This is a genomic window from Mesobacillus foraminis (assembly GCF_004340465.1).
Classification (GTDB): Bacteria; Bacillota; Bacilli; order Bacillales; family Cytobacillaceae; genus Mesobacillus_B; species Mesobacillus_B foraminis.
In genome coordinates this window covers 56,878-114,095 of sequence record NZ_SLVV01000009.1, presented here as the reverse complement: position 1 = coordinate 114,095, position 57,218 = coordinate 56,878, and the positions used below count along the sequence as shown (strand labels likewise).

Below are 57,218 nucleotides of genomic sequence, written 5' to 3'. Positions count from 1 at the left end.
TATTGAAGCCGCACTTGAGGAAGGCGTGAATTATTTTGATACGGCCGACTTGTATGATCATGGTGAAAATGAAAAAATCGTCGGACAGGCATTTAAAGACGTCAGAAAAGAGGTCATCATCGCCTCCAAGGGCGGCAACCGCTGGAATGAGGCGAAGGACGGCTGGAGCTGGGACCCATCAAAGAATTATCTAAAGGACGCTGTCAAATACAGCCTTGACCGGTTGCAGACCGATTATATCGACCTTTACCAGTTACATGGAGGGACCATCGAAGACCCGATAGAGGAAACGATCGAAGCTTTTGAAGAGCTCAAGGCAGAAGGCTTGATTCGGCATTATGGAATTTCTTCCATCCGGCCGAATGTGATACGGGAATATCTCAAAAAGTCTTCCATTGTTTCTGTTATGATGCAGTATAGCATTCTGGATAGACGGCCTGAAGAAGAGGCTCTTCCGCTGCTGCAGGAAAGAGGCGTTAGCGTTGTGACAAGAGGATCGGTGGCCAAAGGGCTGCTGAGCGAACTATATTTCGAGAAAGCTTCCAACGGAAAAGGCTTCCTTGATTATCGTTCTGGAGAACTTCTGGAGGTACTCCCTCTTCTAAAAGAAAAAGTGGCTTCGGCACGGGCGCTTGAAGAAGTGGCCCTGCAATATAATTTGGCTAATCCTGCTGTTGCTTCAGTTGTCACTGGGTCAAGCACGGTTGAACAGGTCCGGGCTAATGCCAGAGCCGTTAACAGCGAACCGCTTACCTCTGAGCAGGTTTCTTTGATACATGCCTTGACAAAAGCCAGCCAGTATCAGGAACATCGTTAATCGAAAAGAAATTTGGCAAATTTCTTTTCGCGTGTGAAATATTGAATAGAAAAACAAACAAAAAGCAGCCTGGGCTGCTTTTTTTCATTGAAAAGCTGTCGAAGGCCTCCAGTCACGCGCCTTTTTCTCAAGTTCTACTATGATGGGCGATTTTTCCTGGATATAAGAGTCAATCCTGTAGGTATTCCTTGCAGCTGCGCGTTCCTTGACTTCCGCATATCTGTGAGCTTCGTCGGGATGTGCCCTTAAGAAGTCACGAAACACTAAATGCCGGTAGACCTCATAACTCCCTTTTGCAAATCCATGTACATGATACAAACGAACCCCGTTTCTATCACTTTTTTGAAAATAACGCCTGCCTGGTATCCCATTTTCCCCTTTAGCTACATAGCCTGCATTTTCCATGGCGGATACAGCGGAATCAATCACGGAAAGGTTTTCGGCCTCTATCAGAATATCAATAATGGGCTTTGCACTGAGCCCGGGTACGGAAGTGCTCCCAATATGGTGAATCACCACATCCCCCTTGATGAAAATGGTCATGAGGCGCTCCTGTTCCTTTTTAAATAGTTTACTCCAATCAGACGAATATGGAACCACTTCGACTTTTCTTCTGTTCATTTATATTTTTTCCAGTCCATATCACTTTTGGAAAGAAGCTCTTCAAACGACATGTTCTTTTCTCTTAAACGCTGCTGCTCCCGTTTTTTCCTGGCCTCCTCTTCTCTTTCCTGTTTTTTTTGCTTTTCTTCCTGATGCTGCAGCTCCTGCTGTTTTTCTTTCAGCTGTGCCATTAGATCTTGATTAAGCATATCTCCAAGGGTAACGGGCTTGTCATCTTTCCTGGTCTGGGGCCTGGCTTGTTGTTTTTTCTTCTTTTTCATTTACATAACCTCTCTACTATTAATCTTTTATTTAAAAATTATATCACTCACCCTATGATATTTTAATTGAAAATAGACCTTTTTCCTTCCTGATTCACTGGATAATTTTCTAGACTGCTGGGAAAAAGGATTCATCTAAGGGATGATGAAAATATGAAGAGGCGGATACTGAGCGAAAGGGTTTCATCAAGTCGATGATAATCATAACTTAGAAGTGAATCACAGCATGCCTTTTCAACCTTTTATGCATAAGGTGCCATTCAATAGCCATCTTATTTATTGAAGTCATTTTTGAAGGGAGACACTGCAAATGAGCCAAAAGCGGGAAAAAGGAAACAGCCAGAAAGGAAAGCCCAACGCCAATAATGTCAAACAGACAATCGCTGCCGAGGAGCTCGACAAAGCCATTCATCCAACCAACCGCCAGAGCTTGAGCGAGGGATGATTGATTTCCTGACTTAGCCGTTCATCAGAGCGGCTTTTTTATGCTTTCAGTTTCCTGTTTAAGGTAAAATAAAAGAAAAAACACTGGTGGAGGGGTCTTATGCGAAGGACGCTTCGTTATGTATTTTCTGTCTTGCTTGTCATTGCTACGGCAGGGTTTTATTTCACTAATCGGATTATGTTCATTAAAAAAAAGGCAGATGAAGAAATTGTGAGACGTGACGAGGAAGCGGGCTTCCTGAACTCCAACGACTTTGAAAAACTGCCGAAAAGAGAAGTGTCCATTACATCTCCCTTTGGCTATCATCTAAAAAGCATCCTCGTTGAACCATGGGAAACCAATAGATATGTTATTTTCTGCCATGGAGTTACTGAGAATAAAATGTCTTCTGTAAAGTATATGAATCTCTTCCTGAAAAGAGGGTTTAATGCGGTCATATACGATCAGCGAAGACACGGGGAATCCGGAGGACGGACTACCTCCTACGGATTTTATGAGAAGTTTGACTTAAAAGCGATAGTCGACTGGCTCAAATCGGAAAAGGGAAAGCATTTGCTTGTAGGCATCCATGGAGAATCAATGGGGGCGGCAACACTGCTTCAATATGCCGGCATGCTCGAGGATGGCGCTGATTTTTATATTGCTGACTGTCCCTATTCAGATTTTGCTGAACAGCTTGCGTACCGGGTTAAAGAAGAAGTGAAATTGCCCCCGCGGCTGATTATGCCAATTGCCCATTTGTTTTTGAAGCTGCGCGATCATTATCCACTAAAGGATGTTTCTCCAGTATCTGCGGTCGAAAACATAGAGCATCCTGTTCTCTTTATTCACAGTCAAAAAGATGATTATATTCTTCATCACATGACAGAAGAACTTTTTGACCGAAAAAAGGGACCCAAAAAGCTATTTCTGGCTCAAAATGGCGTGCACGCCAGGTCGCTCGGTGAAAATCGCGAGGAATATGAACAGGTCCTTGATGAATTTCTCGAAGAGTTTGGTTTAAAAGAATCTGGTTCATAATGCAGACAGCGGTATCTTCATAACAGTGCGCAACTATTTAAAACAGTCCCTCCTGACGGGTGATGGACTCCTGCGGTTTATTCCTTACAATTATTTTTTATAGATGCCGCCTCGGGAACCGATATTGCAGGCGACGGATTTACTCATTTTCAGCATAAAAGCAAGGCGTGAATCCTTTGGATTCACGCCTGATAGTTTGAAGCGATTAATGCCTGGCCTTTCCCGGCTATTTCCCTTGACGGTTAAGCTCTTTTCCGTCTTTCGCCAAGCCTCTGGCAAACTGATAATCCCCAATTGCATAGTAGTATCTTTCTTTCCCTTTTTTAATCACTTTGGCCACACTAAACTTTTTATCTGATTTGGCCACTTCCACTTTGGTTATTTTCGGGCTGTTTATTTTCCCAAACAGGAACGGCACCTTTACTTCCAGCTTGCCATCCGGGCTGTAAACATGGAAAACATCCTTATACTGCATCATAAAATCATTCTTCTCATAGATCCAGTGATTATGGCCGACGTTTTCCCATCCGTCCTTGCTGTTCCCCTCTATAAATGCTGCCCCCAGGGCATCGACTCTTTCCGCTCCATCTTTTTGCTTTGTGGTATACAGGACAAGAGTACCTTCCTTTAATTTCTCCATATGTACGATCTGTTGAATATTAAATGGGATCCCTTCTTCTATTGCTTGATCCAGGGTTTCATATCTGCAGGCCGCCAGAAGCAGCATACACATCGCCAACATTATGGCTCGTCCGACTTTCCCCATGCCTTGCCTCCCAGGTTGTATTGTTCAGGTTTGTTTTCTATGCAGAATAAGCCTTATGATTTTATAATCAGGCTCATGCAAGGGTTGAAATACTGGTTCGGGCTCTTTAGCTGGAAACAGCCCTTTTCCTCCGCATAATCAATTGTCAATTGCTCATCAAAGAATATCTCCTTTGCTTTTTCAATAAAAACAGAAAGCCCGTTGGTTTTCACTTTTGAATCTGTATGTTCGGGCTGTTCAACAAACCAGAGCATTGCAATTCCATTTACGGCACAGCAATCTTCCGTATCGTACACAATTTTGTATACTCCCTGTTTTCCCTCTGTTTGAGCTCTGAGTTTTTTTTCTGCATTCTCTGTTATATGAATCTCCATGACTGACTTTCTCCCTTCCTCTCCTTATTTTACCATGGAAGAGCATTTTGTTCTTTAACTTGCATTTTACTTTATTTCCTTTTACCATCATAGTATAAATATGGCAAATTTGTGAAGGGTGGTTTTTTGATGTCTAAAGTGCAAATTAAAGTAAACGATAACGGATCATTGCGGGTATCGGGAGATGTTGAGCTTGTTGACGCGGAGGGAAATGTGTTTGAAACAAAACCGACATTTTCATTGTGCCGGTGTGGTCTCAGCAGCAAAAAGCCATTCTGTGATGGCTCTCATAAAGGAAAATTCGAGTCGGTGGTCCGGGCTCATCCTAAAGAATCTGAATAACCTTAAAGCAATGGCCGCTTTCTTGAGGCTATTGCTTTTTTCCTTCACCATTCTTCCGTGATTCTGGCATCAGCTATACTCGACAGCCCGATGCGGTGAGTCTCTTTAAACCGGTCAACGATATGCAGCCTGGCTCCTGCTTCATCCCAATAATGAATTTTCCCAACCACCAGTTCATAGTTCCGCTGCCAGCGGTAAGTAACTGCAACAGGGCAGTTAAACTCCATTGCTTCAAGGATGGTCTCGTTCATCAGCTCAAGCTGCTGCTCGTCAAGCTCCTTCTCTTTTTCCTCTTCATCCTCCTTTGCCCAGTCCCGAAGCATCTTAACATGTTCTGGCAGCATCATTGAGGTCCATTTTATTCTTCCACGGTCACGAATCATCCTGTTTTCCTCCTTAACCTGCACCTTAACCTTTATGCCCGCCTACGAGCTTTGCCCTCTGCTTTGCAGTTCCTGCAGCTGTGTAGGAAACCGCCCGCAACAGGGCTGTGGAACCAAAACGGGCGCGAATCCGATCCATCGTGTACCCAAGCTCGCGCCGCCTCCAGCTATCCGGATCGAATAAATCGAGCTGAAATTGACTGTCCTGTGTCAGATTCCCAAGTGATATCGAGATGCTCCGCACTGTTTTCCCGGAATAGTTCTCGGTGAATAATTCAAGACAGACACGGTAAAGCTCCATAGTCACATTGGTAGGGCTGTCGATTGTCCTTGAGCGGTGAAACCCTCCTCCGAATTCATCCTGGCTGTAGCCCAGGCCAAAGCTGATGGTCCTGCCAGCCTTGCCGTGGCTCCTTGCCCTGCGTGCCACCTCTTCGCACATCTCAAGAATGACGTGTTTGATTTCCTCTTTTTCTTTATAATCCCGGAGAAGGATCTGGCTTTTTCCGAAACTGATCTGCCCCTCCATGATTGGGGCCCCAATTTCGGAAAAGTCGATTCCCCAGGCATGGTGGTAAAGCTGATTGCCCATGATGCCGATTTTTTTTTCCAGCTTCTCAAGATCATAGCGGGCGAGCTGGCCGACAGTAAAAATCCCCATGCCGTTCAGTGTTTTTTCCACCCGCCGGCCAATCCCCCACATTTCCCGGAGCGGAGACACCTTCCAGAGTTTTTTCTGGACATCTTCATAAGTCCATTGAGCAATCCCTTCCTTTTTCGCTTCAAGATCAAGGCACAATTTGGCCATCAGCATATTAGGGCCAATACCGATCGCGCATGGAAGCTGAAACTCCCTCTCAATGTCATCCCTGATTTTTTCAGCAATCGTCCAGGCGCCTCCCAGGAGCCTGGCAGCCCCATCCACCTTGATAAAGCTTTCGTCAACACTGTAGGTATGAATCGCTTCTTTTGGGGCATAGCGGTTGAATACTCTGGAGATTTCTGTGGAGATCCTTAAATAGGTGGACATCTTCGGGTCGACAATTCGAATTCGGGGATCCTCGGGAATTTCAAACATTCTTGAACCCGTTTTAATTCCAAAGTCCTTTTTTAATCGTGGTGAAGCCGCAAGCACGACGCTGCCGGTGCGGTCTGTATTTCCTACGACAGCAAGATAGCACTCAAGAGGATCAAGGCCAAGCATCACCGCAGAACAGCTTGCATAAAAGCTCTTCATATCAACACATAGAATCTGGTTTTGCGGCATATCACGGTAATCAATCATCTTTTTGTCCTCCCTTGGGTGCTCTTGAGTCATCAGCCTATCCTGAATTTCCATAATTTTGCACTGGAAAATAACAGGAACATTTGTTCTCTAATTCATTATACCCATAATATTAAGCGAATATGCGTTCGGTTTCAATGGAAATTTTCCGATGAAGTTCATAAAAACAGGTTATTATGGAAACAGAATGTATTTCTGGAATGGGAATTAAGGAGAGGTGTTCATCAGTGGATAAAAAATTAATCAAGAAAATGGTAAAGAACTGCTTCCTCCAGTACAGCCCCGGCGATGAGGAAACCGTCACGCTAAGTGAAGAGGAATTCGAGATGATGTACAGCAAAATTTCGCAAATGAAAATGAGGGAGCCAAATGTTGATTTATATGAAATTGTTCATGATGTAGTGTACGATTTTTTAATCAACTAAAAAAACCGGCCCTTGAAGTACCATTCGGCCGGTTTACGCTCTTATTTTTGGTTGAAGGCCCGTTTTCCCAGTCGTTCGAACATGGTCGGGAACAGCGCATAAATGACACTTCCTGCATTCATCCAGCGCGGAAGGTTTATTTCTCTCGTTCTGGTCATCATTCGGTCGACAATCTGCCGGGCTACGTAATCAGGCTGAAGCATAAATCGCTGAACATTTTTTACATACGTACCTTGTTCATCGGCAATGTTGAAAAAATTAGTTGCAATCGGCCCGGGATTTACCGAAGTAACATAAATTCCGTAATCGTCCAGTTCCATGCGAAGACTGTTCGTATACCCGAGGACCGCATGCTTGGTAGCTGAATAGATGCTCGATTTAGGTGTCGCTATCTTGCCTGCCTGGGAAGCAATATTGATGATATGACCGCTCCTCCGCTCTCTCATCCCAGGTAAAACCATTGAGGTACAAGCCATAAGCCCAATGACATTCACCTCAAACATGGACTTGATTTCGTCAATTCCTGCTTCGTGGGCGTGGCGGAAAACTCCAAACCCTGCATTATTGACGAGGATGTCCACATGGCCAATTTGCTCCAGTATATCACCGAAAACATTTCGAACTCCCTCGGAGTCTGCTACGTCGAGGCCCCTGACAAAAATCTGGGCAGCATATTGTCCGCTCAGCTCTTTTTGCAGGCTTTCAAGCTTGTCTACACTCCGGGCAATCAGCACAAGATTGGCGCAATGCTTTGCGCAAAGGCGGGCCATTTCCGCTCCTATTCCTCCGGACGCACCGGTAATGATAATATTTTTCCCTATTAAACGAGTTTCTTTCAAATTGTTCACCTCAGTTCACAACATAATACAGGAAGGCCTGGCTCATCACCTCTGACGGTAAGTAGTCTCCCCAAGAGATAATAACAGAATTTGGCCCTCCCATTTTTCGGCACTTTAACTAGCAGAATACCATCTACACTTTATTTTAGTATAACTTTCAAATACTCCATACACACGTTTAAGTGTAGCGAATTATCAAGTAAATGTCATTATTTCTACATAATACTTTCAGAAAAGACTAAAAACTCCATTTTTTCCTCTTGACAGACGGCCTTTTTCTCTTGCATAATCACTATTAAATTTAATTATTTAAAAGAGCACTGAATAAGGCCAAGTAAACAGAAATGGCGACAGAGAGTGAAGATCCCCGGCTGAAAGACTTCACCGCCCTCTTCCCTGTTGAAACCTACCTTGCGAGCTGCCAGGCAAACCTGGACGTAACCGGCGTTAACGGACATAAAGAAGCACTTTTCCCTGGCGATAAAGTGAATGAAGGTGGTACCACGGAAGCAGAGACCTTTCGTCCTTTAACGGATGAGGGGTCTTTTATTTTTGAAAGGCGGCCATAGTAAGATGGAGATCAAAGAAAATTCAATTGGAGGAAAAAGAATGAAAAAGCTTGTTTTTATTGGAGCAGGCGCAATGGCCGAGGCTTTAATGTCGGGAATCATCGAGAATAAGCTGCTGGGCGGCGGCCAGGTATGGGTAACAAACCGGCAGAATCAAAAAAGGCTGGATCAATTAAAAGCTTCCTACGGGGTGAATGCATCGTATAAGTACGATGAGCTCTTCAGGGATGCCGACGCAGTAATCCTGGCAATGAAACCGAAGGATGCGGCATCCGCAATTGCTGAGTTTACTCCTTTCCTGACGGACAGCCTCTTAGTAATATCAGTTCTCGCAGGCGTTTCAAGCGAAACCATTGAAAAAGCAGCGGGGAGACAGCTGGCAGTTGCCAGGGCAATGCCAAATACGTCTGCTGCCGTCAACAAGTCCGCAACGGCCATTTCGACAAACGAGAGGGTGACAGAAACGCAAAAAGGGCTGGCAAAGGAACTATTTGATACGGTCGGTCTAACAGCGTTTGTAAAAGAGCAGCAGCTGGATGCTGTCACAGGACTTTCCGGCAGCGGTCCTGCCTATATTTATTATTTGGTTGAGGCCATGGAAAAGAGCGCAGCGGAAATTGGGATAGAACAGCAGCTTGCCAAAGCATTAATTGTCCAGACCCTGCTCGGGGCAGCTGAGATGCTGACAAAGTCAGACAAAGATCCGAAGCAGCTCCGAATGGAAGTGACCAGTCCGGGAGGGACCACTGAAGCCGGGGTCTCAATCCTTGAAAAACACGGGGTACAGGATGCAATGGTTGCCTGTATCATGCAGGCGGCGGCCCATTCAAGGAAAATGGGAGAAATGCTTTCGATTGAGCTGAATAAAGAATGGCAGCCAATTAAAAGCTAAGAGTTTCCGCAAAGAGAAAAAACTCCTGTTATACTAAAACAAGATGTTTACATTTGTCAGATAAATAAACGGGAATGGGGCAGTCAGGGGAAAAGGGCCAATTCCTCCGGGACATCCTTAACACGGCAAAGATATGAGGCTCTGGGAATTTGCAAAATGGCCGGCGGACCTGACTTTTATCGCGCGGGGATTTTTTGAAACCTTTTGGCCAGGAACTGCATCCAGGGATCTTCGCATAGGGTGCGGGAACATTTAAATGCCGGGAAAATCGGTAGAGTCAATCTATAAAAAATAGAAAAACAGACCGGAATTAAAGCCAGCCTGTTTACTGCTTGTCAATAGAGATTGGTACTTCCATAAAATCTTCCGCTATAATGGTTTCCGGAAAAACAGTTCTTGCCTCTTCAGCCAGCTGCACCCATCCTTCCTTGTCGTAGCGGGAGCTGATATGGGTAAGGCAGAGTTTTTTTACCTGCGCTTTTTTCGCAGCTTTTCCAGCTTGAATGGTTGTAGAGTGGAAATATTCACGGGCCAGCTCTTCTTCATTTCCCGAGAATGTAGCTTCGTGAATAAGCAGGCTGGCATTTTGTGCAAGGAATACACCCGCCTCACAGGGCCTGGTATCTCCAAGGATGGCGATAATTCTTCCTTTTTGGGGAGGCCCCAGAAAATCGGAAGGGTTCAGGACTCGTCCATCATCCGTTTTGACAGCAATGCCTTCCTTGATTTTTTTGTACTCGGGACCTGGTTTCAGCCCCTCTGCCTTTAATTTGTCAACCAGAAGCGTCCCAGGGCGGTCCTTTTCAACAATCCTGTAGCCATAGGAAGCAATGCCATGATCCAGAAGCCGGGCTTCGACAGTGAATTGTTCATCTTCGAATACGGTTCCTTCATCGATTTCAATAATTTCGAGATGATATCTCAGACAGGTTCTGCTGACCTTAAGGCTAATGTTCAGGTAGTCCTTTATCCCGGGAGGACCATACACAGTTACTAGTGATTCTCCACCCTGGAAGGACCTGCTTGCAAGAAGACCCGGCAAACCATATATATGGTCTCCATGAAGATGGGTAATGAAAATCTTTTCAATCCGTCTGGGTTTAATGCTTGTATGTAATATTTGATGCTGTGTTGCCTCGCCGCAGTCGAAAAGCCAAACAGCTCCACGCTCTTCAAGAAGCTTTAGTGCAATCGAGGTGACGTTCCTAAGCTTGGCAGGTACGCCTGCACCGGTTCCAAGAAAAAAAATATCCATGTTTAAAAACTCCTTTGTAAAGGAAGCCTGCTTCAGGCTGAAGGCAGGCCATTCAAATTTCTGCTAATACTATACCACAAAACAAAGGATAAATTGGAAGTCCTAGATAAAAACTATCTTAAACCTTTCATTTGATTATTCCGGATGAAACAGATAAAATTTTGAACAGTGCAATCGTACATATCATTTAACTTTAAATAAAGAGAGGTTCTATTACCGTGGCACATAATGAAAAACCGACAGCGTTAATCATGATTTTCGGAGCAACAGGAGATCTGGCCAAACGGAAGCTGTTTCCGTCCCTGTACCAGTTATTCCAAAAGGACAGGCTGGACCGATTTGCGGTCATCGGGGTTGCCAGAAGATCCCTGACCAACGAAGAATTTAAAGACAGTGTCAAAAAATCAATCGCCCCGAATGGCGAAACCGACAGTTCCATTGAAGAATTTGTTTCAAAGTTTTATTACCATTCACATGATGTAACCGATTCTAACTCCTACTCTGCCTTGAACGAGCTTGCAAAAGAGCTTGACAGCGGATATAAGCTCGATGGAAACCGGATTTTTTACCTTGCAATGGCCCCTGAGTTTTTCGGAACCATTGCCGAGCATCTGAAGAGTGACGGACTGACGGATGTCGGAGGCTTCAAACGGCTTGTGATTGAAAAGCCATTCGGCCATGACCTGGAATCTGCCAAAGTACTCAACAGACAAATCAGGACTGCCTTCTCCGAAAATGAAATTTATCGAATTGATCACTATCTTGGCAAGGAAATGGTGCAGAATATTGAGGTCATCCGATTTGCAAACAGCATTTTCGAGCCGCTTTGGAATAACCGGTTCATTTCGAACATTCAAGTGACTTCAAGCGAGACGCTTGGTGTCGAGGAGCGGGGACGCTACTATGAAAAAAGCGGAGCTTTAAGGGATATGGTCCAAAACCATATGCTGCAAATGGTATCCCTGCTGGCAATGGAGCCGCCAATCAGCCTGACAACAGATGAAATCCGCTCTGAAAAAGTAAGAGTATTCCGTGCATTAAGAACCATTAAAGGCAGTGAGGTCAATGAGTATTTTGTGCGGGGCCAATATGGAAGCGGAACTCTAAATGGCAAAGACGTGCCGGCATATAACCAGGAAGAGATGGTCAACCCTGAATCCAACACCGAAACCTTTGTTGCCGGAAAATTGATGATTGATAATTTCCGCTGGGCAGGAGTGCCCTTCTATATCCGGACAGGAAAGCGGATGGAGACAAAATCGACGAAAATCGTGGTTCAGTTCAAGGATATTCCGATGGACCTTTACAATAAACAGGAGGGTTCTGTCAGCCCTAACCTTCTTGTCATTCATATTCAGCCGGACGAAGGGATTACCCTGCATCTAAATGCGAAAAAGAACGGCCAGACGTTTGGTTCGACTCCTGTTAAGCTCAGCTATGCAAACAAGGGTATTGATGGACTTAACACACCAGAAGCCTATGAAAAGCTTTTATACGACTGCCTCAGAGGCGATGCGACGAACTTTACCCACTGGGATGAAGTTGCACTTTCATGGGGCTTTGTTGATAATATTTCTTCGGTATGGGAAAACGAAAAAGAGGAGAGCTTCCCTAACTATAATTCTGGGACAATGGGGCCTAGAAAAGCAGAAGAACTGCTTGAAAAAGATGGATTCTTCTGGTGGCCGGTTGAGAACCTGGATATCCAGGAATGATAATAACATGAAAAAAACCAGCGAACAAAACGTTCGCTGGTTTCAGTTTGTCGACAAAAGGGGTTCGGAATGGTTCTATTCCGAACCCCTTTTGACTATTATTGAGCTTATACTTCAGGTTAGACGCCCCCTCACTTTGGACAATAAGCCAATATCGGAACTCTCCTTGCCCATGGCCAAAATGGCTTTGTTCCCCTGCTATATTAACATTTGAAAAACTTTTGATTGGAGAAAGCGTGAAAACTCCTGCGGGATCAGGGGGACAGGTGTGAGACCCCTCAGGAACAGTAGCGACGAGGATGCTCACCGCCCGCCCCGCGGAAAGCGAAACGCCTTGAACGTCAACAATTCCTTTTCTAGACAAAAAAAACCGTAGACAAGCTCGATTTTCATTGAGTATGTCTACAGTCTGAAACCAGTGAACAAACCGTTCGCTGGTTTTTTATGTTCTTATTATTTCATCCATTCAGTATGGAAAATGCCTTCTTTATCCACGCGTTGGTACGTATGAGCACCAAAGTAATCCCGCTGCGCCTGAAGCAGGTTAGCCGGAAGCGTTTCTGTACGGTAGCTGTCGTAATATGCCAGTGCGGATGCGGAGCAAGGAACAGCAATACCACTTTGAGCTGCCAATGCTACAATCTCTCTCAAGGCCCCCTGGTAGCTTTCAACGATCTCCTTGAAGTATGGATCAAGCAGCAGGTTTTTCAAGCCAGGATCGCGGTCGTAGGCATCCTTGATCTTTTGGAGGAACTGCGCTCTGATAATGCAGCCTCCGCGGAAGATCATCGCAATATCTCCATATTGGAGATCCCAGCCGTATTCTTCAGATGCTGCACGCATTTGAGCGAAACCTTGGGCATAAGAACAGATTTTGCTCATATAAAGTGCCTTGCGTACAGATTCTATGAATCCTTCACGATCGCCTGTGAATGGTTTCGCTTCAGGTCCACGCAATAATTTGCTTGCCTCAACACGCTCATCCTTCATGGCAGAAATGAAGCGGGCAAATACGGATTCAGTAATAAGCGGAAGCGGTACTCCAAGGTCAAGCGCACTTTGGCTGGTCCACTTACCTGTTCCTTTCTGACCGGCTGTGTCCAGAATCACGTCTACAAGCGGCTTGCCGGTTTCCTCGTCCGTTTTCGTAAAGATATCTGCAGTTATTTCAATAAGGTAGCTGTCAAGCTCTCCTTTGTTCCAGTCGGAGAACACTTTATGAAGTTCATCTGCAGTAAGCCCAAGAACGTTCTTTAATAGGAAATATGCCTCGGAAATGAGCTGCATATCACCATATTCAATTCCGTTATGTACCATTTTCACGTAATGGCCTGCACCATCCGGGCCAATATAGGTCGTACAAGGCTCACCGTTTACTTTTGCTGAGATATCCTTAAAAATAGGCGCTACAAGATCATAAGCTTCCTTCTGGCCGCCAGGCATGATGGATGGCCCTTTAAGAGCTCCTTCTTCCCCGCCGGATACCCCAGTACCGATAAAATGAAGGCCTAATTCGCTAAGTTCTTTATTTCTGCGCTGCGTGTCAGCAAAGAAGGTATTCCCGCCGTCAATCAGAATATCTCCTTTTTCAAGGTAAGGCTTCAGCTGATCAATGGTTGCATCAGTCGGGCCTCCTGCCTTGACCATTAGCATAATTTTACGGGGCTTCTCTAAAGAATTGACAAATTCTTCAACAGAAAAGGTACCAACAATGTTTTTCCCTTTTGATTCCTCAAGCATTTCATCCGTCTTCTCTCGGGAACGATTATAAACTGAAACAGAATAACCTTTGCTTTCCATATTCCACGCAAGGTTTTTTCCCATTACGGCAAGGCCGATGACGCCAATTTGCTGTTTTGACATTTTCCACTTCTTCCCTTCTCCTGTATGTATTGGTTGTAAAAGAGTACACTCTAATTTAGCAATATAATGTAGAAGTTTGCAAATAATCGAGCTAGTTTTCCTCTTTTATTTTTAGATTTTACCATAAAGAATAAACAATATTTGATAAATTTTAATCTTGTTTTTTATTCTGGAGAAAATCCTTGTTAAAACTTGTATCATTGCCGGAAGATTTCCTTATTCCCTGCTGGTTTAAGTGTGAGCTTGCCCTCCCGATAATACTTTTCCCAAATTTTTCTTTTAATTTCGACACTGTCTGCACAAGGTGTTCTTTTTCTGCCTCCTGCTCATATGAAAAAAGGTCCAGCTGCTTAACGGCTGATTCTGCCTCCATCAGACCTGTGACGGTAATTCCCAGCAGCCTGACAGGATTTCCATTCCAATTTTTGATGAACAGAGCTTTTGCGGCTTCGACTATCTCTTCCTTGCGGCCAGCTGGATTATCCAGCTTATGGCTCCTGTTTATCGTCTTCCGGTCTTTATAGCGGATGGTGATGCCAAGAATCGTTGAAACAACCTGTTTGCGTTTCATCCTGGCCTCCACCTGATCAGCCAGCTTATCCAGCACCTTCAGCAGTTCCTGTTGGTTAGCAATATCTCTCGGGAGAGTTGTCGAGTTCCCGATACTTTTAAAATCGTAAATCGACTCGGGATCTACCGGCCTACTGTCTACCCCGTTAGCCCGTTCCCGCAGTCTTGCTCCATTGATTCCCAATAAAGCCTTTAATTGAATTTCATTGGAACCCGCGAGATCCGCAATCGTACGGATCCCAATGGAATCGAGTTTTTCCGCCGTTTTTTTGCCCACCCCATGCATCTCCCCAACATCGAGAGGCCAAAGAATCCTGGAAACATCGCGTTTCCTGAGGATCGTGATTCCCATTGGCTTTTTCATGTCAGATGCCATCTTGGCTAAAAATTTATTTGGGGCGATGCCAATGCTGCATGGCAAATCGAGCTGTTCTAGGATTCGCTTTTGGATGGTTTCGGCAATAAACAGCGGAGAGCCGAGATCCTTGCTCTCAGTTATATCAACATAGCCTTCATCAATGGAAACCGGTTCAACCAAATCGGAAAATTGGCGAAGGATATCGAACATACCTGACGAGGCCGCACGGTACCTCTCAAAATTTGGAGTTTTTATAATGAGCTGAGGACATAGTTTCTTTGCTTCCCAAAGCGGCATTGTTGTTTTAACACCAAACGAACGTGCTTCGTAGCTGCATGTAACAATGATGCCCCTTCTCTCCTCGGGATTACCGGCAATGGCCAGTGGTTTCCCTTTTAGGGATGGATCATAGGCCATTTCTACAGAGGCATAGAAGCTGTTCATATCGACATGGAATATAACCCTTCCGTTTTTAGGATACATTATATGTGATCACGCCCTAACAGATTGTTCCCTGTCATTTTACCATTAAACAAAGAAAAAGACCCACACCACTGTGAGACTTGGTCGCTTTGTTTATTTGGGGTTGACCGCAGCTGTGGCCCTGATCTTCGCCATCTCCCTCGCCGCCATTCCAGCCTGTTCCTTTGCCCTCGACATAATTGCGGGAACCTGCTCAGGATAATGATCCAGCCCCTCCGCCACAATGGTATCCATTAGTTCCATGCCAAGGAAGGTGAGTGCTTTGCGTACATACTGGTCACCCATCTCAAATTCCGCCATTGGGCCGGCAGAATAGATGCCGCCGCGGGTCTGGATGTGAATGGCTTTTCTTCCTGTCAACAACCCTTTAGGACCTTCACTTGTGGTGATGAACGTCTTGTTAACCAGGAACAGATTATCCATGAATTTTTTCAGGATTGCTGGAGCGCCCAAGTTCCAGATGGGGGTAACAAAAACATAATAATCAGCGGCGATGAATCGATCAGCAAGCCTGTGCATCTCGGTGTAGCGCTCTCTTTCATCATTTGACAGCTGATCCGGCGAATAACCCATAAATGAGAGCTTCGCGCGGGCATAAAGCAAATCCATATCGATTTCCGGAATTTCCATATCATAGAGATGCATTCTCTCAATTTCAATTTCCGGCTGCTCCCTTTGGAAAGCATCGAGAAATACTTCCCCAATTTGAGCCCCTTTCGATAAGTGGACTGCCTTTTTTGGATTTGCAGTAATATAAAGCAGTTTCGGCATATTGTCATCCCTACCTTCAACAAGATTCCAGTTTTATTTTACTAAACCCAGTATGTGAAATCTGAAACAATCGTTGTGGGATTATGGATTTTTTGTGTCAAAATGCAATATACAGGAAGGCATCATGCAGCCTTTTCCACGCTTTCCATCTACCTTGTGCCTCCTTCAATAACAGCTTTGACTTCTTTGATTCCTTCAAGAGATTCAATCATCCTGCCAGGGTCAAGAATGATGACCATTCTATCGGATAAGGTGGCGATCCCTTTCAAATAATCAATTTTATGAAAGGCAGCCAGTTCAGGACGATGAATGCTTTCCGCAGGAATTTCCATAATTTCTGTTGCAGCCTTTACGACAACTCCAAAGGATATCCCATCAGCATCCAGGACAATCATCCTTGTTTGATTGTCGGGCTGGAGTCTGCGCTGGTAAAGAATCGCTTCCGAGTCTATTGCCGGAATCAAATGATCCCTTACCTTCACCACCCCCATGAAGAAATCAGGCATTTGAGGTACGGGAGTAATTTCTTCCGTTTTTTCAATCGATATCACATTAAAAATCGGAAGTGCAAACTCCTCATTCCCGGCCTGAAAGATAACTGCTTTGCTCGTTTCTGACATAAAATAATCACCTCCTGAAATCTACTTTCCTTGAAACTAATAGTATCAAAAAGCGAAAAAAAAGGAGCACCAATAGATGCTCCTCCCCTTTTTACTGTGCTGCTACCTCTTCGATGATGGCAATCACCATTTCTCCGAGCTTTTCCAGTTCCTCAATCGGCATGCGTTCGTTTGTTGTATGAATGTCCTCGTAGCCCACTGCAAGGTTGACTGTCGGTATGCCAAAACCTGCAATGACGTTCGCATCACTGCCGCCGCCGCTCTTTTGCAGTTCACAGCTCCGTCCAATCTTGGCAGCAGCTTTACGCGCAATCTCCACCACGAGATCCCCTTCGCCATATTTAAATCCAGGATACATGACCTCAACATCAACCTCTGCTTTGCCTCCCATTTGATTTGCGGCTGTTTCAAAGGCCTCCTTCATCTTGCTTACCTGGGCTTCCATTTTTTCAGGGACGAGGGAGCGGGCTTCGGCAAGGATTTCGACATAATCGCAGACAATATTCGTTTGTGTTCCACCCTGAAAACGGCCAATGTTAGCTGTTGTTTCCTCATCAATTCGGCCGAGCGGCATTTTTGCGATTGCTTTGGCCGCAACGGTGATTGCAGAAACCCCTTTTTCGGGGGCTACACCTGCATGGGCTGTTTTGCCGTAAATTTTAGCAAAAATCTTCGCTTGTGTAGGGGCTGCTACCACGACATTTCCGACTTTTCCATCACTGTCCAGTGCATAGCCATATTTGGCATTCAGCAGAGATGGATCGAGCACCTTGGCCCCAACCAGGCCGGATTCCTCTCCAACTGTAATAACAAACTGGATAGTGCCATGAGGGATTTGCTGTTCATGAAGGACCCTGATGATTTCAAGCATAACTGCAAGGCCGGTCTTATCGTCTGCACCAAGAATCGTTGTTCCGTCTGTAACCACATAGCCGTCTTTGATCGACGGTTTTACACCGCGGGCCGGGACAACAGTATCCATATGAGAAGTGAAATAGATAGGCTCAACGCCTTCTTTTGTCCCTTTAAGAGTACAAATTAGATTGCCTGCTCCGTGCCCGGTCTGGGCAGTTGTATCATCCTCGTATACTTCGAGGCCGAGGTCTGTAAACTTTTGTTTCAGGACTTTTGAGATTTCTGCCTCATGCTTTGTCTCCGAGTCAATCTGGACTAATTCGAGAAACTCGTTTAATAATCGTTCATTGTTAATCATGTGACGACCTCCAGGATATGTATATGCTAATTTAGTATACCTTTACGATGCAGCTGTCATCAAACTTTTTACCTGCCTTCATTATAAAGGCATATTCCCGTGCTTCCTCCTGGGCCGTATTTCTTTTTTGGTTCGGAGCATTTCAAGTGCCTGGATGATTTTGATTCTTGTTTCCCTGGGATCAATGACATCATCCACCATTCCCCTGCTTGCTGCTATATATGGATTTGCGAACTTTTCACGGTATTCCTCGATTTTTTGCTGCCTCACTGCCTCGGGGTTGTCACTGCTTTGGATTTCCTTGTTAAAAATGATGTTTGCTGCACCCTGAGGTCCCATGACCGCAATTTCGGCATTGGGCCAGGCGAAAACAAGATCAGCCCCTATAGATTTGCTGTTCAGGGCTACATACGCTCCTCCGTAAGCCTTCCTCAGAATAATTGTGAGCTTAGGCACCGTCGCCTCAGAATATGCATACAGGATTTTAGCTCCATGGCGGATAATCCCCCCGTGCTCCTGCTTGATTCCAGGGAAAAAGCCTGTAACGTCTTCAAAAGTAATAATTGGGATATTAAAGGAATCACAAAACCGAATGAAACGTGCAGCCTTATCCGATGAATCAATGTCCAGTCCTCCTGCCAGGAATTTTGGCTGGTTGCAGACGAGCCCAGCCACCTCTCCTTTAATCCTTGCAAGACCGATGACGATATTCTTGGCAAAATCCTTCTGGATCTCAAGGAACGATCCTTCATCTACGACCTGGGCAATGACACTGCGCACATCATAGGGCCTGACAGCATCAAAGGGAATGGCATCAGCAAGGTCGGGACGATAATTATCCTCCTCTTCCGTTTCCATCCTTGGCGGCTTTTCCTCGTAGCATTGCGGCAGGTAGCTTAGCAAGCTCCGGACCATTTCAAGGATTTCCGTCTCTGTATCCGCATGGAAGTGGGCATTTCCGCTTACTGTATTATGGATTCGGGCTCCCCCAAGGTCTTCGGCTGAAATCTTTTCCCCTGTAACGGTTTCAATGACTTTAGGTCCTGTTATAAACATTTGGCTTGTCTTTTCCACCATGAAGACGAAATCAGTGATAGCAGGAGAATAGACGGCCCCTCCTGCACAAGGACCCATGATGACCGATATCTGTGGGATGACACCCGAGTAAATAGAGTTTCTGTAAAAAATCTGCCCGTATCCGTCCAGGGAAACAACCCCTTCCTGTATGCGGGCTCCGCCTGAGTCATTCAGGCCGATAAATGGAGCCCCATTTTTAGCGGCCAGATCCATGACGGCTGCAATTTTATAAGCATGCATTTCCCCGAGCGCCCCTCCAAATACAGTAAAGTCCTGAGAGAACAAATAAACTGGCCGTCCATTGACCTTCCCGTAACCAGTTACAACTCCGTCGCCAGGACCTTTTTGGTTTTCAAGGCCGAAGTCCGTACTCCGATGCTCTATAAAAGGGTTCAATTCTACAAAAGTGCCATCGTCAACGAGCAGGTCGATTCTCTCTCTGGCAGTTAATTTTCCTTTCTCATGCTGCCTGTCGATCCGCTCATCACCGCCTCCAAGTTCAATTTTCCGACGGCGGTCATACAGTTCGTTTATCTTTTCATATATATCTGACATACGCTTTTCAGTCCTTCCCTTCCTTCTCGCAAAGTTCAAATAAAGCGCTTCCAGTTGACCGCGGGTGCATGAACGCAATCTGTGCATTGCCAGCACCTCTTTTAGGAAGATCATTAATCATGGTGATCCCTTTTTCCTTGATTTGATCGATACGCTCCTTGATCGAGTCGACTCCCAGTGCGATATGGTGGATTCCCTCGCCCCGCTTTTCAATATGGCGGGCAATCGGGCTTTCCTTGGATGTCGGCTCAAGCAGTTCAATTTTTGATTTCCCCGCTTTTAGAAAAGCGACCCTCACCTTTTCACTTTCCACTTCTTCTATTCCCAAAAGAGGAAGCTGGAGCACCTCTGTGTAAAAGGGAAGGGATTGTTCAAGAGACTTTACAGCCACTCCAATATGATCAATATTTTTAATCATGATCGCACCCCCGGATAATATCAGACTATAATGAATACATTTTTTATATTCGATATAAATCGTGTGTACTCCTTCTTAAAATAAAGTATTGTACAAACCCTCCTTGAATTGTAGTATAATAATGCGTAAACGTCCTAGGGAACGGAAAGGGGAAATGAATCTTGGGCAACCGCAAAACCCGCAAAATCATTGTTTACCTCATGCTGTTTGTCATGCTGGCTTCAACCCTGCTGGCAGGCATAGCAACTTTCCTATAAATAAAAGCAAAAAAGGCCTGTTCCGCGGAACAGGCCTTTCTTATTCTATTGCATTATTTTCATCAGCCAGCTGGTGAAAACTTTTACTGCTGCTGACAATGAGGATCTTTGTGCCGAGAGGAATATGCTCGTACAGGGATTCTGCCGCTTCGTTCTGAAGTCTTATACAGCCCTGGGAGATATATTTGCCGATGGACAAAGGGTCGTTTGTACCATGGATTCCGTATGTCCGGCCGTCCGTGCCGTCCGCATCAAACCCAATCCACCTGCTCCCGAGAGGGTTTCGGGGATCGCCGCCAGGTATATCCTTCCTGCGGTAATAAGGATTCACTGCCTTGACGGTAACCGTGAACATCCCTTCAGGAGTAAGATCATCCGTTTTTCCTGTTGCTGCACCCACAACGGTCTGCACTTTGTTATCCTTAATGAAGGCGACTTGATTTGTTTTTTTATTTACAATAAGAAAGGGGTCGCCCGGCAAGGGGTTCGTCCCCAGCGGCCATATAGGAGAAAAAACAAAGGAGAGCAGGACTGCCATAATAATTCCTTGCATACGATCACCAGCCTGTTTTTCTTCTTAGTTTGCTTCCAGGCTCTTTTTTTGATTCGGATTCTCCTGCCTTTTTAACCCTTTGAATGAACGTTTTAATAGGAGGAACCGTTCCATTTCATTAACAAAATGAAGCAGTGCAGCCCTGGCTTCGAATTCTTCCCTTGTCCTCGGCAGCTCCATGTTTACAAACTCCGTCCTCATTCGATACAGCTTCTCAAGATGATAGAGAACCGTATTGCCGGGATTTATCCCCTTTGAAAGCAGCTCTATAAAATCAGCTACCATTTCCCCTTGTTCGATATTGTTTGGTATGGAAGTAATGGATGGCAGGACACGCTCAATAATATCAAATTGTTTTTCACGTATTTTAAAATACTGATAGTACAAGTTTTCTCCTTGAAGAAAATGATTCTCCACGTCCTGAAGGGCCAGCGATTTTGCCTTTTCGATCAGCCTTGCGGTCTTGGGAAGCTCCTCTCCTGTCCAGCCGCTGTCACCCTGCCGGATAAATCGTGCAATTTCCCGAAAAATATTTTTAAAGTTTTCCTCTACCTGCTGCCTGTACTGCTCAAGCCTGGTATCGACACTGGGCATGTACAAATTCATGATCAGTGCAACCCCGATACCAATTAAGACAATCCCCAGCTCATTCAGGAGGAGTCCGGTGGTAACCTTGCCTGCTGAATAGATATGCAGGATAATGACACTGCTCGATACCACTCCATCCCTTGCCCCTGCCATCACAACCGTTGGTATAAAGAATAAAAGCATCAGGCCGATAACAAGCGGGTGATACGCAATCCCCTCAAAAAAGACCGTCGAGAAGCACATAGCAAACACGCAGGCAAGAATACGGTCCCAGGAAGCCCGAAGTGACTTTCTTTTTGTGACCTTAATGCAAAGAATGGTGAGGATTCCGGCAGAAGCAAAATTTGTAAACCCCAGGTACTGGGCAATTATGATGGAGACCGCCGTCCCTAAAGCGGTTTTCAATGTTCGATATCCGATTTTAAACCTCATATGATTCTCCTTAGGCAGGTGCTTTTTGCCCCCCTTTCCAGAAAGATCGGCGGCAAAAGCACACTGATACAAATAAAAAGATGACCAGTTAGATGATCATCTTTTTATTCTAGCAGATTATCCATTTATGCTAAAAGGCTTAATTAAACTTCGTCACAATATTGGTCAAATGCCTGCTGCAGTTTTTGGACCACTGCCATAGGATCGTGGCCTTCAATATCATGCCGCTCAATCATTGTAACAATCTCGCCATCTTTTAATAGTGCGAAAGAAGGCGAGGATGGCGGGTAGCCTGTAAAGTAGCTGCGGGCCTTGGCTGTTGCTTCCTTATCCTGCCCCGCAAAAACTGTTACCAGCTGATCAGGGCGCTTATCATAATGCAATGCGTGTGAAGCGGCTGGACGGGCGATGCCACCTGCGCAGCCGCAAACAGAATTCACCATCACAAGAGTTGTACCTTTTTTAGCAAAAGCTTCCTCGACTTGTTCGGGTGAAACCAATTCCGTATATCCAGCAGCACCGATTTCCTGGCGTGCCTGGCGAACCACATCATTCATGAATAAATTAAAATCCATACTCAACTCTAAAACACTCCTTTAAAGTAGGCTTACTCACCTGCATAACTATATCATAACAAGAGGCGGGCGAAATTTTCAAACAGCAACTTTTTTAAAATTGAAAGTTTATTGCCGATCATATGGGGAATAGTAACAATACAGCTAGATCCATACCCCTAAACTCCCTAGATGAAGGACAGTGCCTATATGCACTGTCCTCCTTTTTCTGCTACTTTAAAAATTTATTCAAATAGACATTAAACAGCTCCTCAACCCCCGAGGCTACGGGACGGCTCCCCGAAATAACCTCATTCTCGATTTTGGGAAGAATCTGTTTGACACCATTGTCCAAAAAGAAGCTGGATTGCAGCTGATCAGCGATCATGGAATGAAGCCATTTTCTTGTTTGATTTCTCCTGCGATCGTCAAAAATGCCGGACCGTTTTGTTTCAATTTCAAAGTCTTTAACCAATTCCCATATATCCGTTATCCCGGATGGCTTAATGGAAGAACAGGCAAGAGCTCTGGTGGCCCACCCTTTTGTTGCAGGCTGAAGATAGTGAAGAATCCGATTATATTCTTCACGGGCTTTATTCGCCATTTCCTGGTTTGAACCATCGGCTTTATTTACAATGATGGCATCCGCAAGCTCCATAATCCCCTTCTTCATTCCCTGAAGCTCATCCCCGGCACCTGTCAAAACCAGCAGCATAAAAAAGTCAACCATATCCCGGACGACGACTTCACTTTGTCCCACCCCGACCGTCTCAACTAAAATCACATCAAATCCTGCAGCTTCACAAATCAGCATCGTTTCTCTGGTCTTCCGATGGACCCCTCCAAGCTTCCCCCCGGATGGGGACGGGCGGATGAAAGCATGAGGGTTCCTCGCCAGGGTTTCCATTCTGGTCTTATCCCCGAGGATGCTTCCGCCGCTCAGGCTGGAAGTAGGGTCGATGGCAAGGACGGCAACTTTTTTTCCAAGATCGCAAAGGTAAGAACCGAACACTTCAATAAAAGTGCTTTTCCCTGCACCCGGCACGCCAGTTATGCCAATGCGGATGGAACCTCCTGAATGAGGCAGGAGAGATTCAAGGAGGTTTTGCCCTTTTTGAAAGTGTTGTTCAGTATTGCTTTCAATAAGGGTAATTCCCCTTGCAAGAGAAGCCCTGCTTCCCGCAAGAATCTCTGCAGAAAGGCGGGCAATATTGAGTTCACCGGCGCCTTCCTTCTTGACAAATCTTCCTGCTTTTAACAGTCTTTCGTTTGAAGCATTGGAAGGTGACGCTTCCTCCCCTCCCCTGCTTTTATGATTGGAGTATGGATCATTGCTGGTTTTAAATTTATCTGGTTTTTTCTGGTTCTCCATCTACGGTCCCACTTCCTCATAACCAAGGCGTTCATAGACAGTTTTAATTACTTTCTGGGCAGCAACTGGAATCACTGTGCCCGGACCAAAAATAGCACGGGCACCTTGATCATAAAGAAATTTATAATCCTGTGCCGGTATGACACCGCCGATAACGACGACAATGTCATCTCTTCCATGCTTTTTTAATTCCTGGACCAGCTGCGGGAGAAGGGTTTTATGGCCTGCAGCAAGTGAGCTGATGCCGACAACATGCACATCATTTTCTACTGCCTGTACGGCGGTCTCTTCAGGAGTCTGGAATAATGGGCCAATATCTACATCAAACCCCAAATCGGCAAAGGCAGTTGAAATAACCTTTGCACCACGATCATGGCCATCCTGCCCCATCTTTGCAATTAATATTCTCGGACGTCTTCCTTCGTTTTCAAGAAACTCCTCGGTCATATTCCTTACCGCTTCTATTTCTTCTTCATCAGCATAAGAAGAACTGTATATACCGCTGATGGAACGGATGACAGCCTTATGTCTGCCAGCTGCCTTTTCGACCGCGTAGGAAATTTCACCCAGCGTTGCCCTGGCCCTTGCCGCCCTGACAGCAAGCTCCAGTAAATTCCCAAGTCCGGACTTTGCTGCTGCAGTGAGCTGGTCCAGAGCCTGGTCCACCTGGTCTTGATCCCGGGATGCTCTCAAGTAATTAAGCCTATCGATTTGAGTTTGACGGACAGCAGAATTATCAATATCAAGGATCTCAAGCGGCTCTTCCGTATCCACTCTAAAGCAATTTACTCCGATGATCGTTTCCCGCCCAGAATCAATATGTGCCTGACGCCTGGCAGCAGCTTCTTCAATTTTCATTTTGGGGAGTCCAGTCTCAATCGCTTTTGCCATACCTCCGAGTTTTTCAATTTCCTCAATATGTTCCCAGGCACGTTCAGCAAGCCTGGCCGTCAAACTTTCCACATAATAGCTCCCGCCCCACGGATCAATGACATTCGTCATCCCGGTTTCTTCCTGTAAGAAAAGCTGGGTATTCCGTGCAATCCTTGCAGAGAAATCAGTTGGCAGGGCGATTGCTTCGTCCAGTGCATTCGTATGCAGGGACTGTGTATGTCCCATAGCGGCTGCATGGGCCTCAATTAGTGTACGGATGACATTATTGTAAGGATCTTGTTCTGTCAGGCTCCATCCTGAGGTCTGGGTGTGGGTCCTGAGTGCCATAGACTTTGGATTCTGGGGCTGAAAGGATTTCATCATTTTTGCCCAGATCTGGCGAGCGGCCCTCATTTTTGCCACTTCCATGAAATAATTCATCCCAATGGCCCAGAAAAACGAAAGCCTCGGTGCAAAGGAATCAACATCAATCCCTGCTTTCAGCCCTGTCCTCACGTATTCCAGCCCATCTGCAAGCGTATAGGCAAGCTCAAGGTCTGCAGGAGCGCCTGCCTCCTGCAGATGATACCCAGAAATGCTGATCGAGTTAAACCTAGGCATGTATTTAGAGGTGTATTCGAAAATATCGGCAATGATTTTCATGGACATATCAGGCGGATAAATATAAGTGTTCCTTACCATGTATTCTTTTAAAATATCATTCTGTATCGTCCCTGATAATTTTTCCTGTGAAACCCCCTGTTCCTCAGCTGTTACAATGAAAAAAGCCATGATTGGCAGGACCGCACCATTCATTGTCATGGATACGGACATCTGGTCAAGGGGAATCCCTTCAAAAAGGATTTTCATATCCAGGATGGAATCGATGGCGACCCCGGCTTTCCCGACATCCCCGACAACCCTCGGATGATCAGAGTCATAACCACGGTGGGTCGCCAGGTCAAACGCAACAGACAGCCCTTTTTGCCCCATTGCCAGGTTGCGCCGGTAAAAGGAATTGCTTTCCTCCGCTGTCGAAAAACCAGCATATTGCCTCACTGTCCATGGCCTGTTCACATACATGGCAGGATAAGGGCCCCTCGTATAAGGCGGGAATCCGGGTTTATCCTCCAAATTTGCTAGCCCTGCTGTATCCTTCCCTGTATAAAGCCCCTTCAGCTTGATTCCTTCATTTGTCTCATAGCAATCAATTTCTGCTTCTTTTCCAATTTGGACTGCCTTCTCTTTCTCAAGTTCGGAGGCAATTGCTCTTTCGGTTGAAAACAATGCAACTTTTCTAAAATCAGGCTTTGCCTTCATTGAAATCCTCCTCCAGCTCCTGCAATAAATTTGAAAGGAGCTCACAGCTATTGATCTTTGCATGGATATATTTCTCGATGCCCCCTGCTGTAAGCTCTTTTCTCATTTCCTCTTCAGGAAATCCGGCAAGACTAAGCTTTACATGAGGGAGCACCGATTTTATTTCCTTAATCAGTCCTGGACCCATTTCCTTATACTGCCGGTTTCCGCCGCAAACACAAATATGAATCAAACCAGTTGACTTGATAAACTCGATGGCTTCCATAGATTCTGTTACCATTGGACTTTTAAGGGTTTCAATACCGCCAGCCGCCATTATGCCGCTGATAAAATCAACCCTGGGCTTGTGCTGCTGCAGCTCTCCAAGCACAATCAGGCCTATGGCCGGCTTCTTTCCTGACAGCTTTTCAATCTCTGCAGCTTTGTACCGCAGTTCTTCAAATGGCTCAGCCAGTCTTATAGAGGGGACAGGTTGAAAACTCTCAGCGGCTTCAGAACTGGAGGCCGAAATAAACACGGGCTGGGAAGATGCCACCTTTTCCATTATCTCCTCAATGGAACCGGGAGCAGATAATGCATCCTCGACAGAAGCTTCCTTCTTTCCGATGTTTTCGGACAGGTTTGCATAAACATTTGTTCCTATGATGCTTTGCTTTCTAAAAAGAATATCGTGTTTCCGTTTAGTCAAGACTTCATGAAGTTTAGTTTGAAGCCATTCTTTTTTCAATGCCTCCAGAATTCCTCCTATATCCTCCATTTCTAAAAAAAGGTCCCAAGCCTGCTGTGCTAATTGATGCGTTAGTGCCTCAATATACCATGAACCGCCAGCTGGATCGGACACCCTTTCAAGCTGGGCCTCTGCTTTCAGGATCAGCTGCGTGTTTCGGGCTATTCTTTCAGAAAATGCATTGGGTTTGCCAAACGTTTCATTGAAAGACCTCACATCAAGAAACCTGGCTCCGCCCAAAACTGCTGCAAAAGCTTCATTCCCTGCCCGCAGGAGATTAACATTTGGATCCAGGACCGTTTTAGTGAACATCGAGGTTTCAGCTGAAATGAGCATCTTGCGTTTACCGGCAGCCACCCCGTATGCTTCCATTGCTTTATCCCACAAAATCCGGGCGGCCCTAAGCTTTGCGGTTTCCATGAAGAAATTCGCTCCGATGGAATAATGAAAAACGAGTTTTTCTAATGCATGATCGACTTCCCAGCCTCTGTCGATCAGCTGCTGAAGATAAAAAATGCCGGACGAAATGGCAATCGCCAGTTCCTGTACCGCATTAGCCCCGCCGTTATGGTAGGGAGCTGTATTGACAAGAATGGTTTTGACACCGGGCAGCTGCTGATCTGTAAATGCTATCGTATGTTCCCATCTGTTAAAAAACTCTTTTTCCTCGAGTGGAAGGGCTCCATATCGTGCAGCTTCGGCAATAGGATCGGACGCGATAAAACCATCTATTTCACTGTTTTTTCCAGATTCCGTCCTTGCCAGGATCATAAAAGCCAAAAAAGCCTCGCAGTAACTCCCTGTGTTGATGCTGAAAGGACCAAGTGACTGGCATTCAGCCAGAAAGTCTTTTAACTTATCCGGCGAAGAGAAAAGTGATGGTTTAATCTCGAAAGCAATCGCTGTCTGGCCCATCGACAGGGCTGTCCTGATTTTATCCCTGAGATTTTCAGCGTCAATATAGGATATTTTATTGGCAACGTGCCATCCGCCTTTAAAGGTTCCCGGAGTATCCATTCCCCGTCTGAAATCCGGGAGACCGGGATACTGAGGAAGCCTTTCCCCGTCAACATCCTCCATCCCATAAAGCGGTTTTAGCAATATATCTTCATATGTACTTTTGTAAAGGCTTTCAAAACTTTTGCCATTAAGGGACTCCTTGGTCTTGTGCATCCATGCTTCTTGACTGACTTTGGGAAAAAGCTCCGCCTTCATTTTATCAATCTCCATAATCCACTGCCCTTTTCGGACAGCCCTCCCCTCCTTTCAAAAGGTAAAATATATTTTTATAACTTTCAAACTATTCCCTATAATTGTAGTATAACAGGGGAGGCTTGGAAATTGCCAGCAGCTTCGGTCCCATGTCCAGATGTTATTCTAATATAAAAACAGCATTGTGTTTTTGCACAATGCTGTTTTTCCTTAATAAATGGACGTCGTTTCCTTAGATATGGTTTCAATGATTTCTTTCACCCGCTGCAGGAACCTGCCGCAGATGAGGCCATCCAGCACACGGTGGTCAAGAGATAAACACAGGTTTACCATGTCCCTTACAGCAATCATCCCATTGTTCATGACGACAGGTCTTTTTACAATTGATTCCACCTGTAAAATGGCAGCCTGAGGATAGTTAATAATCCCCATTGATTGAACCGAGCCGAATGAACCAGTGTTATTGACTGTAAATGTCCCGCCCTGCATATCCTCTGCTTGCAGTTTGCCGGAACGGACTTTCGACGCTAGTTCGGAAATTTCTCGGGCCATGCCTTTAATCGTTTTTTCATCTGCATGTTTGATAACCGGGACAAAAAGGGCATCATCGGTGGCAACCGCAATGGATATATTAATATCCTTTTTCCGGATGATTTTTTCCCCTGCCCACATTGAATTGACTTCAGGATATTCCTTTAAGGCCTGAGCGGCAGCTTTTACAAAGAAGGCAAAGAAAGTCAGATTAAACCCTTCCCTTTGTTTAAATTCATCTTTCATGCCGTTCCTGTACTCCACTAGTGACGTTGCATCAACCTCCACCATGGTCCAGGCATGAGGGATTTCATGCTTGCTCCGAAGCATGTTTGCAGCTATTGCCTTCCTCACCCCTGTCACAGGGATTTCATCATCTCCTGCGTTCATAGGAATGGACGGTGCAGGTACGGCTGCTGCCGGACTCTTGACTGTCTTTTCCAATTGCTGCGGTTCTGGTTTTTCCCCTGCTTGAGCTGATGCTGGTATATTGCCTGTTTCAATCATTCTTTGAAGATCTTTTCTGGTTATCCTGCCGCCTGCTCCAGTCCCCTTTACAAGAGATAGATCGATGGAGTGCTCCTGTGATAGTTTTAAAACAGCTGGTGAATATCGGCTTTTGGCCGGATTCACGACGGAACCAGGTGTCGCGGAATTGGCCTCTGTTTGTTGAATGCCCGCCTCTTCATTTTCACCTGCTTTTGTGCCTCCCGCTTCTTCAGCGGCAGCCGTGCCTGCCACTTCGATTGTTAAAATGACTTCACCTACTGAAAGTGTATCACCTTCATTTGCAATCAAATCTTTAATGGTTCCCGAAAAAGAAGACGGAACCTCTGCATTCACCTTGTCTGTCATGACCTCAGCGAGCGGATCATATTTATTTACTTTATCTCCGGGAGAAACAAGCCACTTACTGATTGTTCCTTCCGTTACGCTTTCTCCCAGCTGGGGCATTTTGATTTGTTCAATAGCCACTAGATGACCCTCCTTCTCCGACTATTACAATTAGTATTCTGCCAGCTCTCTCATTTCTTTTTCCACCTTATCAGGGTTGACCATAAAGAATTTTTCCATCGTTGGAGCATATGGCATTGCCGGAATATCGGGGCCTGCCAAACGCCGGATCGGAGCATCGAGGTCAAACAGGCAATTCTCAGCAATAATCGCGGCCACTTCCCCCATAATGCTTCCTTCTTTGTTATCTTCCGTTAAAAGCAGGACCTTACCCGTTTTTGAGGCCGCTTCAATTATTGCTTCCTTATCCAATGGATAGACTGTTCTTAAATCCAGGATATGGGCGGAAATTCCATCCTTGGCAAGTCGCTCGGCTGCCTGAAGGGCAAAATGGACACACAGACCGTAGGTGATGACTGTAATGTCTTCACCCTCCCGCTTTACATCAGCTTTGCCGATTGGCAGGACATAATCGTCATCCGGAACTTCCCCTTTAATTAAGCGATAGGCCCGTTTATGCTCGAAAAATAAGACAGGATCATCATCCCGGATAGCCGCTTTTAATAATCCCTTTACATCGTAAGGAGTGGAGGGCATGACAATTTTCAAACCGGGCTGATTGGCAAAAACAGCTTCTACTGATTGAGAATGGTAAAGAGCACCATGCACTCCCCCTCCGTACGGCGCACGGATGACAATTGGACAGCTCCAGTCATTATTGGACCGGTAACGGATTCTGGCAGCCTCAGAAATAATCTGGTTGACTGCCGGCATAATGAAGTCGGCAAATTGCATTTCTGCAATCGGCCTCATACCGTACATGGCAGCTCCGATTCCAACTCCCGCAATGGCGGACTCCGCCAAAGGGGTATCAATCACTCGTTCTTCGCCAAACTTTTCATAAAGGCCTTGCGTGGCTTTAAAGACTCCCCCCTTTTTCCCTACGTCTTCACCAAGGACAAAAACCTTTGAGTCCCGTGACATCTCTTCCTCGATTGCCATTGTTACAGCATCTATATAAGATATTACAGCCATTTTCCTTCCCCCTTACTCTTGTGCATACACATATTTTAAGGCGTGTTCGGGATCAGCGTACGGTGCATTCTCTGCGTAGTCAGTTGCCTCGTTGACCAGATTCATCACCTTGTCATTGATCTCCTTTTCTATCTCATCATTCAAAACACCAGCGTCTTTTAAATAAGCAGCAAACGTAGTAATCGGATCCATGGCCTTCGCCTTTGCAACCTCATCGGGCGTACGGTAGCTCCGGTCATCATCGTCAGAGGAATGCGGAGTCAGACGGTACGATACCGTTTCGATCAATGAAGGTCCTTCTCCTTTGCGGGCTCTGTCCGCTGCTTCCTTAACTGCCTTATACACCTCAAGGGGGTCATTTCCATCCACAGTGATGCCTGGCATGCCATATCCTATCGCACGATCAGAAACCTTTTCACAGGCTAGCTGCTTTTCAACTGGGACCGAAATGGCATATTTATTATTCTCGCACATAAAAATCACGGGCAATTTGTGGACTCCTGCAAAGTTTGCCCCTTCGTGAAAGTCGCCCTGGTTGGATGATCCTTCCCCAAACGTCACGAAAGAGACAAGGTCCTTCCCTTCCATCCGTCCTGCGAGCGCCACTCCCACAGCATGGGGCACCTGGGTTGTAACCGGGGAAGATCCCGTTACGATCCTGTTTTTCTTTTGTCCAAAGTGACCAGGCATTTGACGGCCTCCCGAATTGGGATCTTCCGCTTTTGCAAACCCTGAAAGCATCAGTTCTTTTGGAGTCATACCAAATGTCAGGACGACACCCATATCCCTGTAGTAAGGAAGGATGTAGTCCTTGTTCCGGTCAAGGGCATAGGCCGCTCCTACCTGGGCAGCTTCCTGGCCCTGGCACGAGATGACAAATGGTATTTTCCCGGCACGGTTTAAAAGCCACATCCTCTCATCAATCCGGCGGGCAAGGATCATGGTTTCATACATCTCTAATACCTGATCATCGGTTAATCCTAGAGTACCATGACGATTTTTTTCCATAATAGTACCTCCTAATGTTTTAATAGAAAATGTCAATTTTGGATTATGAATGGATTGCTCTTCCGTCGGCTGCCAGTGCAGCCTCGCCAATCGTTTCGGAAAGAGTGGGATGTGGATGGATGGTCTGAGCAATCTCCCAGGGAGTTGCATCTAGAACTCTTGCCAGTCCCGCCTCGGAAATCAGATCGGTCACATACGGCCCAATCATATGTACACCTAATAGGTCATCCGTATCTTTATCTGCAATAATTTTTACAAAACCACCTGATTCCCCAAACACCAGGGCTTTTCCATTGGCCTTGAATGGAAACTTACCAATTTTCACGTTAAGTCCTCTATCTTTTGCTTCCTTCTCTGTCAGACCGACGCTGGCCGCTTCTGGAGAACTGTAAATGCATTTTGAGACAAGCGTATAATCAATAGGAGATGGTTTGTGGCCCGCAATGTGTTCGACCGCATGGATTCCTTCATGTGAAGCAACATGGGCAAGCTGGAGGCCGCCGATGCAATCTCCTATTGCGTATATGTGGGATTCTTTTGTCTGGTAGAATTCATTTGTTTCTATGAATCCATCCTTCAGCTGGATTTCAGTATTTTCAAGTCCAATTCCCTCTACATTCCCACTTCTGCCTACTGATACTAGCAGGGACTCCGCCTTGTATACTTTTGTTTCACCCTTGACCTCGGCTTCAACCAGCACCTGCTCCCCTTTTTCCAGCGTGTCCGGCTTCACTTTAGCACCTGTTACAACCGTGACGCCTTTTTTCTTCATTTGGCGCTCCATTTCTTTCGAAACCTCGATATCCTCGGTTGGAATGATTCTGTCGGCATACTCGAGCACTGTTACGTCCACATCAAAATCAGCAAGCATGGATGCCCATTCTATGCCAATTACACCGCCGCCAACAATAATGATGGATTGGGGCAGTTCTTGGAGATTAAGGGCTTCCTCGGAAGTCAGAATCTGTTTCCCGTCTGCTTCTAGCCCAGGTAAGACGCGCGGCCGGGAACCAGTGGCAATAATGACATTCTTCGGAATGAGCATCTCATTTTCAGAACCATCACACATCTCGACTGAAATGGTTCCGGGCATTGGGGAAAATATTGAAGGTCCAAGGATTCTCCCCATTCCTTCGTATATATCAATTTTCCCTTGTTTCATTAGGTAGGTAACCCCTTTATAGAGCTGTTCGACAATCTTTTCTTTACGCTCCTGGACCTTCGCAAAGTTAACGCTCACCTCCCCGGTCGCAATTCCAAATTCATCGCTCCGTTTGGCTGTTGCATAAACCTCTGCACTTCGCAGCAGCGCCTTGCTTGGTATACAGCCCTTATGCAGGCAGGTACCTCCAAGCTTTGCTTTCTCAACGACAGCGGTTTTCAGGCCAAGCTGTGCCGCCCTTATTGCCGCCACATATCCTCCAGTGCCTCCGCCTAAAATCACTAAATCATATTCCTCCGCCATGCAGCATCCTCCTCCAACTGATACTAATCATAATTCTTGGCTTGCTCTTCCCCTCGCAGGACACGCAATGCTCCTTCTGCCAGCGCCTGAAGATCATTTTCTCCCGGATGGACAATAATATCTGCAATCCAGTTCACCCGCTCGGAAATTTCATTGACAAGCACTTTTCCGTAAGCCAAATCTCCCGTAAGAACGATTGCGTCAATCTTCCCGTATAAAACCGTGCTGGCTGCACCAATTTCTTTTGCCACCTGGTAGGCCATTGCCGCATAGATCCTCTTAGCGTCAGTATTGCCCTTCTCAATCATCTTTTCTACTTTCACTCTGTCATTCGTGCCAAGGTATCCGGAAAGTCCGCTTTGCCCTATCAGCTTTTTCATCATTTCACTCCGATAGAATCCGCCTGAAAAACACAGGGAAACAAGATCTCCCGCCGGAACGGTTCCCGCCCGTTCGGGACTGAAGGGACCATCACCATTCAATCCATTATTGACATCTATCACCCTGCCGTTCTTATGTACACCAACTGTTATTCCTCCACCTAAATGGGCAATGATTAAATTCAGTTCTTCATATAAAATCCCTAACTCCCGGGACACCCTGCGGGCAACAGCTTTTTGATTAAGTGCGTGGAAGATACTTTTTCTTTCAATTAGTGGAAATCCGGATATTCGGGCAACTGGATCCAGTTCATCCACCACTACAGGATCAACAATAAATGCGGGTATATTCAATGCATTTGCGATATCGAATGCGATAATTCCGCCAAGGTTGGAGGCATGCTGGCCGGAATACCCGCTCCTCAGGTCCTTAAGCATTGGAGGATTAACAATATATGTCCCTCCTTCAATTGGGCGGACAAGACCTCCCCTGCCGCAAACTGCATCAAGTCTGGAAATATTGATTCCTTCCATATCCAATGTTTCAAGGATGTCATTTTTTCTGAACCCGTATTGATCAGAAATGTTTTCAAATGAATTTAGCATTTCCAGGTCATGTTCGATGGTCTTTTCCAAAATCAGAACCTCATTATGATAGATTCCAACCTTTGTTGATGTTGATTTCGGATTAATGACCAGAATCCGAAATTCTCTATTCAGCAAATCTATAACCTCCTACCGGTCTTTTCCAAGAGGGATGCGCCGAACACACGACATCCAGCGCATCATTCATCAGCCTCGGCGACTTAAAATGTGGTGTCCATTCTGCAGGAACTGGCTACGTGAATTTCGCATCCTCTCAATGCGCTCCTCTGCCATCCGGTCTGCTGCCAAATAGGTAGGAATGCCGTCTCGTTTTGCTATTTCAATCACCTTAGCAATATTATTGTATATTTGCTCCACCTTCTTCAGAGCCCTGTCACTGTTATAGCCATAAAGTTCATCAGCCACATTGATCACTCCGCCAGCATTAATGACATAATCAGGAGCATAGATAATCCCCAACTCATGAATGATATCCCCGTGTTTTGGGTCTTTCAGCTGATTGTTGGCAGCTCCTGCAATAACCTTTGCTTTAATGTGGGGAATGGTTTCATCATTAATGACTGCACCAAGTGCACAGGGAGCATAAATATCACACTCTATGCTGTATATCTCATCTGGATCCACTGCTCTTGCCCCAAACTCATCCACTGCCTTTTGAACGGCCTCTTTATTAATGTCGGTAACGATAAGTGTTGCTCCCTCTTCATTCAAATGACGGCAGAGATTATATGCAACGTTTCCAACTCCTTGAACCGCTACTACTTTCCCTTCAAGTGAATCGCTGCCGAACGCTTCCTTGGCCGCTGCCTTCATGCCCCGGTAAACACCATAGGCTGTAACAGGCGACGGATTCCCAGAGGAACCGAATGCGGGTGATATCCCTGTCACATAGTCAGTCTCTTCATGGATCAAATCCATATCGGCTACCGTTGTTCCAACGTCCTCTGCTGTGATATAACGTCCATTCAAGCCTTGGATGTACCTTCCAAAAGCCCGGAACATTTCTTCATTTTTATCTTTACGAGGGTCACCGATAATGACCGTTTTCCCGCCTCCCAGATTCAGTCCGGCGGCGGCGTTTTTATAGGTCATCCCTCTTGCCAGGCGCAATGCATCCTCAATTGCAGCTTCCTCCGATGCATAGGTCCACATTCTTGTGCCTCCAAGAGCTGGTCCCAGAGTGGTATCATGTATGGCGATGATCGCCTTTAGTCCAGATTGTTGATCCTGACAAAAAACAAGCTGCTCATAATCATACTTTTCAAGATAGCTGAATATCTCCATGTCTGTTCCTCCCAAATGTTAGCATTGCGAAATAGATCTACAATTCATGATGCAAGAAGTATGCCAAGATCAATCCCTTGAAAGTATTCCTCTTCTCCCAGCCAGTCTCTGCAATTCTTTTCAAACTGTGCAATTTATTGCATGCCATTTACTTCAATACCAAGCTTTTCAAGTTTATAATATAAATTTCGTACAGAAATCCCCAGTGATTTTGCAGCAAGGGTTTTATTTCCCTTCACACTTACTAGTGTGTCCCTAATTATATTAGCTTCATGTTTTTCAAGCTGAACAGAAAGAGTTGGCAATTTCTCGCCTTCCTGATAAACAGGTCCAGCTCTTAATTCTGTTTGTCCAACAAAAGTAGGAAGATGAATAGCATCTATCACTGTTTCATGATAATTCATGAAGATGATCGCTCTCCCAAGGACGTTTTCGAGTTCCCGTACATTGCCCGGCCAATCATATTGCATTAATTTCCTTACTGCTGCATCCGAGACTCCCTCAACATTCCTCCCGTAATCCTGGTTTATTTTATGAATCAGCCTTTCACAAAGGAGGGGAATATCTTCCTTCCTCTTCCTTAGCGGCGGAATCTGAATTGGCATCCTGTTAAGCCGGTAGTATAAATCCTCCCTGAATGTCCCATTAGCTATAGCCTTCTCAAGATTTATATTTGTGGCGGCGATTACCCGAACATTAATAGGAACTGGTTTGGTCCCGCCGACCCTGACAATTTCATTTTCCTGGAGCACCCGAAGCAGCTTGGCCTGAGTGTTGGCGGGGAGCTCCCCGATTTCATCCAGAAAGATGCTCCCGTTATTCGCCTCTTCGAAAAAACCGCGCTTTCCGCCTCTCTTTGCTCCCGAGAAAGCTCCCTCCTCATACCCAAAAAGCTCGCTTTCAAGGAGTGATTCGGTAATAGCAGCACAATTAACCCGAATAAATTTATTAAATTTTCTGTTGCTGTCATTATGTATTGCATGGGCGAACAATTCCTTTCCCGTACCCGATTCACCCCGAAGGAGGACGGTTGCAGGAGTTTTCGCCCCGAGTTTGGCCTGTTCAATCGCAAGGGTCATTTCCTCAGAGTTTCCTATGATATCCTGGAAGGAATATTTTGCTTCAAGAGTCCTGATGATCTGCCGTGCCCGGTTCAATTCCCTGTTTAAACTCTTGATTTCCGACATGTCATGGATGACCCCGACACTCCCTTTCAGCTTCCCGTCTACAATGATAGGTGCAACATTGACCACTACCTCTTTTTTGTTTGGCCCCACCCTCATTGCTACACCACGCACTGGCCTCCGTGTCTCCAGGACCTTCATATGCATGCTTTCACCTTCAGAAATATCAGCAGTTGCCGGCTTTCCAATGACTTGCGCTTCCGTTAAACCTGTAATTCTGGTATAAGCTCTGTTAATCAAGATTCCGCGCCCGTCTTCATCCACAACGGAGATTGCTTCATCACTGGATTGAATGATCGCCTGAAGCATGGTCTGGATTTCTTTTAAATTGGTGATTTCCTCTGCAAGACGCACTACTTCCGTTATATCTTTAAAGACGGCAAAGGCACCGAGTATATGTCCATTTTCGTCCACCAACGGAATTCGGGTCGTTATGATTTTTGTTCCATTTTCGAGGATATGCTCCTGGTTGATTTCCGTTTTACGTGAGCTCAGGATATTTGGGAGACGGCTGGTCGGTATAACGTCAAGGACCTGCTTTCCAACCACCTCATCCTTTGAAAGCCCGAAAATACTTTCTGCGCTGTTATTAAAGACGGTCACAATCCCTGATGTATCCACAACAATCATCCCGTCTCCGCTTGAATTAAAAATAAGCTCATGTTTGCATGTTTCATTTCGCAGCTTGTAGATAAGCTCTTCCTTCTCCTCCAAAAGTGCTGAAACCATGTAGGCTACACTGCCAGGGATCATCATTGTGTTTTTTCCTGCTATTTTCCTGATTTGGTTGAAAACCGCTTCATCTCCAGTCACCTCTACCACTAACTCAATATCGGCTGTTATAAAAGGCCTCCAATCAGTGCCAGTAGGGATTCCGGCTTTTTTGGCAAGCAGAATGCCCGGTGCAGTTGGGTCAATATCAATCACTGCTGAAATTTCAGCTGACTCCATCAGCATTTTCAAAATGGCACTTCCGCCTTTGCCTGCCCCAACAATTACCGTCTTTTGCATACCATCCCACCTAAAAACGAGAAATATTTTTCACACCAGTTAATTAAGTCTGCAATTTTATTCAAGGTTCATTTTAACCCCTTTTTAATCCCTTGACAAATATCTTCATTGTTTTATGATACAACTGGAAGACCAATTTATTTTGAAGGGATATCTGATGACCAGGATAATCGCTCTTATTATATTATTGATACCTGGAGGGCTCGCTGCTTACGGAGTCAAATTGATGCGAGATATGGTTTTCGGGATCATTCAGCCTCCATTTCCATATCTCTGGATACAGTTCTTAACGGGGCTCCTGCTGTTTTTGGCAGGACTTGCATTTGTAGCAGGTTTCATTCTTTATCGCGACAGGAAGAGGAATAAAGTCCAGACCCGTTTCCAGACTGCAAAAAGGGACGAGGAAAGGCCGTGAAAAGAAGAGATTCACGGCCTTTTAATGGATGTCGTCATTTATTCTTTTAGCCTTTGCAGGGTCGTCCGTGATGATGGCCGAACAGTCGGCTTTTATTAACCTCTGGATTTCGGATTCATTATTGACAGTGTATGGGCGGACAGCGATATGATGCTGGCATGATTTTTTTATGATTTCATCATGGGCATACCGATAATGGGGATGAAAACCGGAAGCAAGAATCGACTTGGCATAAACCCAGGGCATATAAATCCCCTCGGCAAGTATAGGGGCTGTCTCAATATCAGGTGCATGCCTGTTCACATGGACAATGCTGTAATGGTTGAAGGATGATAAAATGATCTTTTCTTCCAGTTTGAGTTCCCGAATCAGATCAATGACTTTATCTTCCATTCCATGATAGGGGAAAGTCCCATTCTTTAATTCGATATTGCATTGGAGCGATGTGTTAGACAGCCACTCCAGAACGTCCCGAAGGAGCGGGACAGGCTCTTTTTTTACCAGTGTCTGCTTAAACTTATATCTCGCATCCAGCCTCATTAATTCGGATGCAGACAGATCTTTGACAAACCCTTTTTCCCCTGTTGTTCTATCCAGTTTTTCATCGTGTATGACCACGAGCTGCCCATCTTTGGACATTTGAACATCTAATTCAATGCCGTCCGCGCCTGCACGTTCTGCTTCAATAAAAGCCTTCATTGTATTTTCCGGGTACGCCAATGAAAAACCCCGGTGGGCAAAAATCCACGTCAAAACCATCACACCCTTTTAAGGAGGTTAGAGAATGAAGCCACTAAATATTTCAGCTGATACAGCGGTTAAGCTTGCAGAAAGCCTTAAGCTCCCGCTTGAACAAATCATGCATATGCCGCAGCATATCCTGATTCAAAAAATGATTGAGCTTGAGAAACAAGATAAAGAATAGAGAGCACTTCTAACTACAATCAAAACAAAAAAACAGAAACATCCTTCTAATTACTGTTAAGACCAATAATAGGAAGGATGTTTTTTATTATGTTTAATATGCGGTTTTTATTCCTGCATTAGCAGGCTAACTCTTTCAGGAAGCTTTATGCTCAAGGCGCAGCTTATCCGCTACCATTGCGATGAACTCCGAGTTTGTCGGCTTTGCTTTGGACATGCTGACTGTATAGCCAAAAAGAGAAGAAATTGAATCGATATTCCCGCGGCTCCAGGCTACTTCAATCGCATGTCGAATTGCACGCTCAACACGGCTGGCGGTGGTGTTATATTTTTTTGCAATATCCGGATACAACACTTTTGTAATGGAACCGAGCAGTTCAATATCATTATAGACCATTGAGATAGCTTCACGAAGGTAAAGGTACCCTTTTATATGTGCCGGCACACCAATTTCATGGATAATACTTGTGATGCTTGCGTCCAGATTCTTTGGTTTTTGTTCTGCGGCTGATCTGTAGCCCGGAGAAGCAGGTTTGCGGTTCTGGCTTTTGCCCTTTCCGCTTACCTGACGAATATGGCTTCCGAGATTATCCATATCAAAAGGCTTCAGGATAAAATAGGATGCGCCAAGATCCACCGCATTCTTCGTCACATCTTCCTGACCGAAAGCTGTCAGCATAATGACATTCGGAATCACACTCTTCCCCATATCACGAAGTTTTTCCAAAACGGCGAGGCCATCCAAATGAGGCATAATAATATCTAAAAGAAGAACATCCGGATCCGCATCTTTGAGCATATCCAGACAATCCTGGCCATTATGCGCTACCCCAATTACCTCCATGTCATCCTGAGAAGAGATATATTCCTCCAGAAGCCCTACCAATTCTCTATTGTCATCTACGACACATACTTTTATTTTACTCAATTACAGGTTCCTCCTCTGTCCAGATATGGTCTCTAGTCCAGTCATCTCTATTTTCTATTCTAAATGACTAATTCGACAATGCAACAGGAAATCCTTTTATTTTTTAGTTTTTCTTAAAAAAGGTAGAAATTCTAAATTTTCCTCCCATTCCCTCTTTATTTCGACTAATTTCGCATCTTGACAAAGAACCAAAAGGATTTATGTCGAATGGAATATTTTTACAATCCGATCGTTCCTAAGGGATATTAAAACGCCTTCGAACAGGGCTCGCGCGGCCGCGGACCTACCCGCGGGCTCAAATGAGGGTTACCCTGAAGAACCGGCATCTGCAGGTGGAGTCTCCGATTCCCCTGCTGCAATCAAACGTGACCTGAACCGTAGTCAGTCCTTAAAATAGTCATAAAGAAGACGCCTGGCTTTGCAGCCAGGCGGAGGGGAATACTGTATCGTAAAACTAACTCGCTTGCTTTCTCGGTTTGTCATAAATATCAATTCCCGCTTCATTTAGCATCCACTCAATATGAACTCCATATCCGCTAGTGGGGTCATTTACAAAGACATGAGTTACCGCCCCAATTAATTTATTATCCTGGATGATCGGACTGCCGCTCATCCCTTGAACAATCCCTCCAGTTTTTGCCAGGAGTTTTGGATCGGTGACTTTAATGACCATCCCTTTTGTTGCAGGGAACTTTTGTGGAATTGTAGAGACTATCTCAATATCAAATAGTTTTACTTCATCATTATCAACAACTGTAAGGATTTTGGCCGGCCCTTCTTTTACTTGATGCGAAAGGGCAATTGGCATCGGTTTATCCATTATCCCATTTTTAATCCCATTATTCAGTTCCCCAAAGATTCCATATGGACTATTTAGTTTGATATTTCCAATCACTTGCCGATCCGAAGAGAACCTTGCCAACTTTTCGCCAGGATCTCCGTTCGCACCTTTTTCAATTGAGGTGACGGTAGAACGGACAATTTGCCCATCTTCTACGACAATCGGCTTTTTCGTATCCATATCAGAGATAACATGACCAAGCGCACCATATTTTTTTGATTCGGGATGGTAGAAGGTCATGGTGCCAATGCCCGCGGCGGAATCCCTTATATACAGCCCAAGCTTAAAGGTATTTTCCTGCTTGTCCTTCTTAGGCTCAAGCTTTGTCCTGACTTTTTGGTTTTCCCGCTTGATAACAATATCCATTGGCTGGCCGCTTTCACCTGCTTTTTGGACAAAAGGACCCACATCTGACATTTTATCGATTCTCGTGCCGTTGATTTCTGTGATGATGTCGCCAACCTTAATGCCTGCGGTTTCACCTGGTGACACCCTGCCTTCTTCTGCCTGCACCTGATGATGCCCTACAACCAGAACTCCAACTGTATTTAGTTTAACTCCGATTGACTGTCCTCCAGGCATAACCCTGAAATCCTTTAAAACATTTACATCGACCTTTTTTATCGGAAAACCAGCGAGCTCGAGCACAACCTCATCTTTTCCGTGCTCCTTTGCTTCGAGAGACACCATATTTGTTTTCTGGTCTATTACAATGTTGTCACTTGGTTTATTTACACTGGCTTCAACAGATACTGAATTTGAAAAATCAAGCTTATCACCTTCAAATAAAGTGACTTGCTTAGGTATTGACAGATAATCCTGAACGGGTTTGCTAAAACCTAACACAATCAATGAAACAAGGAGAATTCCACCAATAAATCGTCTGAGAAATTCTTTTTTCAAAATCCTTCCACTCTCCTCGCTTCTAGTCCACACACACTTTTATGGCTACATCTTTAATTTTGCCTTGAGATATCGCATTTATAACCTCCAATAAATAAAAAAAGCTATCCCTTTTTGGATAGCTTTTCATGTAGGAGTTTTCATCAACCGGGCAAGCTGCAATAATTCCTCGGCGTGCTGCCTGGTCAGATCGGTTATTTCGACACCTGATATCATTCGTCCAATTTCGTGGACCTTGTCACTCTCTGTTAAAGGAGTTACCGATGTTTTCGTCCGGCCCCCTTTTATTTTTTTGGCAATGTACAAGTGTGTATCTGCCATTGCCGCAACCTGAGGCAAGTGGGATATACAAAGTACCTGTGAATTCATGGCAACTTTATATATTTTTTCGGCGATTGCCTGTGCGACCCTCCCGCTGACACCAGTATCCACCTCATCAAAAATAATGGATGTAACACCTTGATGTTTGGAAAAAATGCTTTTCAGTGCCAGCATGATCCTTGATAATTCTCCCCCGGAGGCTACTTTAGACAATGGTTTTAACGGCTCCCCCGGATTTGTGGAAATATAAAATTCAACTTGATCCGCACCATTCTTTAAGAAATGGTCCTCATCTGTCTCGATTTTCACTTCAAAGACAGTTTTTTCCATGTAAAGCTCTTTTAATTCCCGATGGATAAGCCCTGTCAGCTTTTTGGCCCACTTCTTTCTTGCTTTATTCAAATTGGCCGCCTCAAGCTGCAGATCTTTTTTTAAGGACGCCAGTTCCTTCTCCATCTGCCCGATATGGACTTCCTTATTTTGCAATGTCTCAATTTCCTCTTCTATTTTAGCCGAGTACTCAAGGATTTCTTCAATGGTCTTGCCGTATTTTCGCTTTAACTGATTAATTTCATTCAGCCTGTCTTCAATTTCGTTTAATCTCTGGGGATCATATTCCAGAACATCAAGTTCATTCCTCAGCGAGCGCGCAGCATCTTCCAGCAAATAAAAACTGTTGGCAACGGACTCGTGTAATTCCTTATAGGCAGGATCCAGCTCTGCCGCAGTTTCAAGGTTCTCCATCGCCAATCCAATCCAATCTAACCCTCTTTGGTCTCCATTAATGGCAGTATAGCTTGACTGGACGCTCTCAAAAACCTTCTCAAAATTGTTTAGTTTTCGTTTCTCTTCCGCCAGCTCTTCATCTTCATTTATTTTTAATTGAGCGTTTTGGATTTCCTCATATTGAAATTGAATGAGATCAAGTCTATGGGCCATTTGCTGTTCGTTCTCACTCAGGCTTCTCAGTTTTTTAAGCTTTTGTTCATAATCCCGGTATACATTCTGATATTCAAGTACAGCCGGAAATATCTCTTCAGACCCAAACTGGTCCAGCAGGGAGATATGTTTGGTTTCATCCATGAGTTCCTGATGCTCATGCTGCCCGTGAATATCGATTAAAGCAGAACCAACTTCTCTCAATAAGGCAATCGTCACCAATTTCCCATTCACCCGGCAGACACTTTTTCCGCTTCTGGAAATATCCCTGCGAAGGACGATCATTCCGTCCTCCACTTCAATTCCAAACTCCTTCGCTTTTTCCAATACCGGGTGCTGGCTGCCATCAATAAAAAATAACCCTTCAATTTCAGCCTTTTCTTCCCCATGACGGACAAATTCTGCGGATCCCCTGCCGCCAACAAGAAGATGTACAGCATCGATGATGATTGATTTTCCCGCCCCTGTTTCTCCTGTCAAAACAGTGAGGCCCTTTTGAAATGAAACGGAGAGGGACTCTATAATGGCAAAGTTTCTGATTGTTAATTCACTTAACAAGAAGCAGTCACCTCTTTTTAAAGCATTTCAAGAAATCTGTTGGTTATCGTTTCTGTATCATCCGTAGTACGGCAAATAATAAGGATTGTATCGTCCCCGCAAATCGTCCCAAGGATTTCTTCCCAGTCAAGATTGTCTATTAACGCGCCAATGGCATTTGCATTCCCCGGCATCGTTTTCATCACAAGCAAATGCCCTGCATGGTCAATCCTCACAAACGCATCCATTAGGGAACGTTTAAGCTTCTGAAGCGGGTTAAAGCGCTGGTCCGCAGGAAGGCTGTACTTGTAGCGGCCATCAATCAGAGGAACCTTTACAAGATGCAGTTCCTTTATATCACGCGATACGGTCGCCTGTGTTACATTATAACCGGCATTTTTAAGTCTCTCGACAAGATCGTCCTGTGTCTCGATCTCGTCATTAGCAATTAGTTCACGAATTTTGATATGACGCTGTCCTTTGTTCATAATATCACCTCTAGAAACACTCAAAAACATTAAATTTCTACCTTCTATGTTAGCCGATTTTTACTCATTGCACAATGTTTCAACAAAATTCCGCACAGTCTGATCAGAAGTACCAATCTCGTTCCGCAAAAAAGGAACAGGCCCGCGCCTATTCCTCTGTTCGTTTCGATTTTAGTTCTCTGTGTGCTTCCGTCACTATTTCGGAAGGTGCTTTGTCAAGAAGATCCGATCCATGTCCCTCTGGGGCATTCCATACAAGGTGGAGCAAGAACTCGATATTTCCATCTCCGCCCGTTATTGGGGAGAAAGAAAGATCCTTCACATCGAATCCTGTGCTTATCGAAAAATCAATGATATTCTCGAGCACTGACTGATGAACCTTTGGGTCGCGGACAATCCCTTTTTTGCCTACCTGTTCCCTGCCAGCTTCAAACTGAGGTTTTACCAATGCAATAACATTGCTCCCGGGAACCAGCAAGGTCTTCAGTACGGGTAAAATCAGCTTCAGCGAAATAAAACTGACATCAATGGATGCAAAATCAGGCATACCCTTTATTAAATCACTTGGGGTAACGTACCGGAAATTGGTCCTCTCCATAACAACAACCCGCTCATCCTGCCTAAGCTTCCAGGCAAGCTGATTATAGCCAACATCGAGTGCATAGGACATTTTTGCCCCATTCTGCAAGGCACAATCTGTAAATCCTCCGGTCGATGCTCCTATGTCAAGCAGGATTTTATCCTGGACATTCAGGTCAAACGTATTGAGGGCTTTCTCCAGCTTTAAGCCACCTCTGCTGACATATCGAAGAACATTGCCCTTTATTGATAACGGGATATCAGCATTCACTTTTTCCCCGGCCTTGTCCATGCGCTCTTCTTTTGAATATACCTGTCCGGCCATAATGGCACGCTTCGCTTTTTCACGGGTTTCCGCAAGCCCTCTTTCGACAAGAAGCACATCTAACCGTTCTTTTTTAGTTTTCATCCATTACGCCCTTTTTTCTTTTTTCCGCGCCAGATATTTAACTCTCTCAATAACGGCGCCGACAGTGAATTCGATTTCTTCCAATAATTCATTGACACTCCCATGCTCAATGAATTTATCAGGAATGCCCATCCGGTCAATCCTGGCTCCGCTGTAGCCCATTTCATTGGCTGTTTCGAGAACGAAGCTCCCGAAGCCTCCCTGGAGCACTGCTTCTTCTATTGTCAGTATCGGCAGGTTTTCTTCCAGAATACCTGTAAGCATTTCGACATCCAGCGGCTTTATGAACCGGGCATTAATAACTCTCACCGATACCCCTTGCTTTTCAAGTGCTTCTGCCGCCTCAATGGCCATCGGGATAGTGGTTCCAAAAGTCAGGATGGCTGCATCCTCTCCATGCCGGAGGACTTCCCAGGTCCCTATTGGAATTGGCTTTAACTCGGCGTCCATCGGAACTCCCAGCCCATTTCCGCGGGGGAATCTAAGAGCGATTGGTCCCTCGTCATAGGTTAATGCAGTATAGACAAGATGCTGACCTTCATTTTCATCCTTTGGCATCATTAACACAAGGTTTGGGAGGCTTCTTAAAAAGGCGATATCAAAAACTCCTTGATGAGTCTCCCCGTCGGCACCAACAAGACCGGCCCGGTCAATCCCAATAAAAACATTGAGATTTTGCCTGCAAATATCATGCACTACCTGATCATATGCCCGCTGGAGAAAAGTGGAATAGATGGCCAGGAAAGGCTTCATTTTTTGAGTGGCCAGTCCGGCTGCAAAAGTAGCCGCATGCTGTTCAGCAATGCCGACATCGAACATGCGATCCGGAAATTCAGAAGCGAATCCTTCAAGCTTCGATCCAACTGGCATTGCAGGCGTAATGGCGACGATCCGCTTGTCTGTCCTTGCCACTTTCCTGACCGTTTCGCTTACAAGGGAACTCCAGGCTGGAGGGCCGCTTGCCGGCTTGACAAAATCCCCGGTATCGGTTTTATAGGGTCCTGTCCCGTGCCATGTGCCAATTTTATCATTTTCAGCAGGGTTATAGCCTTTCCCCTTCTTCGTAATTACATGAAGGAGGACTGGACCATCACATTTTTTTGCGTAGGCCAGGTTGTCAAACAAGTCTTCATAATTATGGCCGTCGACTGGACCAAGATAGGTAAAGCCAAGCTCTTCAAAAAACATGCCTGGGACAAACATATACTTCAGGCTGTCCTTAATTCTCTCTGCCGTACCTGCAAGCTGATTGCCCACAGCTGGAATCTTCTTCAGGAGCACTTCAAGCTCGTCTTTGACCCAATTGTACTTCCCTGCTGTTCGCAGCCTTCCAAGAACATTATGGATTGCACCTACGTTTGGAGCGATGGACATTTCATTATCATTCAGAATCACAATCACTTTTTCTTTTTCATGCCCAATATGGTTTAGCGCTTCCAGGGCCATTCCTCCGGTCAGGGCGCCATCTCCTATAACAGGGACGACATGGGACTTTTCCCCCTTCAGGTTCCTGGCTACCGCCATTCCCATAGCCGCTGACAAGGAAGTTGAACTGTGGCCCGTCTCCCAGACATCATGCTCGCTTTCAATCATCTTTGGAAAACCGCATAGACCCTTATATTGTCTTAAAGTGTCAAAATGACAGGCTCGGCCTGTCAATATTTTATGTACGTAGGACTGATGTCCAACATCCCATATAATTTTATCCCTCGGACTATTAAAACACCTGTGCAAGGCAATGGTTAATTCAACAACTCCTAGATTTGGACCGATATGGCCCCCCGTCCTGGATAGCTTTTCGATTAAAAATTGTCTGATATCATTCCCTAGCAATTCCAGTTCTTTGATTGAAAGGTCTTTTAAGAATGAAGGGTCTTTTATTGATAAAAGATCCATACCGGACCACTCACTTTCATTTCTGACTTAAGATTAACGTTCATTATAGCAATCAGGTTGGATTATAGCATAAACAGCTACTTGTCTCAATGTTAATACTCTTTTAAGATGTCCGCAGCCCAATTAGATCTGTAATTTCATTAAGCAATATTGAATCCAGTCCTGTTGAGGAGAGGGCTTGTTTAGCTGCCCTGATATGCCGGTCCAGCTCCTGTTTGGCACCACTAAGTGACAGGAGCGAAGGATAGGTGCTTTTTTCATTCTCTGTGTCACTTCCAACAGGCTTCCCAATTTGGTCTACTGTTCCTTCCAGATCAAGAATGTCATCCCTGATTTGGAAGGCAAGGCCGATATGGTGCGCAAACTTCGATAATTTTGTTTTGGTCTCCGCGTCCGCATTCGCAATCTCTGCTCCTGCAAGGACACTATATACAAGCATCCGCCCTGTTTTATTAATATGGATGTACTCAAGCTCCTCTAAAGATAGATTTTTCCCTTCACCTTCCATATCGGAAACTTGTCCCCCGACCATGCCTTCTGCACCGGCAGCGTTTGACAGCATATTGACAAGCGTTAGTTTTACATTTGCATCTGCTATATCAGCAGGAATCTGGGACAAGAGGTTGAAGCTTAATGTCAGCAGAGCATCACCTGCCAAAATTGCCGTTGCTTCCCCGTAAACCTTGTGGTTTGTAGGCTTTCCCCTCCGCAGGTCATCGTCATCCATACTGGGGAGGTCATCGTGGATCAAAGAATAGGTATGTACCATTTCAATGGCAGCTGCCACGTCCTTCCCAGCCTCTGGCGCGCGCCCGAAGGCCTTGAGTGTGGCAAAAAGCAAAAGCGGCCTGATCCTCTTCCCGCCTGCCTCAAGAGAGTAGAGCATGGATTCTTTTAGAATTTCCGGCGCCTCAAGCTGGCTGACGATTTCCCGCATTCGCTCTTCAACGAGAGTTTTGTATTGCTTGGAAAAGGATCCGAGTCGATCGGTCTGCAAAATTATTCCTCCTCATTGATGGAGAAGTCTACAGCCTGTCCATCATCCGTTAGAACCTGTGTAAGCTGAGTTTCCACGTGTTTTAGTTTATTATGGCAAAGCTTGGAAAGCTCCATTCCTTCCTTGTAAAAAGAAATGGCCTCTTCAAGAGGTACATCCCCTTCTTCCAGTTTTTCAACAATGTCTTCCAATTTTTCCATTGCCTGTTCAAAAGTCAATTCTTTTTCCTTGGCCATTTTATTCACTCTCCTCTACATTTGTTACGACGCAGTCAAGCTGCCCGTCCGGCAGCCGGACCTGAATACTGTCATTTTTTTTGATCTGGGACGCTTTTTTTATTAAGCTTCCATCCTCTGCATAGGCCAGACTATAGCCCCGTTCCATGATTTTTAACGGACTGAGAGCCTCAAGAGTTGACACGATGCCGCTAAACTCCTTTTGCTTTTCAGACAGGATCGCAGCCATAGCCCGGTTCAAAGCCCTTGTCTGGCGCAGATGGGATTCCTGTGAAGCCCTCCGCAATTCCTCCGGATGCTTCCTTTGAAGCCTCCTTAATAAAAGAGAATGGTCATCCGCTTTCATTCCAGTAAGCTTTCTTGCTCCTCGGTAAAGTGACTCCGTCAACCTGTCAACCTGTTCTACTTTTTGTTCATAAAGCCTTCTCGGATACCGGAATGCATATGATTTTTTCAATCTCATAAAACGTTCCTGCTGCCCGCCAATTTTCTCTTTCATAGCCCGTATCAGCCTGGTTTGTCTGTTTAAAACCCTTTCCATCAGTTCATCTATATGCGGTACAGCAAGCTCTGCAGCCGCAGTGGGTGTTGGTGCTCTCATATCCGCAACGAAATCTGCAATGGTGAAGTCCGTCTCATGGCCTACTGCAGAAATGACGGGAATGGCAGAAGCAAAAATAGCCCTGGCGACAATTTCTTCATTGAAAGACCATAGCTCTTCAATCGAACCGCCACCCCGCCCGACAATAAGTGTGTCGATATCAGTTCGTTTATTTGCCAGCTGTATAGCTCTTACGATTGAAGCAGCCCCCTGATCTCCCTGCACAAGAGCTGGGATAATAAGGATATTTGCTACAGGGTACCTTCGTTTGATGGTGGTAATTATATCCCTGATTGCCGCCCCAGTAGGCGAAGTGATTACGCCTACTGTCTGAGGATGCCTCGGCAACGGCTTTTTATAGCGCTGGGAGAACAGCCCTTCTTTTTCCAGCCGTTCTTTTAACTGTTCAAACGCCAAAAACAAGTCCCCGACCCCATCTGTCTGCATTTCCTTGACATAAATCTGGTACTGGCCGCTTGGCTCGTATAGTGTTATTTCCCCTCTGAGCAGAACCTTCATCCCATTCTCAGGCCGGAATTTGACAGACCTGTTGAACTTAGTGAACATTACGGCTAAAATTCTTGCCTTCTCATCCTTAAGGGTAAAATACATATGGCCGCTGGAATGCTGCTTAAAGTTGGAAATTTCCCCTTTTACATAAACGTCCTGAAGATGGGGATCGGCGTCAAATTTTCGTTTTATGTACTTAGTCAAAGCGTGCACGGTTAAATGACGCTGTTCCTTCATTTTTCTATCCCGCCTATCTCGGGCGCTTTCAGTCGCCCCTCTTCGTTATGAAAGGTATGGAACCATTATAAAAAAACTGCCTGTATCTATTATAAGTTTAGATACTCCATCCGTCACTATGCGAAGGAAGGAGCCATGACTTAATAGATAAAGGCAGCCTTTTGCGAGTTAGCTTTTGCTGCTTTGTAGCTTATTCAAATGATTGCGTGCAGATTTTAAAGTATTGAACATAAGCATTGTAATGGTCATTGGCCCAACGCCTCCCGGAACAGGAGTTATAAAACCAGCTTTTTCCTTTGCCTCTTCAAAAGCAACGTCGCCGCAAAGCTTGCCTGCTTCATTGCGGTTAATCCCTACATCAATGACAACTGCTCCAGGCTTTACATGACGCTCTGTAATAAACCCGGCTCTTCCTACAGCAGCTACAATGATGTCTGCCTCCAATGTATGCTTTTCCAGATCCTTTGTCCTTGAATGGCAGTATGTAACAGTTGCATTTTCGTTAAGGAGCAGCTGCCCTACTGGCTTCCCTACAATATTGCTTCGTCCAACCACAACAGCATGCTTTCCGGCAATCTCGATGCCTGCTTCCTTCAGCATGACCAGGATTCCGAATGGGGTACAGGAGATGAAAGCATCCTGACCTGTGATCATTCTCCCTATGTTTACAGGGTGAAAACCATCCACATCCTTCTCGGGAGAAATGGCCTCGATCACTCTGGTTTCGTTGATAGCTTTAGGGAGAGGAAGCTGAACCAAAATTCCATGGATCGTATCATCCTGATTTAATTCAGCAATCTTTCCCAGCAGTTCTTCTTCTGTCAGTGATTCCGGGTACTCAATCTGTACAGAATGCATGCCAAGTTCCTTGCAGGCTCTCTGCTTGCTGTTGACATATGTCCTTGAAGCCTGGTTGTCGCCAACCAATATTACTGCCAGCCCGGGAACAATGCCTTCTGCCTTTAGCTTTTCAACCTCATTGGCAATTTCCTGCTTCTTTTTCTTTGCTATTTCTTTTCCATCAATGATTGTTGCTGTCATTTTTTATCCCCCTGTTCTTTTGGACGACTCCACTGCCGGGTATTTTTATAAGAGGCTGTGTTTAATTTTCGAGAGCACTCCGTTAATAAACCGGCTGGATTGGTCATCTCCATAAATTTTTGCTATCTCTATCGCTTCGTCCAAAACCACGTTAGCAGGAACCTCATCCCCGCCATATTTCAACTCATACACGGCAAGGCGGAGAAGGCTCCTGTCTACATGGGCAAGACGGTCGATTGTCCACTTTTCAAGATGGGCGGTAATAATTTCATCAATTTCGTCCTGGTGGCGGAGCGTCCCTTCAACGAGCTGTGTCAAATATCGATCATGCTCCTGTCCCTCAAGGACATGGGCTATGGCCTCATGCGATCCTGCCTTGCTTATATCAATCTGAAATAAGGCTTGTAACGCCTTTTCCCTTGCTGTTCTTCTTTTCATCGTCGATTACTCCTTTTACGGCTGACAGCCTGTCTCTTTCCTAACAAGATAATAGCACATCACATGTCACATGCGAATGGCTTTCCCTATTATTGTTGCTTTTCCGGGAAACTTTATCAAGCTTAACAGGGCTATAGCTGTAAAAAATTCAAAAGAAAAAACCAAAGACACTCGCATGCCTTTGGTTTCGGTGTTTACATTTCCTGTTCGAAATCGTTTTCAGGCTTCTGGTTTTCGAATTGGATGCCCACAACATGGATATTTACTTCTGCTGCGTCAAGAGCTGTCATATTAAGAAGGGCCTGACGGATATTATCCTGGATTTTTTGAGCCACTGAAGGGATGGAAATGCCGAATTTCATCATGCAGTATACATCTACTTTAATTCCCTCTTCAGCTAGTTCAACCCTAACCCCTTTACCGTGGTTCTTTTTGCCAAGCCTTTCCACTACACCGGCAGCAAAGCTTCCGCGCATCTGCGAAACACCTTCTACCTCAGACGCAGCAATTCCTGCGATTACTTCAATTACCTCAGGTGCGATTTCCACCTTTCCAAGGCTGTTGTCTCCCTGGTTCATTTCAAGTACACGCTGTTCACTCATTGCTTGCACCTCCTGTTATTCTCCTGCCATTACTTCATACATTTCTAAAAACTTTGTATTAAACTGGCCTTCAACAAATTGCTTGTGGCTGAGCAATTTCAAATGGAATGGAATCGTTGTATGGACTCCTTCAATCACAAATTCAGCAAGCGCCCTCTTCATGCGGCTGATTGCTTCTTCCCTGCTGCTGCCGTAAGCTATGACTTTCGCAATCATTGAATCGTAATAAGGCGGGATGGTGTAGCCTGGGTAGGCAGCCGAATCGACGCGGACGCCAAGCCCTCCTGGCGGCAGGTACATATTGATCCTGCCTGCTGACGGCATAAAATTCTTTTCCGGGTTTTCAGCATTGATTCTGCATTCAATTGCCCAGCCATTAAAGATGACATCCTCTTGTTTTAATCCAAGCTTTTCACCCGATGCCACTTTGATCTGTTCTTTAATCAAGTCTACTCCCGTCACCATTTCTGTGACTGGGTGCTCCACCTGAATCCTGGTGTTCATTTCCATAAAATAAAATTGGCGATTGCGATAATCATAGATAAATTCTACAGTGCCAGCGCCTGTATAAGCAACTGCTTTCGCTGCCTTTACTGCGGCCATTCCCATTTCTTCACGGATCTCCCCGTCAAGTGCCGGGGAAGGCGTTTCCTCAAGCAGCTTCTGAAGCCTCCGCTGAATGGTACAGTCCCTTTCGCCCAGGTGGATGGTGTTGCCGAAATTGTCTGCAAGCACCTGAATTTCAACATGGCGGAAATCTTCTATAAACTTTTCAATGTAAACGCCCGGATTTCCGAATGCTGTCGCCGCTTCCTGCTGGGTGATTGTTATGCCTTTAATCAGATCCTGTTCGTTCTTAGCAATGCGAATGCCCTTTCCGCCTCCGCCTGCCGTTGCCTTAATAATTACAGGGTATCCCATTTTAGATGCAAGTTCAACACCGTCAGCTACATCTTTAATGATTCCTTTCGAGCCAGGCACGATCGGAACATTTGCCTCGCGCATTGTTTCCCTTGCAACGTCCTTGGTCCCCATCTTTTGGATTGCTTCTGGAGTAGGACCGACAAAAATGATATTGCATTCCCTGCACAGTTCGGCAAAGTCTGCATTTTCTGCAAGGAAACCATAACCGGGATGTATGGCATCACAGCCGGTCAAATTTGCGACACTAATAATATTGGTAAAGTTCAAATAGCTGTCCTTTGAAGATTTCGGGCCGATGCAATAGGCTTCATCCGCCAGCTGTACGTGCAGGGATTCTTTATCCGCTTCCGAGTAAACAGCAACAGATTCAATCCCCATTTCCCGGCATGCCCGTATGATTCGGACGGCTATTTCTCCCCTGTTGGCAATCAATAATTTTTTTATCATGTCCAATCGCTCCTTATTCAGGCTTAACCAGGAATAAAGGCTGGCCATATTCCACTAGCTGGCCGTCTTTTACAAGTACTTCAACGATTTCCCCGTTGATCTCGGCCTCAATTTCATTGAATAGCTTCATTGCTTCAACAATGCAAACAATTGAATCATTGCTGACCCTTGAGCCTGCTTTTACATAAACATCAGCATCAGGGGATGGCGATGCGTAAAACGTCCCAACCATTGGCGAAGTGATTTTATGTAAGTTTGCCTGATCCTGGTTGTCCTCTTCTTTTGATGGCTGTTTCGGTTCCGCACTGCTGACTGCTGGTGCAGGCGCGGCTGCCGCGGCTTGAACCTGTACAGGCTGAGGCACTTCAACAGCGTGGGCGGGCTGAACAATTACCTGCTGTTCTGCCCCCTTCTTTTTCATCTTAATTTTTGAACCTTCGATTTCATAAGTAAATTCATCAATGCTGGACTGATCTATCAATTTGATCAATTCTCGTATTTCCTGAACTTTTAACATATCGGGCACCCCTTGTCTCAGTAAAATTAAATCTAATATTATGACTAGATACTAATACTATACGATAATACCATGTAAAAATTCAATATGTTACTATTAAGGAGCTGAAATCATCATTCGTTATGTAAGCTACCTCTATTTTAATGCTTTCTTAACCAAATGTGAAATCATCGCCTTGAGTATTTGAGTATTTCTGTCGCCGACTTGCCCTGCCGGATATCACCGAGCCTATATATTTGCAGGCAACTCGATGTCATTAATAGCGCCATACTTAAGGGATTAAGTTCATGGCAGGTGAAACAATGTACCGGCTTGCTTTACCGCGAAAAGTTTCTGCTGAGGTAATTTGACCGCTTGCTGCGTTCCCACTGGTGGTGTAAAACAAAGCCTTAGGTCGCGTACCGCTTCCTATGTTCCATCTACATATGAATATCATATGCCCAGGTCAACTATCTGCTCCCTGTCTTCCCTCTGTCTCCATAAAACAACTGCCAAGGTCACGTAAGAACCATCTCTTCCGCATCCACCATGCAGGTTCCTTCACGAAAAAAATCGCCCCTATAGATGGATTTTCTCCATACGCTATAGGGGGCGATCTTCTTAAGGTACTTGTTAATTAGCAATCTTATTTTTCCGGCTGGAAGGTTACTGCAACAGCCTGCAAAGAGCCAAGTTCAGTCCTTACCATCTGGATAATTTCATTTGCTTCGGCTCTGGAGTGTTCCTGAGCCTTGACAGTGATCCGGACTTTTTCCCCATCAGCCCTTACTAAGGCGTCTTCGTATCCCATGGTTTTGATTAGCGTTTCAAGTACTCCTTCTTTTTGGGCAATATCATCCAGTTCCTTCATCTTTTCATAAGCATCATTGCGCTGCTCAGCAGGCAGGTCGGTCGATGCGACCATTTCCTGGTATTCCTCTTTCATTTCATTCCGCTGGTCATCAAGCTGCAGTCTGAGTGCCTCGAATTTCTCGTCGCTTGCAACGCCAGAAATAACAGTGTTCTCGTCATTGGACTCCGTATCTGCTGCTCCCTCTGCTGCTCCATCTTCTGTTGCTTCTTTTTGGGTCTGTTCATCCTGTTTTTCTTCTACTGCGGTAAGATTATCCTGAGCTTGCTCTGGAGACGTAATATAATAGACTGATAATACAACCACAAGACTGAGCATTGTTAATAACCAAACTGTTTGTTTCTTCAAAAGCATATTTAATCCCCCTTAGATTTTTTAGGCATGACGGCTACTCTATGGCTTGGAACATCGAGAGACCTTGTGACGGCTTCAATTATCCACTTTTTCACCTGGACATTGTCTGCCCCTTTGGCCACAACGAGCACCCCTCTAATTTCAGGTTTTTTTGTTTCCACTACAATCGGAGTTTCATTTTCACCTTTTCGGACAATGACCAGCTGTTCTTCCTTTGAAAGATCCTCTACACCTCTTTTTCCACCCTCCCGATCGGTTTCATCTGTTGTTTGAGACTGGGTAACCGTATTTTTTTCCAGGACTTTCTTTTCAGTAGCATCTACATTTACTAAGACAGTGACATTCCCGACTCCCAAAATTCCTTCCAGAGCCTCTTTCAACTGATCTTCGTATATGTCCTCATATTCTGAAATCATGCTGTTCCCAGTTGATTTTTTCTGTCCAAAAGCTGGCTCATCCTCCTGAGTTTCACTTTGGTTAAAGGCAGCGATTTCACCGGAAGTCCCTGGTTCCTTTGAAAATAAATTGCTGATCAGCATGATGGCAATCCCAAAAAGGACCAGGATGACTATATAGGGATATTTGCCAGAACTTTTACCGGTATTTGGATCTTTCTTGGACAGCTGGTTCTTAATCCAGGTAATTGGCCCTTTGTCATTATTCATCGCCTCTTTACGTCCCCCCTTTAACGACAATTTGGATTGTTTCTTTTGGCACATTCCACTTTTCTGCCAGAAGTGAGGTGACCTGGTCGGTATTTATCGCATCCTGTTCTGATTGAAGGGGCTGCTCTGTATCAATTTTAATTTCTTTTACTGCGGTTACTGACTCTTCCTCGCCTCCTGGTTCTGCAATCTCAACAGTAATGGATTCCAGACTTTCAGGCGTCAGGGTTTCGTCAGTTTCATTGGCTTTTACTTGGATTCCTGCAATTTCCATGTCGTGCTGCTCCATCAACTCCTCTTCTGCGTCCATTTTTAGTTGGACAGCCATTTGTTCTAAAATATATGCTTGTTGAGAAGCTTGTATTTCTTTTTTCTGCGAATCTATTGAATTTTCTATGTTTTTATTTTCTAAACTGCCCTGAATCTTGGAGAGCGAGGCAATGGCTGTCTCAAAATCACTTGTAAAAAGTTTCATTACTGGTGAAAGAATAATAGAGATAAGCAGCAAACCGACAACAACTTTTACATATTTCTGCAAGCTGGAATTCGGCAGGAGCATATCAATGACAGTTGCAATTAAGATAAATAAGATAATATTGGTAATCCAGGCTTTCAGAAAATCCATTTGGCTCCTCCTATCTGACCATCATGGTTAGATTTCCAGCTGCCACAATAACTGTAATGCTTAAGAAAAACATGAGGGAGACGATCGCAAGGGCTGCAAAAACATATATGATACATTTGCTAATGACATCCAGGCAGGCAATTACAGGTCCCCCACCAAGCGGCTGCAGGATTGCCGCGGCAAATTTATAAATAAAAGCAACCAGCAGAATTTTGACTGCGGGGAAGGCTGCAATAACTAGAAGTATTGCTACACCGGCGAGCCCCACTGTATTCTTCAGCAGGACAGACGCACTGATCACTGTATCCGTTGCATCCGTGAAAACCCGGCCGATGACTGGGATAAAATTCCCTGTAATAAATTTGGCTGTTCTGATGGTAATTCCGTCCGAAACAGCTGTTGCTGCTCCCTGCACCGAAATGACTCCAAGGAACACTGTCAAGAACAGACCCAGGAGTCCTATGCTCCAGTTTCGGAGCAGCCCCGCCAGCTGGGTTACTTTATAATGTTCAGTCAGTATACTGACGATGCTCAAAAGTGCAGAAAGCATTAATAGAGGCAATACAACGAACTGGATGAATACACCGCTCGTGTTCATCAGGAACAGGATGACGGGATGAAAGAAAGAAGCTGAGACCAGCCCTCCTGACGAAGCAATCAGTGCAAGCAGCAAGGGAATCAGCGCCAGGATAAACTGAATCATTGTTTCGATTGCCTTATTGGTATAGTCAATAACAATATGGAAACTATTCAGTGCAATGATGATTAAAACCATAAATACGATGGAATATGCTACCTTGCTGACCGTGCTTTTTTCAAATGAGTTTTGAAGAGTCTGCAGAAAGACACTGAAGATGGTCAACAGAACAAGCGACCCAAGGAGTTTGCCATTGACAATGAACTCATGGAACATATAGGCTAGCAGCCCCTGAAACCAGCCCTTTAGAGAAAATTCCTTCTCCCCTTTAATAAATTCATACAAACTTCCCTTTTGGCTTTCAGGCAGGAAACCTCCGTATTCGGAAAGAATATCTTCCCAAAAGACCTTTAATTCATCAATATTCAATGATTCTAGCTGTTTTTCTGCCATGGCCTGGGCATTGACTGGATTCTTCTGTTCTTCCCCGCCGCCAGTGGCAGCTTGTACACTCGGAACCCAAAATAAAAACATGAAAAGTAGTATGCTGTATAAAAACTGCAGTCGCTGGTTCATCCTTTCACCCCATCACTATTGGTCCGCTCCTGCCTAGCCTGGAATTAACCTGATAATGGTTTCAATCATTACTGTCAGTATCGGTATGGCCATAGCAAGAATCAGAATCTTTCCTCCCAGTTCAATTTTCGATGCGATAGCCCCCTGCCCGGCATCTTTTGTGATTTGGGCAGCAAACTCGGCGATATAGGCAATGCCGATTATTTTTAAAATCGTTTCTACATAGATAAGATTCACCTTGGCATTTGCAGCCAGCTTTTCTACCATATTAATAATCAGGTAAATCTGGTCCACTAAAAAAAGAAAGATGGAGCAGCCGGTAAAAACAATCAGTAAAAACGCAAAATTGGGCTTTTGCTCTTTTAGAAGAAGGGCAAGGAAAGTTGCCACCAGAGCAAGGCCTATGATCTGAATGATTTCAATCTTTGCTCCCTCCCCTTATCCCTGAAACAGGAATACCGATTTAATTTTTTCAAACAGCTCATCTACAATAGAC

The 57,218-nt window shown here is 45.1% G+C and carries 60 protein-coding genes (2 of these 60 only partly in view); 11 read left to right on the top strand and 49 right to left on the bottom strand.

The window, feature by feature from the left end:
* Positions 1-817, top strand: the 3' portion of a protein-coding gene (locus tag EV146_RS17305) for an aldo/keto reductase (protein WP_132008781.1). 98 nt of this gene lie to the left of the window's left edge; the window shows 817 of its 915 coding nt (coding positions 99-915); its start codon lies off the left edge, out of view; its stop codon occupies positions 815-817.
* An 84-nt stretch (positions 818-901) separates the two neighbouring features.
* Here the strand turns inward: EV146_RS17305 and EV146_RS17300 are convergent, their stop codons facing one another.
* Both EV146_RS17300 and EV146_RS17295 read right to left on the bottom strand, forming a co-directional pair.
* Positions 902-1,438: a GrpB family protein gene (locus tag EV146_RS17300; protein ID WP_132008778.1), complete on the bottom strand. Its 537-nt coding sequence runs from the start codon at positions 1,436-1,438 to the stop codon at positions 902-904.
* On the bottom strand, positions 1,435-1,701 hold the full coding sequence (locus EV146_RS17295) for a YqkE family protein (protein ID WP_132008775.1): 267 nt from the start codon (positions 1,699-1,701) through the stop codon (positions 1,435-1,437). The genes EV146_RS17300 and EV146_RS17295 overlap by 4 nt, the downstream gene beginning before the upstream one ends.
* A gap of 310 nt (positions 1,702-2,011) precedes the next feature.
* Between EV146_RS17295 and EV146_RS28185 the strand changes: the two genes are divergently transcribed.
* Positions 2,012-2,146, top strand: coding sequence for a hypothetical protein (locus EV146_RS28185; protein ID WP_257535507.1), 135 nt, complete (start codon positions 2,012-2,014; stop codon positions 2,144-2,146).
* A 99-nt stretch (positions 2,147-2,245) separates the two neighbouring features.
* Positions 2,246-3,166: an alpha/beta hydrolase gene (locus EV146_RS17290; protein WP_132008772.1), complete on the top strand. Its 921-nt coding sequence runs from the start codon at positions 2,246-2,248 to the stop codon at positions 3,164-3,166.
* Positions 3,167-3,392: 226 nt separating this feature from the next.
* Here the strand turns inward: EV146_RS17290 and EV146_RS17285 are convergent, their stop codons facing one another.
* Positions 3,393-3,932, bottom strand: coding sequence for a hypothetical protein (locus EV146_RS17285; RefSeq protein WP_132008769.1), 540 nt, complete (start codon positions 3,930-3,932; stop codon positions 3,393-3,395).
* Positions 3,933-3,985: 53 nt separating this feature from the next.
* A complete protein-coding gene (locus EV146_RS17280; protein WP_132008766.1) occupies positions 3,986-4,306 on the bottom strand; it encodes an iron-sulfur cluster biosynthesis family protein in 321 nt (106 codons plus the stop codon).
* Positions 4,307-4,435: 129 nt separating this feature from the next.
* Between EV146_RS17280 and EV146_RS17275 the strand changes: the two genes are divergently transcribed.
* Complete coding sequence (locus EV146_RS17275; protein ID WP_121611928.1) at positions 4,436-4,648, top strand: CDGSH iron-sulfur domain-containing protein; 213 nt, start codon at positions 4,436-4,438, stop codon at positions 4,646-4,648.
* A gap of 44 nt (positions 4,649-4,692) precedes the next feature.
* Here EV146_RS17275 and EV146_RS17270 read toward each other — a convergent pair whose 3' ends face one another.
* A complete protein-coding gene (locus tag EV146_RS17270; protein WP_132008763.1) occupies positions 4,693-5,031 on the bottom strand; it encodes a YolD-like family protein in 339 nt (112 codons plus the stop codon).
* A gap of 25 nt (positions 5,032-5,056) precedes the next feature.
* Entirely contained in the window at positions 5,057-6,316 is a 1,260-nt protein-coding gene (locus EV146_RS17265) for a Y-family DNA polymerase (protein ID WP_132008760.1), read from the bottom strand.
* Positions 6,317-6,543: 227 nt separating this feature from the next.
* On the opposite strand from EV146_RS17265, the gene EV146_RS17260 reads away from it, so the two are divergent.
* On the top strand, positions 6,544-6,741 hold the full coding sequence (locus EV146_RS17260; RefSeq protein ID WP_158287128.1) for a YqzH family protein: 198 nt from the start codon (positions 6,544-6,546) through the stop codon (positions 6,739-6,741).
* 41 nt (positions 6,742-6,782) lie between these two features.
* Here EV146_RS17260 and EV146_RS17255 read toward each other — a convergent pair whose 3' ends face one another.
* Positions 6,783-7,580 (bottom strand): SDR family NAD(P)-dependent oxidoreductase, encoded by a 798-nt coding sequence (locus EV146_RS17255; protein WP_132008754.1) that lies wholly within the window; start codon positions 7,578-7,580, stop codon positions 6,783-6,785.
* 344 nt (positions 7,581-7,924) lie between these two features.
* Here EV146_RS17255 and EV146_RS17250 point away from each other — a divergent pair, with 344 nt between their 5' ends.
* Together EV146_RS17250 and proC are read left to right on the top strand one after the other, a co-directional pair.
* Positions 7,925-8,149 carry a hypothetical protein gene (locus EV146_RS17250; protein WP_121611923.1) on the top strand — a complete coding sequence of 75 codons (225 nt, stop codon included), beginning with the start codon at positions 7,925-7,927 and terminating at the stop codon, positions 8,147-8,149.
* 40 nt (positions 8,150-8,189) lie between these two features.
* On the top strand, positions 8,190-9,041 hold the full coding sequence (proC, locus tag EV146_RS17245; RefSeq protein WP_132008751.1) for a pyrroline-5-carboxylate reductase: 852 nt from the start codon (positions 8,190-8,192) through the stop codon (positions 9,039-9,041).
* Positions 9,042-9,366: 325 nt separating this feature from the next.
* Here proC and rnz read toward each other — a convergent pair whose 3' ends face one another.
* On the bottom strand, positions 9,367-10,296 hold the full coding sequence (gene rnz / locus EV146_RS17240; protein ID WP_132008748.1) for a ribonuclease Z: 930 nt from the start codon (positions 10,294-10,296) through the stop codon (positions 9,367-9,369).
* A 251-nt stretch (positions 10,297-10,547) separates the two neighbouring features.
* On the opposite strand from rnz, the gene zwf reads away from it, so the two are divergent.
* Positions 10,548-12,011: a glucose-6-phosphate dehydrogenase gene (gene zwf / locus EV146_RS17235; RefSeq protein ID WP_219916383.1), complete on the top strand. Its 1,464-nt coding sequence runs from the start codon at positions 10,548-10,550 to the stop codon at positions 12,009-12,011.
* A gap of 453 nt (positions 12,012-12,464) precedes the next feature.
* Here zwf and gndA read toward each other — a convergent pair whose 3' ends face one another.
* The 7 genes from gndA to mce all read right to left on the bottom strand — a co-directional run bounded on the left by gndA (position 12,465) and on the right by mce (position 19,939).
* The gene (gene gndA / locus EV146_RS17230; protein WP_121611920.1) at positions 12,465-13,874 is read right to left on the bottom strand and encodes an NADP-dependent phosphogluconate dehydrogenase; all 1,410 of its coding nucleotides are present in this window, start codon (positions 13,872-13,874) and stop codon (positions 12,465-12,467) included.
* Positions 13,875-14,025: 151 nt separating this feature from the next.
* Positions 14,026-15,285, bottom strand: a complete 1,260-nt coding sequence (locus EV146_RS17225; RefSeq protein WP_132008743.1) for a DNA polymerase IV — start codon at positions 15,283-15,285, stop codon at positions 14,026-14,028.
* A gap of 93 nt (positions 15,286-15,378) precedes the next feature.
* Positions 15,379-16,056, bottom strand: a complete 678-nt coding sequence (locus EV146_RS17220; protein WP_132008740.1) for an FMN-dependent NADH-azoreductase — start codon at positions 16,054-16,056, stop codon at positions 15,379-15,381.
* Between the two features lie 149 nt (positions 16,057-16,205).
* Positions 16,206-16,676: a chemotaxis protein CheW gene (locus EV146_RS17215; RefSeq protein ID WP_132008737.1), complete on the bottom strand. Its 471-nt coding sequence runs from the start codon at positions 16,674-16,676 to the stop codon at positions 16,206-16,208.
* Positions 16,677-16,767: 91 nt separating this feature from the next.
* Entirely contained in the window at positions 16,768-17,889 is a 1,122-nt protein-coding gene (locus tag EV146_RS17210; RefSeq protein WP_132008734.1) for a tripeptidase T, read from the bottom strand.
* Positions 17,890-17,970: 81 nt separating this feature from the next.
* A complete protein-coding gene (locus EV146_RS17205; RefSeq protein WP_132008731.1) occupies positions 17,971-19,521 on the bottom strand; it encodes an acyl-CoA carboxylase subunit beta in 1,551 nt (516 codons plus the stop codon).
* Positions 19,522-19,528: 7 nt separating this feature from the next.
* Positions 19,529-19,939: a methylmalonyl-CoA epimerase gene (gene mce / locus EV146_RS17200; RefSeq protein ID WP_132008728.1), complete on the bottom strand. Its 411-nt coding sequence runs from the start codon at positions 19,937-19,939 to the stop codon at positions 19,529-19,531.
* Between the two features lie 161 nt (positions 19,940-20,100).
* On the opposite strand from mce, the gene prli42 reads away from it, so the two are divergent.
* Positions 20,101-20,196 carry a stressosome-associated protein Prli42 gene (gene prli42, locus EV146_RS27120; protein WP_158287127.1) on the top strand — a complete coding sequence of 32 codons (96 nt, stop codon included), beginning with the start codon at positions 20,101-20,103 and terminating at the stop codon, positions 20,194-20,196.
* 40 nt (positions 20,197-20,236) lie between these two features.
* Here the strand turns inward: prli42 and EV146_RS17195 are convergent, their stop codons facing one another.
* From EV146_RS17195 to EV146_RS17135, 13 genes are all read right to left on the bottom strand, one after another.
* On the bottom strand, positions 20,237-20,734 hold the full coding sequence (locus tag EV146_RS17195; protein WP_241993945.1) for a L,D-transpeptidase: 498 nt from the start codon (positions 20,732-20,734) through the stop codon (positions 20,237-20,239).
* A gap of 39 nt (positions 20,735-20,773) precedes the next feature.
* Entirely contained in the window at positions 20,774-21,769 is a 996-nt protein-coding gene (locus tag EV146_RS17190) for an aromatic acid exporter family protein (protein ID WP_121611915.1), read from the bottom strand.
* A gap of 143 nt (positions 21,770-21,912) precedes the next feature.
* Complete coding sequence (locus EV146_RS17185; RefSeq protein ID WP_121611914.1) at positions 21,913-22,350, bottom strand: BrxA/BrxB family bacilliredoxin; 438 nt, start codon at positions 22,348-22,350, stop codon at positions 21,913-21,915.
* Between the two features lie 205 nt (positions 22,351-22,555).
* Positions 22,556-23,695 (bottom strand): methylmalonyl Co-A mutase-associated GTPase MeaB, encoded by a 1,140-nt coding sequence (meaB, locus tag EV146_RS17180; RefSeq protein ID WP_132008722.1) that lies wholly within the window; start codon positions 23,693-23,695, stop codon positions 22,556-22,558.
* On the bottom strand, positions 23,696-25,888 hold the full coding sequence (gene scpA, locus EV146_RS17175) for a methylmalonyl-CoA mutase (protein WP_132008719.1): 2,193 nt from the start codon (positions 25,886-25,888) through the stop codon (positions 23,696-23,698).
* On the bottom strand, positions 25,872-27,845 hold the full coding sequence (locus tag EV146_RS17170; RefSeq protein ID WP_132008716.1) for a methylmalonyl-CoA mutase family protein: 1,974 nt from the start codon (positions 27,843-27,845) through the stop codon (positions 25,872-25,874). Before EV146_RS17170 ends, scpA begins: the two co-directional genes overlap by 17 nt.
* 192 nt (positions 27,846-28,037) lie before the next feature.
* Positions 28,038-29,333, bottom strand: coding sequence for a dihydrolipoamide acetyltransferase family protein (locus EV146_RS17165; RefSeq protein ID WP_132008713.1), 1,296 nt, complete (start codon positions 29,331-29,333; stop codon positions 28,038-28,040).
* A 30-nt stretch (positions 29,334-29,363) separates the two neighbouring features.
* On the bottom strand, positions 29,364-30,347 hold the full coding sequence (locus EV146_RS17160; RefSeq protein WP_132008710.1) for an alpha-ketoacid dehydrogenase subunit beta: 984 nt from the start codon (positions 30,345-30,347) through the stop codon (positions 29,364-29,366).
* Between the two features lie 12 nt (positions 30,348-30,359).
* On the bottom strand, positions 30,360-31,355 hold the full coding sequence (locus EV146_RS17155; protein WP_132008707.1) for a thiamine pyrophosphate-dependent dehydrogenase E1 component subunit alpha: 996 nt from the start codon (positions 31,353-31,355) through the stop codon (positions 30,360-30,362).
* A 43-nt stretch (positions 31,356-31,398) separates the two neighbouring features.
* Positions 31,399-32,820 carry a dihydrolipoyl dehydrogenase gene (lpdA, locus tag EV146_RS17150; RefSeq protein WP_132008703.1) on the bottom strand — a complete coding sequence of 474 codons (1,422 nt, stop codon included), beginning with the start codon at positions 32,818-32,820 and terminating at the stop codon, positions 31,399-31,401.
* A 23-nt stretch (positions 32,821-32,843) separates the two neighbouring features.
* A complete protein-coding gene (gene buk, locus EV146_RS17145; protein WP_132008700.1) occupies positions 32,844-33,923 on the bottom strand; it encodes a butyrate kinase in 1,080 nt (359 codons plus the stop codon).
* Positions 33,924-33,992: 69 nt separating this feature from the next.
* The gene (gene bcd, locus EV146_RS17140; protein WP_132008697.1) at positions 33,993-35,090 is read right to left on the bottom strand and encodes a branched-chain amino acid dehydrogenase; all 1,098 of its coding nucleotides are present in this window, start codon (positions 35,088-35,090) and stop codon (positions 33,993-33,995) included.
* 134 nt (positions 35,091-35,224) lie between these two features.
* On the bottom strand, positions 35,225-37,285 hold the full coding sequence (locus tag EV146_RS17135; protein WP_132008694.1) for a sigma-54 interaction domain-containing protein: 2,061 nt from the start codon (positions 37,283-37,285) through the stop codon (positions 35,225-35,227).
* A 157-nt stretch (positions 37,286-37,442) separates the two neighbouring features.
* On the opposite strand from EV146_RS17135, the gene EV146_RS17130 reads away from it, so the two are divergent.
* Positions 37,443-37,700: a DUF2627 domain-containing protein gene (locus EV146_RS17130; RefSeq protein ID WP_121611903.1), complete on the top strand. Its 258-nt coding sequence runs from the start codon at positions 37,443-37,445 to the stop codon at positions 37,698-37,700.
* 21 nt (positions 37,701-37,721) lie between these two features.
* Here the strand turns inward: EV146_RS17130 and EV146_RS17125 are convergent, their stop codons facing one another.
* Entirely contained in the window at positions 37,722-38,459 is a 738-nt protein-coding gene (locus tag EV146_RS17125; protein WP_309136120.1) for a glycerophosphodiester phosphodiesterase, read from the bottom strand.
* Between the two features lie 25 nt (positions 38,460-38,484).
* On the opposite strand from EV146_RS17125, the gene EV146_RS17120 reads away from it, so the two are divergent.
* The gene (locus EV146_RS17120; protein ID WP_132008688.1) at positions 38,485-38,625 is read left to right on the top strand and encodes a YycC family protein; all 141 of its coding nucleotides are present in this window, start codon (positions 38,485-38,487) and stop codon (positions 38,623-38,625) included.
* Between the two features lie 135 nt (positions 38,626-38,760).
* On the opposite strand, the gene spo0A is transcribed toward EV146_RS17120, so the two are convergent.
* The 20 genes from spo0A to spoIIIAC all read right to left on the bottom strand — a co-directional run.
* Positions 38,761-39,552, bottom strand: a complete 792-nt coding sequence (spo0A, locus tag EV146_RS17115) for a sporulation transcription factor Spo0A (protein WP_121611900.1) — start codon at positions 39,550-39,552, stop codon at positions 38,761-38,763.
* 454 nt (positions 39,553-40,006) lie between these two features.
* Positions 40,007-41,296 (bottom strand): SpoIVB peptidase, encoded by a 1,290-nt coding sequence (spoIVB, locus tag EV146_RS17110; protein WP_132008685.1) that lies wholly within the window; start codon positions 41,294-41,296, stop codon positions 40,007-40,009.
* A 126-nt stretch (positions 41,297-41,422) separates the two neighbouring features.
* Positions 41,423-43,114 (bottom strand): DNA repair protein RecN, encoded by a 1,692-nt coding sequence (gene recN / locus EV146_RS17105; RefSeq protein WP_132008682.1) that lies wholly within the window; start codon positions 43,112-43,114, stop codon positions 41,423-41,425.
* A gap of 17 nt (positions 43,115-43,131) precedes the next feature.
* On the bottom strand, positions 43,132-43,581 hold the full coding sequence (gene ahrC, locus EV146_RS17100; RefSeq protein ID WP_121611896.1) for a transcriptional regulator AhrC/ArgR: 450 nt from the start codon (positions 43,579-43,581) through the stop codon (positions 43,132-43,134).
* Positions 43,582-43,729: 148 nt separating this feature from the next.
* A complete protein-coding gene (locus EV146_RS17095; RefSeq protein WP_132008680.1) occupies positions 43,730-44,569 on the bottom strand; it encodes a TlyA family RNA methyltransferase in 840 nt (279 codons plus the stop codon).
* A gap of 3 nt (positions 44,570-44,572) precedes the next feature.
* Positions 44,573-46,465, bottom strand: a complete 1,893-nt coding sequence (gene dxs / locus EV146_RS17090; RefSeq protein WP_132008677.1) for a 1-deoxy-D-xylulose-5-phosphate synthase — start codon at positions 46,463-46,465, stop codon at positions 44,573-44,575.
* A gap of 103 nt (positions 46,466-46,568) precedes the next feature.
* Positions 46,569-47,462: a polyprenyl synthetase family protein gene (locus EV146_RS17085; protein WP_338419219.1), complete on the bottom strand. Its 894-nt coding sequence runs from the start codon at positions 47,460-47,462 to the stop codon at positions 46,569-46,571.
* 2 nt (positions 47,463-47,464) lie between these two features.
* Complete coding sequence (locus EV146_RS17080) at positions 47,465-47,698, bottom strand: exodeoxyribonuclease VII small subunit (protein ID WP_121611893.1); 234 nt, start codon at positions 47,696-47,698, stop codon at positions 47,465-47,467.
* Position 47,699: 1 nt separating this feature from the next.
* Positions 47,700-49,046, bottom strand: a complete 1,347-nt coding sequence (xseA, locus tag EV146_RS17075) for an exodeoxyribonuclease VII large subunit (RefSeq protein WP_132008674.1) — start codon at positions 49,044-49,046, stop codon at positions 47,700-47,702.
* 168 nt (positions 49,047-49,214) lie between these two features.
* A complete protein-coding gene (folD, locus tag EV146_RS17070) occupies positions 49,215-50,087 on the bottom strand; it encodes a bifunctional methylenetetrahydrofolate dehydrogenase/methenyltetrahydrofolate cyclohydrolase FolD (protein WP_132008670.1) in 873 nt (290 codons plus the stop codon).
* 45 nt (positions 50,088-50,132) lie between these two features.
* Positions 50,133-50,525 (bottom strand): transcription antitermination factor NusB, encoded by a 393-nt coding sequence (gene nusB, locus EV146_RS17065; RefSeq protein ID WP_132008667.1) that lies wholly within the window; start codon positions 50,523-50,525, stop codon positions 50,133-50,135.
* A 194-nt stretch (positions 50,526-50,719) separates the two neighbouring features.
* The gene (locus EV146_RS17060) at positions 50,720-51,127 is read right to left on the bottom strand and encodes an Asp23/Gls24 family envelope stress response protein (protein WP_121611889.1); all 408 of its coding nucleotides are present in this window, start codon (positions 51,125-51,127) and stop codon (positions 50,720-50,722) included.
* 15 nt (positions 51,128-51,142) lie between these two features.
* Positions 51,143-52,498: an acetyl-CoA carboxylase biotin carboxylase subunit gene (accC, locus tag EV146_RS17055; protein WP_132008664.1), complete on the bottom strand. Its 1,356-nt coding sequence runs from the start codon at positions 52,496-52,498 to the stop codon at positions 51,143-51,145.
* 13 nt (positions 52,499-52,511) lie between these two features.
* Positions 52,512-53,015 carry an acetyl-CoA carboxylase biotin carboxyl carrier protein gene (gene accB, locus EV146_RS17050; RefSeq protein ID WP_132008661.1) on the bottom strand — a complete coding sequence of 168 codons (504 nt, stop codon included), beginning with the start codon at positions 53,013-53,015 and terminating at the stop codon, positions 52,512-52,514.
* A 625-nt stretch (positions 53,016-53,640) separates the two neighbouring features.
* On the bottom strand, positions 53,641-54,219 hold the full coding sequence (locus EV146_RS17045) for a SpoIIIAH-like family protein (RefSeq protein WP_121611886.1): 579 nt from the start codon (positions 54,217-54,219) through the stop codon (positions 53,641-53,643).
* Between the two features lie 2 nt (positions 54,220-54,221).
* Entirely contained in the window at positions 54,222-54,884 is a 663-nt protein-coding gene (gene spoIIIAG, locus EV146_RS17040) for a stage III sporulation protein AG (protein WP_121611885.1), read from the bottom strand.
* 7 nt (positions 54,885-54,891) lie between these two features.
* On the bottom strand, positions 54,892-55,509 hold the full coding sequence (spoIIIAF, locus tag EV146_RS17035; RefSeq protein ID WP_132008658.1) for a stage III sporulation protein AF: 618 nt from the start codon (positions 55,507-55,509) through the stop codon (positions 54,892-54,894).
* A gap of 10 nt (positions 55,510-55,519) precedes the next feature.
* Positions 55,520-56,722, bottom strand: coding sequence for a stage III sporulation protein AE (gene spoIIIAE / locus EV146_RS17030; protein ID WP_121611883.1), 1,203 nt, complete (start codon positions 56,720-56,722; stop codon positions 55,520-55,522).
* Between the two features lie 33 nt (positions 56,723-56,755).
* Positions 56,756-57,136, bottom strand: a complete 381-nt coding sequence (gene spoIIIAD / locus EV146_RS17025) for a stage III sporulation protein AD (RefSeq protein ID WP_257535791.1) — start codon at positions 57,134-57,136, stop codon at positions 56,756-56,758.
* 24 nt (positions 57,137-57,160) lie between these two features.
* Positions 57,161-57,218: the 3' end of a stage III sporulation protein AC gene (gene spoIIIAC / locus EV146_RS17020; RefSeq protein ID WP_121611881.1), read on the bottom strand. It continues 149 nt past the right edge of the window; only the last 58 of its 207 coding nucleotides appear in the window; its start codon lies off the right edge, out of view; its stop codon occupies positions 57,161-57,163.

Excerpts from the sequence above, each read along its gene's own strand:
- EV146_RS17275 (WP_121611928.1), top strand. The coding sequence starts at position 4,436 with ATGTCTAAAGTGCAAATTAAAGTAAACGATAACGGATCATTGCGGGTA.
- EV146_RS17265 (WP_132008760.1), bottom strand. The coding sequence starts at position 6,316 with ATGATTGATTACCGTGATATGCCGCAAAACCAGATTCTATGTGTTGAT.
- EV146_RS17130 (WP_121611903.1), top strand. The coding sequence starts at position 37,443 with ATGACCAGGATAATCGCTCTTATTATATTATTGATACCTGGAGGGCTC.
- EV146_RS17060 (WP_121611889.1), bottom strand. The coding sequence starts at position 51,127 with ATGAGTGAACAGCGTGTACTTGAAATGAACCAGGGAGACAACAGCCTT.
- proC (WP_132008751.1), top strand. The coding sequence starts at position 8,190 with ATGAAAAAGCTTGTTTTTATTGGAGCAGGCGCAATGGCCGAGGCTTTA.
- EV146_RS28185 (WP_257535507.1), top strand. The coding sequence starts at position 2,012 with ATGAGCCAAAAGCGGGAAAAAGGAAACAGCCAGAAAGGAAAGCCCAAC.
- EV146_RS17205 (WP_132008731.1), bottom strand. The coding sequence starts at position 19,521 with ATGTCAGATATATATGAAAAGATAAACGAACTGTATGACCGCCGTCGG.
- accB (WP_132008661.1), bottom strand. The coding sequence starts at position 53,015 with ATGTTAAAAGTTCAGGAAATACGAGAATTGATCAAATTGATAGATCAG.
- bcd (WP_132008697.1), bottom strand. The coding sequence starts at position 35,090 with ATGGAGATATTCAGCTATCTTGAAAAGTATGATTATGAGCAGCTTGTT.
- EV146_RS17270 (WP_132008763.1), bottom strand. The coding sequence starts at position 5,031 with ATGATTCGTGACCGTGGAAGAATAAAATGGACCTCAATGATGCTGCCA.
- gndA (WP_121611920.1), bottom strand. The coding sequence starts at position 13,874 with ATGTCAAAACAGCAAATTGGCGTCATCGGCCTTGCCGTAATGGGAAAA.
- spoIIIAG (WP_121611885.1), bottom strand. The coding sequence starts at position 54,884 with ATGAATAATGACAAAGGGCCAATTACCTGGATTAAGAACCAGCTGTCC.
- EV146_RS17225 (WP_132008743.1), bottom strand. The coding sequence starts at position 15,285 with ATGTATCCTAAAAACGGAAGGGTTATATTCCATGTCGATATGAACAGC.
- EV146_RS17120 (WP_132008688.1), top strand. The coding sequence starts at position 38,485 with ATGAAGCCACTAAATATTTCAGCTGATACAGCGGTTAAGCTTGCAGAA.
- dxs (WP_132008677.1), bottom strand. The coding sequence starts at position 46,465 with ATGGATCTTTTATCAATAAAAGACCCTTCATTCTTAAAAGACCTTTCA.
- EV146_RS17250 (WP_121611923.1), top strand. The coding sequence starts at position 7,925 with ATGGCGACAGAGAGTGAAGATCCCCGGCTGAAAGACTTCACCGCCCTC.
- EV146_RS17170 (WP_132008716.1), bottom strand. The coding sequence starts at position 27,845 with ATGGAGATTGATAAAATGAAGGCGGAGCTTTTTCCCAAAGTCAGTCAA.
- EV146_RS17285 (WP_132008769.1), bottom strand. The coding sequence starts at position 3,932 with ATGGGGAAAGTCGGACGAGCCATAATGTTGGCGATGTGTATGCTGCTT.
- EV146_RS17045 (WP_121611886.1), bottom strand. The coding sequence starts at position 54,219 with ATGCTTTTGAAGAAACAAACAGTTTGGTTATTAACAATGCTCAGTCTT.
- meaB (WP_132008722.1), bottom strand. The coding sequence starts at position 23,695 with ATGGAGAACCAGAAAAAACCAGATAAATTTAAAACCAGCAATGATCCA.
- spoIIIAF (WP_132008658.1), bottom strand. The coding sequence starts at position 55,509 with ATGGATTTTCTGAAAGCCTGGATTACCAATATTATCTTATTTATCTTA.
- scpA (WP_132008719.1), bottom strand. The coding sequence starts at position 25,888 with ATGAAGGCAAAGCCTGATTTTAGAAAAGTTGCATTGTTTTCAACCGAA.
- EV146_RS17190 (WP_121611915.1), bottom strand. The coding sequence starts at position 21,769 with ATGAGGTTTAAAATCGGATATCGAACATTGAAAACCGCTTTAGGGACG.
- EV146_RS17210 (WP_132008734.1), bottom strand. The coding sequence starts at position 17,889 with ATGATTAACAATGAACGATTATTAAACGAGTTTCTCGAATTAGTCCAG.
- EV146_RS17135 (WP_132008694.1), bottom strand. The coding sequence starts at position 37,285 with ATGCAAAAGACGGTAATTGTTGGGGCAGGCAAAGGCGGAAGTGCCATT.
- lpdA (WP_132008703.1), bottom strand. The coding sequence starts at position 32,820 with ATGGCGGAGGAATATGATTTAGTGATTTTAGGCGGAGGCACTGGAGGA.
- EV146_RS17125 (WP_309136120.1), bottom strand. The coding sequence starts at position 38,459 with ATGGTTTTGACGTGGATTTTTGCCCACCGGGGTTTTTCATTGGCGTAC.
- EV146_RS17290 (WP_132008772.1), top strand. The coding sequence starts at position 2,246 with ATGCGAAGGACGCTTCGTTATGTATTTTCTGTCTTGCTTGTCATTGCT.
- EV146_RS17095 (WP_132008680.1), bottom strand. The coding sequence starts at position 44,569 with ATGAAAACTAAAAAAGAACGGTTAGATGTGCTTCTTGTCGAAAGAGGG.
- EV146_RS17160 (WP_132008710.1), bottom strand. The coding sequence starts at position 30,347 with ATGGCTGTAATATCTTATATAGATGCTGTAACAATGGCAATCGAGGAA.
- ahrC (WP_121611896.1), bottom strand. The coding sequence starts at position 43,581 with ATGAACAAAGGACAGCGTCATATCAAAATTCGTGAACTAATTGCTAAT.
- mce (WP_132008728.1), bottom strand. The coding sequence starts at position 19,939 with ATGATTAAAAATATTGATCATATTGGAGTGGCTGTAAAGTCTCTTGAA.
- EV146_RS17280 (WP_132008766.1), bottom strand. The coding sequence starts at position 4,306 with ATGGAGATTCATATAACAGAGAATGCAGAAAAAAAACTCAGAGCTCAA.
- EV146_RS17220 (WP_132008740.1), bottom strand. The coding sequence starts at position 16,056 with ATGCCGAAACTGCTTTATATTACTGCAAATCCAAAAAAGGCAGTCCAC.
- EV146_RS17215 (WP_132008737.1), bottom strand. The coding sequence starts at position 16,676 with ATGTCAGAAACGAGCAAAGCAGTTATCTTTCAGGCCGGGAATGAGGAG.
- spoIIIAE (WP_121611883.1), bottom strand. The coding sequence starts at position 56,722 with ATGAACCAGCGACTGCAGTTTTTATACAGCATACTACTTTTCATGTTT.
- nusB (WP_132008667.1), bottom strand. The coding sequence starts at position 50,525 with ATGAAAAGAAGAACAGCAAGGGAAAAGGCGTTACAAGCCTTATTTCAG.
- xseA (WP_132008674.1), bottom strand. The coding sequence starts at position 49,046 with ATGAAGGAACAGCGTCATTTAACCGTGCACGCTTTGACTAAGTACATA.
- EV146_RS17155 (WP_132008707.1), bottom strand. The coding sequence starts at position 31,355 with ATGGAAAAAAATCGTCATGGTACTCTAGGATTAACCGATGATCAGGTA.
- rnz (WP_132008748.1), bottom strand. The coding sequence starts at position 10,296 with ATGGATATTTTTTTTCTTGGAACCGGTGCAGGCGTACCTGCCAAGCTT.
- zwf (WP_219916383.1), top strand. The coding sequence starts at position 10,548 with ATGATTTTCGGAGCAACAGGAGATCTGGCCAAACGGAAGCTGTTTCCG.
- accC (WP_132008664.1), bottom strand. The coding sequence starts at position 52,498 with ATGATAAAAAAATTATTGATTGCCAACAGGGGAGAAATAGCCGTCCGA.
- EV146_RS17195 (WP_241993945.1), bottom strand. The coding sequence starts at position 20,734 with ATGGCAGTCCTGCTCTCCTTTGTTTTTTCTCCTATATGGCCGCTGGGG.
- EV146_RS17080 (WP_121611893.1), bottom strand. The coding sequence starts at position 47,698 with ATGGCCAAGGAAAAAGAATTGACTTTTGAACAGGCAATGGAAAAATTG.
- EV146_RS17295 (WP_132008775.1), bottom strand. The coding sequence starts at position 1,701 with ATGAAAAAGAAGAAAAAACAACAAGCCAGGCCCCAGACCAGGAAAGAT.
- EV146_RS17300 (WP_132008778.1), bottom strand. The coding sequence starts at position 1,438 with ATGAACAGAAGAAAAGTCGAAGTGGTTCCATATTCGTCTGATTGGAGT.
- folD (WP_132008670.1), bottom strand. The coding sequence starts at position 50,087 with ATGACAGCAACAATCATTGATGGAAAAGAAATAGCAAAGAAAAAGAAG.